Genomic DNA, 57671 nt, shown 5'->3' with positions numbered 1-57671 from the left:
CAGCAGTGCTCGTTTATGCTTCTGGCATCGCATTTACCGGATTTTACAATCCGCTGTCAGGCGAATATGTGCTGCTTCCCGTTATTTTGCAGTTTACGCTTACGATTTTGTGGATCTTTGGCGTAACGACGGTCATTAACTTCTCCGATGGCATGGACGGGCTCGCTGGCGGACTTTCGGCGATTTCTGCCGTAACGCTGTTCGTTGTAGCACTGGCCAAAGGACAATCCAATTCCGCCATCATGGCTATTATTTTAGTAGGTGTCACCATTGCGTACCTGCGATATAACAAACCTCCTGCAAAAATCTTTATGGGCGATGCTGGAGCTACCTTCCTTGGGTTTATTTTGGCGGTCATTGCACTAGACGGCGCATTTAAGCAAGCTACCGTGATGTCATTGTTTATCCCGATTCTCGCTCTCGGCGTACCGATCTTCGATAATATATTCGTTGTCGTGAAACGCATGCTGCAAGGCAAAGCGATCTATCAGGCAGATGCAAGCCAAGCGCATTATCGCTTGCTGCGGGCCGGCCTCAATCATAAGCAGGTCGTCATGTTCCTATGCTTGGTCAGCACATGCTTATGTTTATCATCTATCATTTTGCTGCTTGTTCAGATATAAGAAATAGGGATGCTCTCAAGCGATTTTATTCGCTTAAGAGCATCCCTTTTTTTGTTTAGATTCAACGACTTCATGAGACTAGACGCCGCCTTGCTAAACCTCGAACATAATTTAATTTATTGATGAAACATTTTCCCTTATTACTCAGTCTGATTAATTAGCAAATATTTCAAATAGGTAGCGGGTGTTTCATGAACAGAGCTCTATCTGTATTGGCCAAGCACGACCACACCTCACTCACCAAGCCTTTTCACAACACCGCTCATTTGTCCCAGCATAGAAAGCGGGTCCTCCCTCAGCCAGTCCTCGGACACCTTGTACACTTGACCCAGCTTGACGGCGCGAAGCTCTTGAAACATTACATTTACTCGGCCCGTTTATAGTTATATCGAGTGAACTATTGGAGGCGTTTCTATGATAAGAATGATAAGCAAAACCACTGGAATATGCCTTTTACTATCAATGCTCCTCCTCTCCGCTTGTACGAAAGCCGAGGAACCTGCAACGCCTCAAATAGAAACGGGTAAAGAGAATGCGTGTCGATTTAGCCTCGACAGTGAGCTTCTAGAAACAGCCGAAAAAGGGCAGCTTAAGGGTTTGAAAGTAAATTTAAACCACTCTAGGAGCGAACTAGAGCAAGCCTATGGACAGCCTGACGAGGTTGGATTTGAAAATGCTGATTATTTAAAATATGATAACTGCTACTTCTATATTTGGGACGAAAATAAGATAGGCGTAATCGATATAAAAATAAATGAATCCGTAGAACAGGTTAAAAAGGTGTTGGGAGAACCAGATTCCGAAGGCAATTCTGATGGCGGGTATGATGAATATGGCATTAGTTATACAACAGGAGATTATTCTTTATATTTTATGTACGAAGACGCGGCATCAACTGAAGGAATCGTTCGAATAAAGAGCATGAATTAACTTGTATTGCAAGAACAGCGACAGTCTCGAAAGACTGCCGCTGTTTTATAGAGCATTCGTTTCTGAATACACTGAAAAGGGAGGGGAATATTACTTTTTCTCCATTACAGCAAAGTAGTTTGCTTCATCATCTGCAAAGTTGAATACTCTTCCAGAAGGCATCGTTACAATGTCACCGACAGTGACACTTTTATTGGACAAGTCGCCATGCAACTGTTCGAAGTGTTCCGTAAAAAACATTAAAGATGGTGTACCAAGATTTAATCCTGGTGACATTTTTGCAACGAATTCCTTATTATGTAGAATGATCGTTGTTTCTGAATCCTTTGTAGGAGCAATTTCAATATATCGAAACCCTTGGCCGTTATTTTCTTCAGAAATGACTTGAAAGCCTACTTTTTCTGTCCAAAATTCCACTGCCTTATCTTGGTTATCTACATACAGCATGATTTGACCGACTTTACTAATCATTGATTGTTCCACTCCCTTGTTTAAGTAATTATCATAATTGAACTGGGCGTTCCTCAGCCAGCTTGTCTCCATTACCTCCTTATATTATAGCATGTAGAATAGGTTATCAATTGAGCATATTCTGATCTTTGCGGCATACGTTATGATGCACATGAAACACTCAATAGAATGCAATCACCTCAGACCAGTCCCATTGCCCATAATAAGAATCTGCTTGGTCGATACCTTTTATCCATTCCACTGCATGGTGTCCATCAATGTCCGCCATGATTACATTTGCTGTAGTATAATCATCCCTCACCCAAAAGAGCTTCGAATGAAGAACAACCGGGTTATAAGCGCCATACTTTCGGGAGGGCTTTGTCATATGTTTTTGCACGCCATTATTCAGCTCCACCCTCACTAAGTAAGGAAATGCTGCACGGCGCTGATCGCCATCTGGCTTAGATTCCGCTGCTCTCGACACAATAATATGCTGCAAATCCTGCCAAACAAATGCTTGATCAACGAAACGCTTAGGTGTATAGGCAGCCCCCTTCTCAGATGTCACTTCCAGCACCTTCAGCTGTTTGTTACTGGTGGCCTCGCGCCCGATCCCTGCAATGTAAGCGAGCCGGCTGCCGCTCTTTGCCCATGAGAACCACTGGTGATTATTCACCATCTCATCAAGTGTTCGAAACACAACGCCGTCCGTTGAAATCACACAGAGGATGTTGCTATCGGCCGATAATGACGCGGTTGGCTTAGCAAGAAATGCGATCCATCGACCATCAGCAGACCATTTGAACTCGCTCGTGCCGACTGCAAAAAAATCGTCAGATGGTGCTGGCAGCACATGAACGGTTGTATAGGTGCGAGGATCGTCCATTGTACGAAGTGGTATTTGATAAAGATGGATCGGCGTCCATCCATCCGGGAGCAGCTCTGACTGTGAAGAAGCAAAAAAACCTTTACCATACGGCAGCCATGAGAAATTATCTATGGCGGCAGCGGAACCAAGCGGTTTGTCCGGCGAGCTCGCATCAACGTATTGCAGTTGATCCTTTATCTGATATGCCAGCAGCTTATTCTTCGGTGCCCATTGAAAATTTTTGCCGACATTTGCAGCGACGAGCTTGCTCTTGCCTGTTGGCAAATGCAGCACCCATAGCTCTTGCTCTGCATCTCCCTGCGTATATGCAAGCCATTCTCCATCGAATGACCACTTGGGATTTCGCACAAAAGGTCCGCTTACAAGCTTCTTCTCCACTTGACCTGTCTTTAGCCAAAGCTCGCCATTTCGCACAAAAGCAGCCCTTAGAAGTTGTTCTTGTTCCCCATTCGGTGCCGCTGCAATATCTGCTCCACTCGTCATAAATAACAACGCAAGAAACGAAGCGATCCAAAATTTAACGATTCTCATCTAGGGAACCTCCCAAAAAAATACTTGTGGTTACGGTTCCCTTTACTGGTGGAAACATGCATTTATTCGTTCTGTAACTTTTCGTTTTTTTTGTTTCCAGTTTGATACCGATTTGTAACTGTTCTGTTACGAATTATTTTAGCTGCCGCCATATAATTGATTTACAACGATTCATCATCCAGAGGGGCTGAACACCATTTTTACCATCGGTATTATTCGTAATCATCGCTTTTTCCACCGTCTTATTCTCATCGACCTTGCTGCAATTCTCCCCATTCAAATTCATGTAGGAGGATTCCGCCATGCCTAAACCAATCGGCAACAGTAGTCGCTATATGCCGGGACTGGATGGCTTGCGCGCCATTGCCGTTCTTGCCGTCATTGCTTATCACTTGAACTTGCAATGGGTACCGGGCGGACTGCTCGGGGTTACTATGTTTTTTGTCCTCTCTGGGTATTTAATCACGGACATTTTGCTGAAACAGCTTCATCCTTCCAAGAAGTTAGATCTCAAAACGTTTTTTATTCGCCGAGCTAGGCGATTGCTGCCTGCGATGTTCCTCATGATAGCTGTCGTTTCATTATGGCTGTTGATTAGTGATACAGGCCGGTTATTGTCTCTAAAAGGCGATATCGGGTCAGCGCTTCTTTATATAAGCAACTGGTATCTTATTTTCCATGAGGTTTCCTACTTCGAGAGCTTCGGCCCCGCTTCACCGTTCGGCCATTTATGGTCGCTTGCAGTGGAAGAACAATTTTATTTATTGTGGCCCCTCGTGCTGTTAGCCGTTATCCGCTTCTCTCCAAAACGGGGCAAACTTGCACTGTGGACACTGGCGGCAGCTGCGGTATCAGCCGGTGCGATGATCCTGCTTTACCAGCCGGGTGTTGATCCAAGCCGTGTTTACTATGGAACGGACACCAGAGCCTTTGCCCTTCTCATTGGGGCAGCGCTTGCTATCGTTTGGCCGAGTTGGAAGCTGTCATCGACCTTGTCTGCACGCAGCCGCATGCTTATGGATGCTGTAGGCACGTTCGGCTTCGTCATCATTTTGGTTATGATTAATCAGACCAATGAGTATGATTCTTTTCTATATCGCGGAGGCATGGTGCTGTTCTCCCTTGCTACTGCGGTTGTCGTGGCTGCACTCGCCCATCCCGCAAGTAAATTCGCAAATGTAATCGGAAGTAAAGTGCTTGCATGGATCGGCGTCCGTTCCTACGGCATTTATTTATACCATTATCCAATTATCGTGTTAACGACTTCAACGGCCGAGAGCGGGGAGCTGCATCCTGTAAGAGCAATTATTCAAGTAATCCTAACGTTCGTACTTGCTGAGCTTTCTTGGCGGTTTATAGAGGAGCCTATAAGGCATGGTGCGCTTGGAAAAATATATTCCCTGTTTAAACAGCAAATAACGGAGCGGATTGGATTAAAAAAAGCTAGCAGTTATCTCGCCGTGCTTGTCATTGTATTCTCGAGCGTATCCTGCACAAGCAGTGTGAATTTGCAGTCAGCCAGCGGCGATAGCACGAACAATGAAACATCTGTAGTTGCGCCCGCCAAGCCGAATGTTTCGGAGGAAGCTGCTCCAGGCAAAGATCGTGAACAAGGCAAGACTGGACAAAATGAAGCTGTGATCGAGCCTAAGCCAGCTGAACCAGAAAAACAAACGCCTCCGCAAGCGACGGAACAACCTGGTCAATCTAATACGGCTCCGGGTACAGGTAAGGATAAAACCGAACCGTCTATCACCGATCCCGAGCATCCGAAAGTTGATACCATTGTGAACGGTACCGATGGCAGTAAGCCAAAACCTGTACCCACTGTTAATGACAAACCAACCAGCAATCCCGTACAGGGAAACAAAGATCAGAAGCCTGTACCAGACAAACCGACTGTCACCCCTATCGATCAAAACAGCGTGACAGCAATCGGTGATTCCGTCCTATTGGATGCTGAACCATTCCTAGAGAAGCTGGTTCCGGGTATCGTGGTTGATGGAAAAATTGGAAGACAGTTTGGGCAGGCATTAGATGTGATCGAGGGCTTGAAAAAAAATAACCAGCTAGGGAATACGGTTGTCATTCAGCTCGGAACAAACGGTGCCTTTACGACAAAACAGATGAATGAGCTTCTTGACACGTTAGGCACAGAACGTCAAATCATATTCATCAATACGCGTGTCCCGCGCAAATGGCAGGATTCCGTAAATAAAATGCTCGCAGCCACAGCGAAAAAGACGGAGAACGTGACCATTGTAGACTGGTATACAGCAAGCAAAGGGAAAAAGGACTTTTTTGCCGCTGATGGCGTGCATTTGAAAAAGCATGGAGCACAGTTTTATGCAGACCTGCTCATTAAAGCATTAGACAAATAAAGAAGAGTGCTTTGAAGGTGTAATCGCCTCCGAAGCACTCTTTCTTTATGATGCTCAATTAGGCAAGCGCCATCTTTACCTGCCTAATATAGAAGAAACGAACGATGAAGAAGTAAATGACTTGAACGATAAAAAATAGGCCAAGCACGAGTATGGATTCCTTGAGCAGCGAGTATTTAAACATGTTGGATAGTGTCATGAGGGCAACAGCCCCATGTACTAATGCCACCACGATTGGTGCAAAGAATAGCAATATAATTTGTCGATTCAGTATTTTTGCAAGCTCTTTGTCGCTTAGGCCCATTTTCGAAACCGCTTTGAACTTCTGCCTATCATCATCCAAATCGCTGTACAGGCGGAAATAAAGAAAACTGCCTGCGGAGACAAAAAACACGATTCCGATAAACAAACCAATGAACAGTATCGGGCCAAAGCGCTCGCTTAACACGGAATTTTGAAATTCAAGCGCGTAAAACTCATATTTATCGCTATAGGGAATAAGATTCGTAAGCTTACCGCCTGCCTTTATGGCTTCTTTCTGCCGCAGTGGTCCATGCCATGCATAATAATGGCTCTCTTGTACTGGAGGCTGGAGTTTTGCAAATTGTTCATCCGATACAATGAAATAGCCGCTGAAACCATGTACCGCTGGCGATACAACAGCTCGATTGGCTTCAATCACAACACTGGGTTGCAGCGTAAATGGCTCGTTAAGCATTGCTTTACCCGCTCGTGACAACCCAAAGTCGACAACCGCTGCTTTGCCGCCTGAAAGCTTAATCTTATCTATTTTCATTAATTCGGCCAAATGGTTATAGTCGGATTGCTTAACCACTACAATCATTTTATCGCTATTGGAGGCCTTGTAATAACCAAGCTTAAGCATTGCTTTTTCATTTGCGATGTTCGATTCTTTCAGTGTGCGATCAATCTGCTCCATATGCTTTTGCTCGCTGCTATCACCATCCGTCGTTGTCCGGTAGGTGAATAGATAAGGATTTCCCTTAACATGATCTCCTCCGATGATGGATTGAAATCCATAAAGCGAGCCTATCGCACAAAACGAGACAGTGGAGATAATAGCGACCAGAAAGAACGAACGCGCGTTGTCCTTCAAGCGGTAGGCGAGATCGGAAAAAAGCAGCATATTCGTTTTGAGCCAAAAAATCGATTCCATACTCTTTAGCTTCCGAATGATATAAACGCTAAGCTGTGTAAACAGCAGGTAGGTGCCGATGCAAACCATGATCGTAACCGGAATGAGCAGAAAAATAGCCTCGGTCCCATCGGCTCGTAAACTAAGAAAGTAGCTTGCTCCAATCAATATTGGTACTAGCATGGAAAGAAGGAAGGATGACTTTGGCTCACTTTTCGCTTGCTTGTTTGCCTTTAATAGCGTAACCAGCTGCCCGCTGCGCAGTACGGTAGAAATAAAAAAAGAGATGAGAATAAATAGAATCAAAAATGAAACCAGAGTGAGGGCAATAGCCTTATAAGGAATATAAAAGGATAGCTTTTCATTGATGGTAAGAACATTTTCCCCTGCAAGCAAAATCGCCTTTGCAAACACAAGTCCCAAACCAATGCCGCCGATAATGGCAAATAGGCCAATAATCATATTTTCCAAAAAAATCATCAGACGGAGCTGGACAGTGGTCATGCCCTGCATGATCATCAGCCCAAATTCTCTTTTGCGCGATTGTAGAAATGTACTCATGGAGTAGAGAACAAAAAAGAAGGAAAAGACATAAATAATCCACTTGGATACAGAAAGCGCAAACGTAGCACTGGAATGAATATTTTCCCCGCTAAGGACAGGGTGATATGCAAAGATAGAAAAAGTAAAGAAAACCATCACCGTAAATAGACTGCTGAGGAAATAACCTGCATAAAGCCGTTTGTTACGAGTGACGTTACGGAATGCGAACTGGCGAAACGTCATTATGATATCCTCCTAACAGCGAAAGCGTATCGATAATTTTTTGGAAGAAGGTTTGACGATTGTCACCCCGATGGATTTCCGTATAGAACCTACCGTCCTTAATGAAAACAACGCGATTGCAATAACTAGCAGCCACCGCATCATGCGTGACCAGCATCATTGTTGCTTTCTGCTCGCGGTTAATTTTCTCCAGCAGTTCCATAACATCCTTCGCTGCTTTGGAGTCAAGATTTCCTGTCGGCTCATCTGCCAGCAGCAGCTTGGGGGAATGAATCATAGCCCTTGCTATCGCTGCTCGCTGTGCCTGCCCCCCAGATATTTCATACATGCGTTTATCCATAATCTCTGTAATGCCCAGCTTTTCTGCTATGGCTTTTACTTTTTTCTTCATTTCGCTAACCTTGTTGCCATCTAATGTCAGCGGCAGCACAATATTCTCCTCAACCGTCAAGGTGTGAAGCAGATTGAAATCCTGAAAAACAAATCCAAGCTCACGGCGGCGAAATATAGCTAACTCATTTTTGTCCAGCTTGCTGGTCGTTTTGCCGTGAAAGGATATGTCTCCCGTTGTCGGCTCGTCAATCGTTGCAATTAAGTTCAGCAGCGTTGTTTTCCCGCTTCCAGAGGGGCCCATAATCCCAACAAAATCACCATCATCAATCGTTAAATTAATGTCGGTCAAAGCCCGATAGGACATTTTACCTTCATATATTTTACTAACCTGTCTTACATGCAGCATACTTAGATCTCCTTTCAAGAGGAAAACAGTTAATATGTGATCAGTATACTGTGGACGGTCAGCCGCTAACTATCGATTAGACTTTCACTTTTATTACACGCTTGTAAGCTTCTGATAGGCGGCAAAAATAATACGTACCTCCGTACCCTGATCGACCACTGACGTTAGCTCCATTCCATGCCCAAGACGATCAGCAGCCTCCTTCGTCAGATAGAGCCCCATACCCGTTGATTCGCGCATGCCGCGTCCGTTTTCCCCGGTAAAAAAGGGATCAAATACCCGCTTCATATCCGCAGCAGGAATGCCTACCCCACGATCGATAACTTCAATAATAGCTTCGCTCCCGCGCAAATAGCAGGAAATCACGACCTTCTTCCCTTCTGTCTCTTTGCTCGCAGAATATTTAATCGCATTGATGACGAGCTGGGAGAGCATAAAAAACAGCCATTTCTCATCCGTTTCGACCGTTAATTCAGGCGTACTGATATGAACCTCGGGATAAATCTGATTGCGAATAAAAAGTCGTTTGTTGTCATGGACAACAGCGCTGATGATTTGTGACAGAACAACGGGCTTCACGTGGAAATCCTGTTCGAACGCGCGGAGCCGAGCCATATAGAGGACCGTATGCAATCCCGAGCGCATTCTCTCCAGCTCCTCACGAATGCTGGCAAACTCAGGCTCATCGATATTTTGAACAGTGAGCTCAATGACCGAAAGAGGTGTTTTCATTTGGTGAACCCATTGGTCCATGAAAACGAGATGCTCCTCCTGCTGCTTCTTTACTGTATATAATTGCTGCTGATACTGACGGTACTGGGTATGCAACAGTTTCTGGAGCGCCTCCGAGATGGGCGACTGCCCGATTTTCTGAAATGAAGCATCTAGCGATTCGAGAGGCTGACTAAGGCGGAGGTAATAATGTCGCCGACTAAGAAAGTGGTACACAAGGTATCCGCCTAGGATGAAGAAAGCAAGAAAAACAACGTAAAGTGCTGTCTTCAAATTGTGATAGCCATCGAGCCAATAAATCGAAAAAATGATACCCAATTGCAAAAGCTGAACAACAATGAGCAGAGCGTGTTCTCTTATAAACAGTTTCACTTGTCACTTTCCTTCATCCATGTGACGTTCAGCCGATAGCCTGTACCTCTCACCGTCAGCAAAGCATCTTCGATGCCAAGCTCTTGAAATTTTCTTCTAACGCGGGTAATGTTCACATTCAGCGTATTTTCATCCACGTAAGCCTGATCATCCCACAGCTTCTCAAGCAGAGCCTCGCGGCTGGCAACCCGTGGATATCGCTCAATGAGGCTTTCTACGATGTCGGATTCTTTTTTCGTGAGCGCAATGATTGCAGCTTCTAGCTTCAGCTCCAGCCTTTCGGGATAAAGCATGAGCCCTTCGATTTCGAGAACGCGTTCCTCATATCTGGAGGCATACTCCCCATAGGCACGTCGAAGATGGCTGTGGATTTTTGCCAGCACAATTCCAGAGTGAAACGGCTTCGTGATATAGTCATCTCCCCCATTTTCAAGAGCCATGATCTGATCCATTTCACCGTCGCGAGCGGATATAAACAACACCGGGCAGATCGATGCGCTGCGGATTTGCCTGCACCAGTAATAGCCGTCATAACTAGGCAAATTCACATCAAGAAGAACCATGTCCGGCGTGGCTTGATGGAACTCCTCCATTACATGCTGAAAATCGTTTACCCGTATCCCTTCATAGCCATATTTCGTTATAGTAGACAGCAGAAGCTCCGCGATTTTCGGATCATCTTCTACAATCATTATTTTGTGCATCTCACTCTCTCCTTGTATGGACCATTAATGTCAAAATAAGAATATTGCAACACTATCTATTATGCTTGATCTATTATCGATATGGAAACGGGAAGCTAGCACTTTTTTTCTCATGTGATAGATTAATGGAATTCTATTCGTATTACCTAGTAGGCGCCAATAATTGTTGCAAGGAGGGGTGAACGGTTGAAACTGACAGAGGACAATGTTGTACAACACATAAAGAACAAAAACGAAAAAGCCATTTCTTTTATTATCCATCAATATGGAGGACTGCTTGCTGCCATAATTAAACGCCATTTAAATGGCCAGCAGCAGGATTACGAGGAATGTCTGGATGATGTGCTGCTTTCAGTATGGAACCATATTTTGCACTTCGATCCAGAGAAAAATGGCTTTAAACAATGGCTTGCAGCGATTGCCAAATATAAAGCAATTGATTATCAAAGAAAACAAATCAAGCTTCACAATCACCAATTTTCGGTTTCCGAAATAGATGATCGCATGCTCAAAACAAGCGAAGCAGCCGGCACAAGCCAAGTAGATGAGCTGTTTGACCAACTATCAGCGCGTGAGCGGGATATTTTCGAAAAATATTACTTAGAGGGAACACCTTCCCATGAAATCGCGGAGCACTATAATGCCAAGGAATCTTGGGTGCACAACAAGCTTTCCAGGGGACGCAAGAAATTGAAAAGCTATCTGCTCAAAAATAATCAAGGATAAGGAGTGAGACTATGTCGATTTATAAAGAGCTAAATGATCTTAACCTGGATGTAAGCCAGTATGAAGAACAGGAGCTCACGAGCTTCCAAAAAAAGAGCTGGGACGGCCGTGTACGGAGTAAAATTAGAAAACGTAAAACCAATAATAGAAAGAAATATGCAGGCGTTGCGGCGGCTATTATTTTGGCAGCAGGTATTTCAATCAGCACGGGGACTGTGACGTTTGCCAATGTTCCTTTCGTCGGAGGGTTGATGGAGCGATTGATGGCAACTAATGCAGATGAGAACGCAGACTACTCTCCGTTCAAAACCGAAATTGGTGCCACTGCTGAAAATAAGTACGGAAAATGGACCTTAGATGAAGCGTTGATTGATAACGGACGTTTGCTTATTAGCTCCACTTTTGAGCCTGCTGAGGGGGTCAAATTCAATTACAAAATGCATCCGATGCCAACCGTACTCATGAATGGACAGAATCTTACTTCAGGAACCGCTGGACAATCCATTAAAGTACACGATTCCATGTATACGGTCTATAATGAGCTGCGAATTTCAGAGCTTCCGATCGGTGAAACGATTGCCTTCCAAATTAGATACGATAATCTAGACTGGAGCATCGACTCGAAAGTGAAGCTGATTGAGAATCCTTGGTCCTTTGACATTAAGGTTCCAACGAATCAATTGGCTGCAACAAGTGAGACGATTGCATTTAATCAGGATATCTCACTTGGAAACGGACAATCGATTCATCTAAAAAACATGGTCGTATCACCTATTTCAACGATTTTATATTATGACTGGACCGAGCAATCCAATCACATTGCATTTAAAATTGTCAGTGAATCCGGGGTGGAGCTATTGCCAAACACAGCGGAAATATCTGCTGAGGGTTCTTATAACCGCTACGTTCCAATTGATTTGAAAGCTGAGAAATACTATTTGGTTCCTTTCGAGAGCTCAGAGAACCCTCATGCTGACAATCCAGGAGAGGTGCCGGAGCAATCGATACCGATCAATCCATAGCATAGCCGCACCGCATCCCACCATTTCGGCTCCCGAGCGTGAAATTCTCAAAAATAGGACTAGAAACTAGCCCTATTTCTCTTTAAACAACCAATTCAGCATAATTAGATATAGAAACTAGTCTTATACCTGCAATACACCTTGCCAATTCTCCCAAAAAAAGAGATATTCATAGGATAGCTCTTTAAGCTTAACGTTTAAAATGCTGCCGTTGATTTGAGATGAAATTTAGGAGGCGGAACGATCATGCCCTACATTCCATTCAAGGATTTGGACGTTTTTTATGAAAAAATGGGGAACGGTGAGCCCGTTATTTTTTTGCACAGCGGCTACTCTCGGGGAATTCTAGCCTTCGCCAGCCAATTGCTTGATTTTCAGAACAAATATACTTGTTATTATCCGGATTTCAGAGGTCATGGACGAACAAAGTGTAGCAGTCTCGAATGGAATACGCCTCAGCTTGTAGAGGACACGATTGGTTTTATGGACGCGCTTGGCATTTCTAGAGCACATTTGATCGGGTACAGTTTAGGAGCTAATGTTGGACTGTATGGCGCTGTTCATTATCCCGAAAGAGTTGCTACTTTAACTACGATAGGAACCAGCGGGTTTGCAGATCCAACGGGTGTCGAGCAATTTGAGCCAGAGTGGCTTTTGGAACAGGGGCAGCAAGCGACCATCAATCAAATGATTGAAAGGCATGCAGAAGCTCATCGAGGTAATTGGCAAGAGCATATGCGGCAGTCTGCGAACGATTGGCGTCTCTATCCTCAGCTTACTAGCGAGCAGCTAAGCAGCATTCGTTGTCCATCCTTGCTTATTACTGGGGAAAATGATCCCTTTGTAGGTGAAACGAAGATAAAGCAATTGAGTTCCTTGATTAAAGGATCTCGATATCTCGTCGTTCAGGGCGGCAGTCACAGGCCTCATATGCTTAGAGGAAATCCGGTTTTGGTTAATGACGCCATACTAGATTTTATTAGCTCTTACCCTGTTTCCGACATGTGAGATTATCTAAACAAAATAAGGCTTACAATTAAGCAAAAAAGCTGCCGATTGTTATACTCGGCAGCTTTTATTAGTGGGGCGATTGGTTTGCAAAGCAGCCACGGACGTTTTTCTTGTCCGCAGCTGTCGCTGCATTTTTCTACCGCGTATTACGTTTATGTTGGCCGGACAATTGTGAATTGCTCGCCTAGCTTCGCATAATCGTTTCCAGCAAGCCGGCTCACCGGCTTTAATGCCTCGGCGTTAATACGCCCATTCTCGTACAAAGCCTCATCCACATGGAAACGTACAACTCTGCCAATTAATAAATCGCAGGCTGGCGAATCCTCTGTACCGCCAAGCGACAACGATTGATCGAGTACACATTCCATACGGATTCTCGCTTCAGCTACACCCGGCACACGCACAAGGTCGCTAGCGATAGCCGTTAAGCTTGCAAGCGCAACCTCACTCTCTTCCGAAGGCAAAGCTGCTGCCGTTATATTAATCGCTTCGATATAGCTCTCATCAGAAATATGTACAACAAACTCGCCTTGGGCGATGGCATTTCGAGAGGTATCCTTCTGGATACCTCCCGGCTTGCGCTGTACAGATACCGCAACCATAGGCGGATTAGCGGTAACGATATTGAAGAAGCTGAACGGAGCTGCATTCAGCACACCTTCGCTTGAGAGTGTAGTGACAAAAGCAATGGGTCTTGGCACAATGCTGCCAATCAACAGCTTATAATTGTCCTGTACACTTTGACTCGTTGGATCAATCGATAACATGATGGGCTCCCCCTTCAAAAGCGAAATACTGGTATTATATTAGCCTGTAAAGGTTTCGTTAAACCAAGCCGCTGCGGCAGCTACCTCTGAACTCGTTAACTGATGTCCAAATGTTTCCCAATGTACCGTAACTGGCGCTCCAGCCGCTTGCAGCAAGCGGTCCAGCTCCTCTGTCTCCTGCGGCGTGCAAAGCGGATCATTCGAGCCAGCGCCAATGAAGCAAGGAACGCCAGCTAGATCTGGCAGATTAACATCCCGAATCGGCACCATCGGATGATGCAAGATCGCTCCGCGAAGCGTACCTTGATAGTGGAACAATAGGCTGCCTGCGATATTAGCTCCATTGGAATAACCGATTGCCACGATATTATTGCGGTCGAATCCATTTTCGACTGCGGCTTGATCTAGAAAATCATTAAGCTCCTGCGTGCGGAATTTAAGGTCCTCTAGATCAAATACGCCTTCAGCAAGACGTCTGAAATAACGCGGCATACCATTCTCGAGCACATTTCCTCTGACACTCAGCACGGACGAAGCAGGCGAGACCAGCTCAGCAAGCGGAAGCAAATCCCGCTCGGTTCCACCCGTTCCATGCAAGAGCAGCAGTACTGGTGCAGTTGCATCTGTTCCTTGTTTGAATATATGTTTCATCATTTGTCCTCCTCCAATACTCTTACTTCAAATGGTGGCAATAAGTGCTCAATTTGTGTACGATGCTCCTCATACCATTCCGGCAGCATCAGCTTTTCACCGAGATGCTCCGGCTCTTCATCACGAGCAAAGCCCGGTGGATCTGTAGCAATCTCGAATAAAATGCCGCCGGCTTCACGGAAATAAATCGCGTTAAAATATTGGCGATCCACGATCGGAGTAGGCTGGAAGCCATGGCTCTCAACGTGGCTTCTCCATAGCGCGTGCTCCGCGTCGTTTTTCGCCCTCCAAGCGATATGATGGACGGTGCCAGCTCCTCCATGTCCGTGTTCCATATCCTCTACATTGATGTCAATTAGATTGCCCAGATCACCTGTTGCTTTAAAACGAGCATAACCTTCATCTTCCCCGACTTTCTCCAGTCCCATCACGTTAACAAGGAGCTCTGCGGTTTTAGCCGAAGCCGTCGTGTATAATACGGCACCACCAAAGCCCTTAATCGCTTGCTGCGCCGGAACGCCGCCAAACGACCATTTACTGTCCGCTCCTTGCTCCCTAGCTACGATCTCAAGCTTTAAACCATCAGGATCTTCGAATTGTAAATACTGCTCTCCAAATCTTGATGTTTGAGCAAAATCTACATTAAGCTTAGTCAGACGCTCTTTCCAAAAACCGAATGCACCTGCGGGAACTACATAAGTGGTTATACCCACCTGACCCCCGCCAATTTTGCCTTTGCGTGAATTCTCCCAAGGAAAAAACGTAATAATAGTGCCTGGACTTCCGATCTCATTGCCAAAATATAAATGATAAACCTCTGGCGCATCAAAGTTAATCGTCTTCTTAATCAACCTTAGACCTAATACGCCTGAATAAAAATCTGCCGTCGTCTGAGCGTTTCTAACAAAAGCGGTTATATGGTGAATACCAGCTGTTTGATTTGTCATGGTATTGACACTCCTTATTTTATAGGAATATGAAAAGTAATGTAACTAACTCCACTTCTGATTAGCCAATAAGCGCATCAATGGAATATTCACCAGCGCCTGTTAATGCGATGCCTATAGCAATGGCTACGAGAACAAGATTATATTCATAACCATTTGCGGTAGCCCATATTCCGTTAGGACCATGCACCTTCACAATAGCACCAAGCATAGTAAGCACGATCAGTACCGCAGCAAGAGGTGTAAGCAGACCCGCGACGAATAATAGGCCGCCGATTAGTTCCATCAATCCAGCGGCAACAGCCATAGCAACCCCTGGCTTAATGCCAATCGACTCCATCCAGCCGCCTGTTCCCTTTGGACCATAACCGCCAAACCAGCCAAACAGCTTTTGTGCACCATGCCCCGCGAACAACAGACCTACAACGACACGAACAACCAATAATCCCAAAGCAATACTCAATGTAAACTCCTCCAATTTGTTTTTAATGTTTAAACTACTGCTTGCATCAAAGTTCTTCTTTTACCACTATTTAAAGAATCTCTATTTTAAGATATGTGGCATGCATAAATGATCGCTGCTACCTTATAACAGCCATCATTGATATGCAACAAACGCCCACGCGCGTGACTACACCTTTACAGCTAGTTAAACCCGCTACTTGTAGTGCTCTTGAGCAAACTTTCCTAGCTTCTTAAGCAGCTTGCTCGCCAATTGCTTCTCTTCTGTTGTCAGCCCATTTACCGCTTGCTTGATAGCGTCTTCGTGAGCAGGAAATACATCCTCTACGAACTGTTTGCCTTCATCGGTTAGTTCTGCATAAATGAGGCGCCTATCCGTAGTCGAAGCTCTCCGGCGTACCATTTGCTTCTTCTCCAGCTTATCAACGACATAAGTAATGTTGCCGCTGCTCATAAGCACTTTCTCACCGATTTGCTGCAATGGCTGCGGTCCCCGGTGATAGAGCAATTCAAGCACTCCAAACTCCGTGCGGTTCAAGCCGTTTTTACGAATATCACGATCCGCATGGGCATTCACCCATTGGCTCGCTCTAGACAGCGCAATGAAGAGATCTAATGAATCATTTTGTTTTTCATTTGCCATGATGATCACTCCCCTCTGCGCCGTTTTATCTTTAATTAATTTATCTTGATTTAAAGATAATACATTTTGAAACAGTTGTCAACGCTTATATCAAATCTTTTTGAGTCAACGATAACAGGCATGCTTCTTAAAAATAGAACGGCTTGAGATTTCACCTCAAACCGTTCCGCCGTCGATGGCTTCCGTTTAGCTTTCTTTGGCCGACCTGACCGAATTCCCTTTAATAAGAGAAACATAAATCCGTTCATGCTCCACTTCGTCGCCGCTGATCAGCTTGATCAGCTGTTCGGCAGCAAGTGCCCCCCATTTGCGCTTGGAATAGTCAATCGTAGACAAGCGCGGCTGAGTGTAAGAAGCCAGCTCCATATTATCAAACCCAACGATATGAATATGTTCACCGATCCGAATATCAGGATGATGCGCCGCCAAATAATTGAATATACCAATAGCCATCTCATCGTTGAAGCAAAACACTGCCGCAGCCGTGCTGCTGTTCTCAGCTATAATTGTCGCTGCAGCCTGCTCCCCAGCCGATTTATTGAAATCCCCTTCAATTACAGTCAGCTTAACGCCAGCGGATCGTTCCACTGCTTGCGTAACAGCTTGCAACCTCTGCCTTGAATCATAAGAGCCGCTAGGGCCAGTCACTGCATAAAGTGTCCGATGGCCTTGCTCGATTAAATATTCGGCTGCCAGTCTCGCCCCTGCTTTGTTATCGAGCAGCACTTGATTGATGTTCGAATGCTGCAGTTCACGATCCAGCACGACAAGCTTATGTCCGCGCTCCGCGTAGCTCAGCAGCTCAGTGCTGCCAAAAGTCTCGTCCAGTATAATCGCTCCATCGATCATTCGCTCAGGCAGCATCCGATGAGATTGCTTACCGCTGCACACGATCAGATCATAGCCCTTTTCCGATAAAATCTCCTTTGTTCCTTGCAAGAGATCGCCGTAGAATGCGCCGCTGAAGTCGGTAAGAAAGACACCGATAATTTTTGTTTCTCTCGTCTTGAGCGACCTTGCAGCAGCGTTCGGGATGTAGTTTAATTCCTTGGCAACAGCCAATATTCTTGCTGTCGTCTCATCCGTCACCTTGGGGCTGCCGTTAAGCGCGTAAGATACCGTCGAGATCGAGACCCCCGCTTGTTTAGCGATATCCTTAATACTAACCACAGCATTCGCTCCTATCTTTCATTGTTCCTTCACTATATCACAAAGACTGGCGGTTCTTGGAGACCGCCAGTCTGCTTCTTACATAAATATTTCGATTCGGTTCGATTCCGAATGAAGATTAGCTTTCAATTGTTCTTCGGAAATTTGTACTCCACCTACACGATAACGGTTAGCTGAAGGCTTCCCTTCCGCTTCCTTACCGTTAATGATGACCTTCGTTACCTGTCCTGCATCGCTAAGGCGATAAACAAAAGTAATCGGCAAGCCGTTCCACATGAAATCGAATTGCATGCCATCCAGCTTAGCTGGCAGAATCGGATCGATAACCAGATTACCTTCCGACTGACGGATACCGAGGGCATTCGAAATCAATTGGTTCATATAAATTCCGGGACCGCTTGAATAAATTCTCCAGCCGCCCTTAACAGGCACAGTTCCTTCACGAAGCTCACCGAAACGCTCCTGCGCCTCATAACGATTGTTGAACTTACCGTCGGAGCTGCTGAAGTAAGAGTTGCTTTGACGCAGCTCTGCATTAGGAACAACATCACGCAATCCAACCGGATTAATCATGAGTAGACCTTGCCATACTTCATCCGTCTTGCCCAGCTTCGCCATAGCTTCTACATAACGAATATGAGCATGAACATATTGCAAGCCGACTTCCCGGCCGAAATTAGATGCCTGCTCTGCCCGTTTAAAGTTAGTGCTTACGCCGCCTGCATATTGTGCAGGACGGTTCATCAGCCGTACGCCATCCGGGCAATACAGCTGCTCTTTAATAACACGGTAATGCTCAGCTGCTTGCTCTTCCGTAAGCAATTCGCTAATCATACTGCGTGTCATTGGAAGCAAGCGGTATTGAATGCCTGTAGTTGTGTCTGTCGGGTGAAGCATCAGCTTCGCATCGCCCGGCTCCTCCATGTATACAAAGCCAGGAATGACATCCTGTTGCAGCATATACTGATTAAAGTCCGCTTGAATAGCTGATGCCAGCTCCTTAAGCTCGGCTGCCTGTATCGCATCAACTTCCTCCAGCACGCGGCCAAACTGTGCGATTACCTGATACGTAAGCGCCACTGTCCAGCTGCTGACCATATATTGCTTAAGCTGTGCATTAGCCGGCTGCAGCGTATCGTCCCAATCTCCGTCGCCATAGGATGACAAATGCGTGTCGTGCAGGAAATGGCTCTTCATATAAGCAATTTCCTTCATCGCGTGGTCAAGCAGCGTCGCAGATTCTGTCGTGAATTCGCCTTTATGACGGACCGTATAAGGAACACGCTCCTGCAAAATGCTATAGTCCTTTGTTGCTGCCAAGTAGTCGCCAAGCACCTTCAGCGGCCAAACAATAATATCGCCATGGCTTTCTTCTTGCTGAATGTGGAAATACTTGTCGAACATGAACCATTGCGGCCAATTGCCGTCATCCTCGTATTGATGGGAATAAACGGTCTTCAAGATTTCAGCAACCTGCTCGTATTTGTTCATAGCCATGAAGTACTCAGTCGGTCCTTGGCAAACGTCGCGCGTTCCCCATGCTGCACCGCCGTATTGCTCCAAACCATGAGGCACAGAGAAGTGAACGAGCATATTGTGCGTGTACCACCATGCCAATGCATTCACTTTATCCAGCTCAGCTGAAGCTGCTTCAGTACCCTCAGCGGATAAGCGGAAGCCATTCATCACATGACGGAAAAACTCACGGTAGCGCTCGATTTCAAGCTCTGCCTTCCGCTCTGACTGCGGCAATGCCTCGCCACGCAAGAGACCTTGCATCGTAATTGTCCATTCCGAACTTTGGCCAAGCTGCATCACCACAAGCGATGCTGAGCCTGATGCCGTACCGCTAACAAGCAAGCTTTCATCTCCTGCAGTCATGTCTGCCCCGCTCACGAACATCCGATATTGCAGATTAGGGAAGATCGGAGCGCTTATGGATGCTTGGTCAGCCTTGAAAGTAAATACGCCGTCCTCCAGCTCCATATGGAACGGCAGCTCGTATTCATTGTTATTCATGGATACTTGATTCGTAACTAAATAGCGATAAGCCTGTCCATTTACCGAACGAAGGTGAAGGCGTACCTCGGGCGAATCAACCGTTGTATAATTTGTAATGATGATTGTGTCATCTGCTGTTTTGTAGAACCAACGAGCATAGTTAAAGCCGATCTCAAACATCGAAGGCATAGTAAGAAGGCGGTATGAACCTTCCAACTCGACATAAATACGTTGTCCAGATGTCTTCAAATTATTGAGCGCATTGCGGGCATTCGTAAACAGCTTGTGGAAGCTCGTATTGCCTACTAGCAATTGTGAGTTGAAAATACCGTACATATAGGAAGTTGTCGTCATAACATCCTCTGTCATGCGGTCATTGCCGCCAGACATAAGAATATGACCGTGCGGACGCTCAACTAGCAGCTCCTTCTCCTTAAGCACAACATGCTCATGGCTCTCTGTAAAGAAAGACAACAGCTTGCCGTCTTGCCATTCCTCCTGATGACGGTTAGGGAAATAAGCGTTAACTTCCTCCATCGTCATTGATGCCGTGCGTACTGGCGTTCCAATCGCATTTGCATACTCAGACTTAGCTACAGGTGTTGCCGCCGCAGCGAAGTCGGTCTCATTCGAACGCTCAACTTCTTCCCAAGCCTTCTGAACTTCTGCGCTGAATTCTATTTCACTCACAGCTGATGGATGATCTGCCTTGAACATGCCGTAAAATACAAAGCGAGCTTTATCCTTCAACAAGACAGGCTCAGCTTGAAGCGCCGCATAAGTGAATTCATATTGGTAAACCTCATTCGCTAGTTCAGCCTTGCCAAGTGCTTCCGGCACGTCCGTTTCTTTGTAGCTAAGGCCAAAGAATTGGAATCCGTCCGTTGAGTAACTGGCTGCTCCTGTTAGTGAACCGTGCTGCATGTAAGGAAATGATCCTTGCATCGGCTGATTCTGGCGGAAGCAAAGAACATAACCCAGCTTCTCATCTTTAAAAGCTTTATGGTCAACGTACTGCGACATGTATGCTTCGTTCGACCGCACTGCGCCAATATCCGCGAGTCCAATGTCTTGTCCATAAATGATGTCGATCTTCGCTTCTTTTCCTTGCGATTGTGCGGTTACATCCCAGAACCAGATGCCATGGTTCGTTAATGTGAAGACTACGCGATAGGCGATGCCATCAAATGCAGTCCCTTCCCATAGCAGACGACCATCCACCGCTGACATGCGGCTTGACGAATGAATCCCAAGCAAAGGCTCATAAGAAATCCCTTCTTCGGTATGCATGCGCAAGTAAAGATTGTTAAGCGAGCCATCTACATTGTTCGACACCACTTGATTCAGCATCGTTCCTTTATGGGCAGCTTGCGCAAGGTCTCCGCTGCTTAAAAAATCAAACGTCAGCTCTCCTGCTTTTATTTGCAATTTATTCATCGCTTTCAACGCATTCACTATAGCTTCCATCTTCTTTTCACTGCCTTTCTATTTGCTTAGTTTGAATTTAAGCGTTTCTACATCGCGGCTGTTTGGCCCAATGTACAGTTCAAAGTCACCAAGGTCGCTTGTGAAGGTTAGATCAGCATGATAATAACGCAGCTGTTTTTCCTCCAGCGTAAACGAGACCTCTTTGCTCTCTCCTGGCTGCAGCATCACCTTGCGGAATGCCTTTAGCTCTTGTAACGGACGGACAACATCCCCCGCCATGTCGCGTACATACAGCTGTACGGTTTCCTCACCAGCGCGAGCCCCAGTGTTCGTTACTGTGATGTTTACATGTAATGGCTTAGAAGCACTCATCGTATCCATCGCCATCTTCGCTCCGCTGTAGGTAAAGGTTGTATAACCAAGCCCATAACCAAACGGCAGCAGCGGCTCATTCGGAACATCCAAGTATTGAGATACGTATTTCACCTGCGCATCAGGTGCGCCCTGCGGCCTTCCCGTATTGAACCGGTTATAATAAACCGGTACTTGGCCTACGGAATGAGGGAAGGACATCGACAGTCTTCCAGTCGGTTCCGACTCGCCGAACAATAATTCCGCAATGGCAGCACCGCCCTCCGTACCTGGGAACCACGCCTCTAATACGGCATCCGATTGATCAATTACACCGTGCAGATCAAGCGGTCGTCCGTTAAATAGGACAGTCACCATCGGCTTGCCTAGCTGTTTCAGCTGAGCGATTAGCTCAAGCTGTACCTGCGGCAATCTAATATTCGACCGGCTAGCCGCTTCTCCGCTCATATCCGAATGCTCACCTAAAGCAAGCACCACGATATCTGCTTCTTTAGCTGCAGCATATGCCGCTTGCCACTGCTCATCCGTTGCGTCTTCAATACCGCAGCCTTCTGTCACAGACAACAATGATGCATCTACTTTGCTTGCGATGCCTGCTGCCAGTTGAACCGCCTCTTCCTTGGAGCCAAGCCAAGACCAAGGTCCAAGAATATCGCCGCTAGCCGCGAAAGGACCAATCAAAGCAATTTTCTGCTCGCGTCCAAGCGGAAGAACTCCCTCATTTTTCACGAGGACACAGGATTTAAGAGCCAGTTCACGCGCAGCCTCGCGATGTGCTGCTGAGCCTACAATTTCCTGCTCACGCTCTTCATTCGCTCCACGATACGGTTGATCGAACAAGCCCAGCTTCTGCTTCAGCTCCAGAATGCGAAGTACAGCTTCGTCGATCAAAGCAACATCGATTTCATTCTCTTCAACAAGCCGCTGCAAATGATCCGTGTAACAGGTCGTCATCATTTCAATATCGACGCCGGCTTTGATCGCCTTCATTGCCGCTTCCGATTCATCCGCTGCAACACCGTGCGGGATCAGCTCTTTTACTGCGCCCCAATCGGAGATTAGCACACCGTCAAACGCCCATTCGCCGCGAAGAAGATCACGCATCAGCCACTTGTTTCCTGAAGCTGGAATGCCATCCACTGTATTGAATGCCGTCATGACCATTTCGCAGCCTTCATCCAGCGCTGCTTTATATGCAGGCAAATAAAATTCGCGAAGCTGACGCTCAGACAGATCAACCGTGTTATAGTCGCGTCCACCTTCTGCAGCTCCATATGCGGCAAAGTGTTTCACGCATGCTGCCACGCGGTTAATATCATTTGCAAGGTCTTTTCCTTGGAAGCCTCTTACGAAGGCTCTGGCGAATTCACTGTTCAAATATGGATCCTCGCCTGTCGATTCCATGACTCGGCCCCATCTTGGGTCCCTTACGAGATCGACCATCGGAGCGAACGTAACGTGTACACCTGCCGCAGCAGCTTCCTTAGCAGCGATCTTGGCACTTTGTTCCGCCAGCTCCATGTCCCATGAGCAGCCGATTGCCAGCGGTACAGGAAAGATCGTTTTGTAGCCATGGACGATATCCGCCATCACTAGAAGCGGAATGCCTAAGCGGTTGTTCGCCAAATGCTGCTTCTGTATGTTAATGACTTCCCTCGCTCCTGTTAAGCCAAGCACGGAGCCTGTATTGCGAACCGTTTCTTCCGTTACGCCCATTTCAGCCATCGGTCCGGTAATTTGTCCATCCGCGCCTTCAAAGAATGGCGTCGCCAGCTGCAGCAGCTGCCCGATCTTCTCCTCAAGCGTCATGAGCTTTAGAAGAGCCGCAGGTTGCTTTTCCATATCCGTGTTCCTCCTCGTAATAGCCAATCAAATTTATCGTTCTTATCGTTAATGTTTACAGGTCCTTCTGTCTTTACCACGCTTATGTCTTATGGCCAATATTTTTAACAATCGAAACGTTTCTATTGATTCCTAATTTGGATTATAAACAATTCAAAAAGAGTCGTCAATTGCTGTTTCATCTTTAATAGAAACGTTTATATTACTAATATGAGACTATTTTCCTGAAATAAAAAAACGCTTGAACCCGTTAAAACTTTGATTTATAATGATGTCGAAACGTTTCGAATCAATAAGCAGGTCTGGTTCTAAAGTTGTAAACGGTAATATATTTTGTTTATAGAAACGTTTCACCACTTTAAATAGTATTTCTATTTACTTGTGGCGAACGTTTTTGCTGCGGCAGGGAATGTAACATTTACCTGCTCATCCACACCCAGCTTAGGCTTATATATACGGCAAACAACAGCCGCCTGCGTGCATAACTTGCACGGATTCACAGCATAGTACTGATAACAATCATTCACACAGGAGGAATAATTAATGTTTAAGAAATCAGTAGCAACTGCACTAGCTAGCTCTATGCTACTTATCGGCGCCCTCACTGCTTGCGGAAGCAACAACAGCAATGAAGGAGCAGCAAACGATAAAGTAACCATCAACGTATGGGGGATGGGTGAAGAAGCCAAATCCTTGCCGAAGATTGCAGAGCAATTCATGGTTGAGAACCCTAACATTAAGGTCAATGTACAAGCACTTCCTTGGGATACGGCGCATGACAAGCTATTGACGGCTGTCGCTTCCAAAAAAGGTCCAGACGTGCTTCAAATGGGAACAACTTGGATTCCTGAGTTCGCATCCGCTAAAGCGCTTATGGATATCACTCCTTACGTAACTGAATATCCAGAACTTGCTGAAGCAAACTTCTACCCAGGATCGGTATCAACAACTAAATACGAAGATGCAACTGTAGGCGTGCCTTGGTACATCGACACTCGCGTGCTTTACTACCGTACAGATCTACTGAAAGAAGTAGGCTACGATAAAGCTCCACAAACATGGGATGAGCTTAAAGATGCTGCAACAAAGCTTAAAGCTCGCGGTAAAAACAAATACGGCATCAGCCTTGATGTTAAAGAACAATCGCTACTATTCATGTTCGCTCGTCAAAACGGCTCGAAGCTTATCGAGAACAACAAACCACAATTCAACCAACCAGAATTCGTTGAAGCCGTTGAATATTTGGACAGCTTCTTCAAAGACGGCTCTGCACCGATTGATCTAGGTATGGATATTATCCCTGCATTTAAGGGTGAAGGCATCTCGCCAATGTTCATCAGCGGACCTTGGATGATTAAACTAATCAATGACCAAGCACCTGAGCTTGCAGGCAAATGGGCAACAGCTGTACTTCCTAAGAAAAAGAACAACCTTTCTTCTCTAGGCGGCTCTAACTTGTCTGTTTTCCAACATACAACGCACAAAGAAGAAGCCTTGAAATTCCTTGCTTACATGAGCAAGCCTGAGACACAGCTGAAATGGCTGGAGCTTACAAACTCGCTTCCTTCCACGAAAAAAGCATGGGAGAACGAAGCTTTGACTAAAGATCCTAATGTAAAAGTTATCGGTGAGCAGTTGAACAGCTCGGAGCCTATGCCGCTTATCAAGCCATGGGAAGAAATTGCTCAAAACGTGCTATCGACATTCGAGAGAATTTACCGCGGTAAGTCTGATATTAAGAAGGAACTTGACAGCTTCAACGCCAAAGCTGAACAAATTTTGAATAAATAATGATCGCCATCGCCGGCAGCGGTTCTGGAACAGAGCCGCTGCCGGTTCCATTAGAAATGGATAAAGCCAGGCGCTCATAGCAAAGGAAGGGTCGTTTATGAAAGGCATCTCTCAGAGTAAGGCACCGTATTTCTTTATCGCTCCAACGCTTATTTTGCTTACCTTATTTTCGTTATTGCCGATCCTTGTAGCCTTAATAATAAGCTTTACGGACATGGACTTGGCAGGCCTTGCTGACTGGTCCAATATTTCATTCGTCGGATTCAAAAACTATGTAGACGTGCTGGCTGATCCAATTTTCGTAAAAGCCATACTTAATACGTTGTTCTACGTGATCATCGGTGTTCCACTTGTTATCTTATGTTCACTTGCTATTGCGATCATGATTAATTTCGGCGCAAACCGTGCATTTAAAGCTTTCCGCGTCGTCTATTATATGCCATCAGTTACAAACGTTGTTGCCGTTGCTGTTGTATGGGGTTTCCTTTACAATCCGGCTTTCGGTCTGCTCAACTATATTCTTGATTCAATTAATCTGCCTACGGTTCCATGGCTTCAAGATCCAGTCATGGCTAAAATATCGCTTATTCTGATGGCGGTATGGAGAGGGATCGGCCTCAATATGATCATCTTCATTGCCGCGCTTCAAGGTATTCCGAAGTCTTATTACGAGGCGGCTCAGCTCGACGGTGCCAGCACATGGAAACAGCTGACTTACATCACGATTCCAATGCTGCGCTTCGCGATCTTCTTCGTATCGATCACTACCATGATCGGTTGGCTGCAATTTTTCGAAGAGCCATTCATTATGACCGACGGTGGTCCACTCGACAGCACAACATCTGTGGCCCTGTTTATTTATCGGAACGGCTTCCAGCTTAGCAACTTCGGATACGCGGCAGCAGGATCATTTGTCCTGTTCATCGCAATCATTATTATTACGCTCGTACAATTCAGATTTCAAAATAAAGAAACGGATCTATAATCCAAACGGAGGTGTAATGGATGAGTTCGCAAGCAAAAGCGTCAAGCGCCTCAAAAGGCGAAAAAGCGCTCAAGTGGATACTAGGCATATGCCTCGCGGTCGGCGGGGTATTGGTCATCCTTCCTTTCGTATGGATGATCCTTTCTTCCTTTAAACCAGAGAGCGAGATACAGAATATCCCGCCTACCTTACTGCCTGAACGCTTCACGACGGAAAATTTCAAGAACTTGTTTGAGAATATGAACTTTGGCGTTTATTTGAAAAATACGCTAATTATCGTTTTCTTCTCCTTTATTGGCTTATTCCTGAATGCGATGGCTGGTTTCGGCTTCGCGAAGTACAAATTCAAAGGCAGTAATAACTTGTTCTATATCGTACTTGCTACGATGATGATTCCTGGTCAGGTGACGATGATTCCGGTCTATCTAATCCTAAATGAAATGCATCTGACGAATACGATGATCGGTATCGTTCTGCCCGGACTTGTCGGCGCCTTCGGTATATTCCTGTTCCGTCAGTTCATGGCTACCATTCCAGATGAGCTGCTGGAAGCAACCCGTCTTGACGGTGCAAGTGAATTCCGGACGTTCATGCAAATCGTGCTTCCTATTTCGAAGCCGATACTTGCGGTACAGGGCATATTAGCCTTTATTGGCGGATGGAACAGCTTCCTTTGGCCGCTTATTATCGCGAACGATGAGAAGCTTTACACTCTCTCCGTTGGCCTGTCATTGCTCAAAGGGCAATACGGCGGCAACTATGCGCTCCAAATGGCTGGATCAACCTTTATGGTTGTGCCTATCATCATCATCTTTATCTTCTTCCAGAAGCATATTATCGAGAACTACGCGATCTCAGGCATCAAATAATAACAGCAGGGGCTGTCTCTAAAGGTATGTATAGACCTTTGAAGACAGCCCCTGCTATGTTTTATAAGCTTTTCAGCTATAAATATATAAGCTACCGCCACCACGCTGAGGATGGGTACTCAGCCGCTTGAAGCAGTACAGTCTCTCCGATTTTCGGAGTCGAAATACGTGTTTTCATCTCCTTAGCTGCCTTTACCGCTCGCTCCACAGGGTCGGTCCAATCATGCATCGCAAGTGTGAATGCACCCCAGTGTATCGGAATCATAATCTTTCCGCGTACGTCCAAGTGAGCCTGTACCGTTTCTTCCGGCATCATATGGATAGCTGCCCAGCGCTCATCATACTGTCCACATTCCATTAATGTGAGATCAAAGGGTCCGTATTTGTCGCCAATTTCTTTAAAGTGAGGACCATAGCCGCTATCTCCACTGAAGAAGATGCGTGCCTCCCGGCCAAGTATTACCCAAGAGCACCAAAGCGTTGCATCGCGATCCGTCAGACTTCTACCTGAGAAATGTCTTGCAGGCGTACAAGCGAGTTGAATCCCCTCATATGAAAACTCATCCCACCAATCATGCTCCTCTATAAGGGAGGGATCTACCCCCCATCTTACCAAATGAGGCGCAACGCCAAGCGGAACAATAAAGCGTCTCACCTTATCCTTAAGCTTTACGATCGAGCCATAGTCCAAATGATCGTAATGATCATGTGAAATGAGTACCGCATCAATCATCGGAAGCTGCTCTATCTCAAACGGCAGCTTATCACTGAATCTTTTACCGCCTATAAACGGAAACGGGGACGGCGCTTTGCCGAACATCGGATCAAGCAGCAGGGTTTTCCCGTCGATTGCAAGCAAAGCTGCAGAATGGCCAAACCATGTCAGCTTAGGCTGATGCTGCCCGGCACCATATCCTTCACTCATCGACTCAACGACTAGCGCTTTGCTTGGCCTAGCCATCTTATTGCCTTTCATAAATTGAACGAGCAGCTTCAGCTTCTCGCTTGTTGTCGTATCCATGGCTGTAGGAATCGCATTTATAAATTTTTTACGGCCATATTGGTTCGAACGGCTTAACTGCTGCCGCCGCTCCTTTGATTGTGCTGCCCCAAAAGCAGGGTAATACTGGAGGACCAAATACACAACAACTATGACTACCGCAATGATACTAACGAATATGAGCATGCCTTTTAACCTCTCCCCTTGCCGTATCAATATCTACACGCAGAAAAACCGCTATTGAAGTATACGTTACTACTTCAACAACGGTTTTATCAAGTTTAGGTAAAGATTAGACTACGCGCGTCGTGTTCCTCGCAAGATTGCACTTAGCAGCAGTACGACTACAACAGCTCCAATGATAGCCGGGATGAGAGCGAATCCGCCCATCGTCGGTCCCCACGAGCCAAGAATTAGCGTACCTAACCAAGCTCCGATGAAGCCAGCTACGATGTTGCCGATAATTCCTCCCGGTACGTCGCGCCCAACAAGCAAACCACCTAACCAACCAATTACTCCGCCAACGATTAATGTCCATAATAAACCCATATTTTTTTGCCCCTCTCTGTCATTCGATATAGCTATGATTAACCTCATATGGCTATTTTGAAACAAAACAGTCGAGTGTAATATATGGAAGAACAGAACTCGTTGTCGTTTCAAGGCACTTTATAAGAATAGCTGGCCGCTAAGTAATCGGCAGCGTCACCTCAAAAGAAGAACCCTCATTCAACCTGCTGTCTACACGAATATTGCCGTGGTGGAGCTCAACGATTTTATGGACGATCGACAAGCCTAATCCGCTGCCATCAGCCGTTCTCGTCCGCTGCTTGTCACCCTTATAGAAACGTTCAAAGATACGGAGCTGATCCTCCGAAGAAATGCCAATACCCGTGTCTGTAATCTTTACTTTGACCTCATCGCCTAGGCGCTCCAGTACAATCTTAATGCTCCCTTTGGCAGGTGTAAATTTAATCGCATTATGAAAGAGGTTTACCCAAACCTGAGTAAGCATCTCTTCGCTGGCCGCAATTTCTACTTCCTCCAGCTCCAGTTCAAGCTCAAGTGCTTTGTCCAGCCACTGAGGCTCACTAGCGAGCACAATGTTCTCAAGCTGCGCATCGAGCCTGTATCGCTTCGTGTCCAGCTGCTGCTGCTCGGATTCGAGCGTTGTCAGCTTAAGCAGATTGTCGCTTATTTTGGACAACCGCGTCGTTTCCTGCTCAATAATCGACAAGTAATGACGCTGCTCCTCAGGGCTAAGGTCCTCGCGTTGCAGCGTGCTCGCAAATCCGCGTATCGAGGTCAGAGGTGATTGAATTTCATGCGATACGTTAGAAATAAACTCCTGACGAAGCAGCTCTACCTGCTTCAGGTCATGCGCCATATCGTTGATGGACTGAATAACGTCCCCGAATTGGCCATGAAATTTCTTGTCGCGATCCAAGGCCACGTTGAAATCTCCCTTTGCCATTCGTTTTAGCGCATCGATCATTTCAACCCAAACTTCCCTCTGCTTCGGTCGTATCACCAAATTAACGATAGCGAAAAGCACAATGATAAATAAAATGCCCAGTCCCCAGTTCACCAGCTGCACTATATATTCAGGAAAGCGGACCTCATGCCTCGTGTAAAACCACTTCGTCAACCAATACGCCAGCGAGAAGGCACTTCCGCTCAGTAGGAATACCATCGACGTAGCTCCTACAACACGCAGTGAAACTTCCCATTTTGACATTTTACGATTCATTGGAGTACCTCCAGCCGATAACCGAGTCCACGGATCGTACTGATCTTAATCGATACCTCCCAAGCGACAAAACGCTCACGCAGCCGGTTGATGTGTACATCCAGCGTTCGTTCGTTGCCGTCAAAATCATAACCCCAAATCGCTTCGATCAGTTGGTTGCGTGTCAATGTACGGCCTAGATGGCTAACGAGCTTGAACAGCAGCTCAAATTCCTTCGGAGGAAGCGTCGTATAATCCGAATGAATCTTCACTTCATAAGTCTGCCGATCGAGCATGATCTCCGCTACGGAAACCTGCTGCGACACCGCGATTCGGTAACGCTTCAATAGCGCTTTAACTCTGACAGTCAGCTCCGCGGGATCAAACGGCTTTACTAAATAATCGTCCGTTCCGAGGTGGAACCCTCGCACCTTATCGCCCATTTCTCCCTTGGCCGTCAGCATGAGCAGCGGAATATCGTACTGCTCCCGCAGCTCACGGCACAGCTCCCAGCCGTCCATATTCGGCATCATAATATCCAATATGACCATATCTGCCGGAGAGGCTTCCATTTGAGCAAGCGCCGATTGCCCATCCGGAGCCTCCTGCACGCTTAAAGCCTCTTTCTCCAAAATAACCCGAACCAGCTCACGAATATGCGGATCATCGTCTACAATCAGCACATAGCCCATTTCTCCACCCTCTTCTCTGCTTACTTAAGAAGCCGTTTTATTGACTCGAAGCTGTCCATTAGCGAATTCTCGATACATGGTATGGCTAGCATACAATTGATCATGCGTTCCTACCCCGGTAATGACGCCTTTCTCTAGGAAAACGATCGAATCCGCATCAACAACCGTCGACAAGCGATGGGCGATAACGACAGTGGTCCGTCCGATCATTAGATTTTTCAGCGCGTCCTGCACCACTTCTTCTGACTTGCTGTCGAGATTAGACGTCGCTTCGTCGAGCATAAGGATTTGCGGATCACGCAGCAGCGCCCTTGCAATGGCAATCCGCTGCCGCTGCCCACCCGATAGCTTAATGCCGCGCTCGCCAACTTCGGTTTCATAGCTCTCAGGCAATGCTTCAATAAAGCCGTCTGCATAAGCCATTCGTGCAGCCTGCTCGATTTCCTGCTGCGTCACCTCATGCGTCAGACCGTAGCATAAATTGTCTTTGATCGTGCCTGCGATAATTGGGCTCTCCTGCGAAACGTAGCCAATCTGGCTGCGCCATGAACGCAGAGACGCGTCTCTGATGTCTGTTCCGCCAAGCCTAATCGCCCCGGATGTCGGGTCGTAGAACCTCTCCAGCAGCGAGAACAGCGTCGTTTTACCGCTCCCGCTCGGGCCAACCAGTGCCGTTACTTTGCCCGCTTCAATCGTCAGGCTCACATCACGTAGGATTGGCTCATCGGGCTTATAGGCAAAAGATACATTTTCCACCTGCAAGGTTTGGTCCATCTGGGTTACTTCCTTGCCATTATCTTGATCTTCTTCATCGGATTCTAATATACCAATAATGCTGTCCGTCGCGCCCATTGCCTTCTGAAATTGCGTAAAAAATTGTGAGATCTGCGTAATCGGCAGCATGATTTGGAACAGGTACATAATAAAGGCGACTAACTCACCCGCAGTCATCTTACCTGATGATACTTGAACACCGCCAAAGCCGATTAAGCATACCAGCAGCAATAAGATGATAAAAGTGACGATTGGTGAAATGAGCGCCTGCATGCGAGCTTCCTTTAAACCAAAACCAAACAAATTCTGAATGCCGACGCGTCCTTGCTCGTATTCAGCAGGCTCCGAGCCGGATGCTTTGACCAGGCGAATCTCCGACACCACACGATTTACGACGGATGTAAACCTTGCATTCTCCGCCTGCGTGGATTTGGATATGCTGTACATTTTCCGCCCAATTGGCACCATAATGAGTGCGGCCAAAGGGAAGACGGTTAACATGATAAGTGTCATCTGCCAGTTCATATAGAAAAGAATCGACAATGCACCGATAATGGACAAAATGCCTGTGAAAAAACCAGTTACATGCTCCGTAATAAGACCCTTCAGCAGCGCCGTATCATTAGTCAGCCGACTAATCGTATCACCGGAGGATTTGTTGTCATAATACGGGACTGGCAAGCGCAGCAGCTTGCTCCATAACCGCTCTCGGATAGACGAGACGATCTTATTGCCGCTGTAATGCAGCAGGTAAACAGACACGCCTCCAGACACAACCTGCGCGATAAAAGCAGCCGCCATCCAGACAATCTGTCCTGTGCTCAATGACCCCAGCGAGAAGCCATTAACCATATTTTTCGTGAATATAGGTATGGTCAAGCTAACTAGCGTCGTAATGACGCTCAAAATAACCGCAATAGACAGCATCATCTTCGGGGGATTCGTCTCCATAATCAGCCCTATGAATCGCTTGACGTTGCTATTTTTATTTTTCATCAGTATCACTCCTGTATCTCTCTATTCTCTCCACTACAGTTCCTACTTTACCTTGCCTGTTTAAACGCAATATAAACAACGAGGCTATCGCTGCGTATTTAAGCAAGCCATTCTCACTTTTTGTAATCCGCCACTTCCTCTATATGGTAAATTGAGGTAAAATAATGCGATAGTTTGACCAAGCGTTCGTTCGACGCCGCACAAGCCACTACGAATAGGAGAGCTGCCTATGCATTTTCAAGAAGAGCAGGTTGTAATTGGAATAGACGGCGGCGGAACTCATACCCGCGTCATGGTGTGCAGTCATAGAGGACATGTGCTTTCATATTTGGAACGAGGCTCCGCCTCTATTTACAAAGACGAGATGGCAGCAGAAAATGTGCAAGGAGCTATAGCCCAAGCACTGCAGAAAGCTGGCCGTACTCCTGAGCATGCGCTGGCGCTGGTTGCCGGTATTGCAGGCTTCGATTCGCCATCTGACCTCGAATGGATTAAGACATTAACAAAGCTTCCGGGACTTACCTGCCCGATGCGGCATGTGAATGATGCGGTCTCGGCTCATAGAGGCGCATTAATGGGCGAACAAGGCATCGTCGTTATCGCTGGAACAGGCTCGATTATCGTAGGCATGACGGACGATGGTCAACTGATTCGCAACTATGATTTTCACCATTATGCAGCTAGCGCAGCGAGATTTGTTGCCTATGATGCTGTATATGAGATGCTGGCTGGCAATTGTAATGATACGGACCGTGAGCTTCGCGAAGCCATGCTTGTTCATTGGGATGTTTCAACGGCCCAGCAGCTTGCTGATATAGCCAAAAAAGGCTTTGTGGATGATCGCCGTACGCGAGACAAGCAGTTTGGGAAGTTCGCTCCTGTGGTTACTGAAGCTGCCGAGCGTGGAAGCTCTCTCGCTATCCGCGTGTGCAGCCGTGCCATCGATCAAATCCAGGTAGGCATCGAGATGATTGCTGCCTCCTTCTATAGTGAAGAGGTTGCTGTTACTTTCACAGGCAGCGTTGCAAACAGCCCTTATTTTATTCGCGAGCTGGGCGAGAAGCTTCGGCAAGGAAACAACAAGCGCTACACTGTTGTTCAGCCTAAATTCCCGCCGGTAGTCGGCTCTGTTTTACTCGCGTTGAAACAGCTGGATATTGCCATAGATGATGACGTTATCCATAACCTAAGTGAATATACATTTGAGACTGCCGAATAGAAGTTTGATCCGACGTCAACCGTTTAAAACATGGCTATTGACCTTTCCGTTACGTATACCTTTAAGCTAGGGATGAATCATTTTGAACCCTACTGAGGAGGAATTGCGATGCCAGACCATGATGTTATTTATAAGGAGGAAGCGGCGCGTTATCATGAATTAATCGCGAAGCAGCCGAGCGTGCAGCATTGGATCGAAGAGATAAGACCAATTAGAGGATTGGATATTGTAGATCTTGGTGCCGGCTCCGGCAGACTGACTGCCGTACTAGCCGATCAGGCCAAAACGATTGTTGCACTTGATGCGTATGAACCTATGCTGCACGTAGCGGCAGAACGATTACGTTCTGCTGGCTATACGAATTGGAGAACGCAGGCTGCTGATCATCGCGAGCTGCCTCTTGCGAGCCAAAGCGCGGATTTAATCGTTTCCGGCTGGAGTATTTGTTACTTAGGCAGCGATAATCTACCAAACTGGGAGCAGAACCTACAGCAGGTTATGAGCGAAATGAAACGTGTGCTCCGCGATAACGGAACCATTATTATTTTTGAGACGATGGGCACTGGCTTCGAAACACCAAACCCGCCTGACTTTTTGAAAAAATATTACGCTGCACTTGAGCAGGATTATGGATTCTCGCACAAATGGGTACGAACGGATTATGCCTTTGACAGCGTGGAACAAGCGGAGCAATTAACACGTTTCTTCTTTAGTGATGAATTAGCAGATAGGGTAGCGCGGGACAAGCTCGTCCACCTGCCCGAATGCGCTGGTATTTGGTGGCTTCATTTGTAATCATGCATATTAGCCTGATTTTTCTACACACCAAGTAGTCATGCAGCGTTTGTCTGCTACGATAACGGTTTTGAGCGGCTCGAATAAATGCCCGCTCAGCTTTGCCGTCATTCCAAGCAGTTTTTCCTCCGTAACCAGAAAACGTCTGCTTCCGTCAGGAAGCAGATATTGTCCTTCACCAAGCGGCTGCATACGGGACTCCATGCCAATGGAGGAGGCCAACCTAGCGAACAGCTTCCCGCCTGGCTTAAGCACGCGCCAGAGCTCATCAACCATTTGATCAAAATGCTCCTCATTGTCGGCAAAATGCAAAACCGCGCTGCTAATAATAAAATCAAAGCTGGCATCGGCGAAGCTCATCTGCTCTACCGCCTCCACGCGTGCCTGCTCTTTCGTCCATTTAGGAGCTATCAAGTCCGCTAACCGCTGCAATTCTTGAATAGCCGTTTCTGATCGATCGATTGCAAATACATCATAGCCGCTGCGGAGCAAATACGTCAGGTTTCTCCCTGAGCCACAGCCTGCATCAAGAATGCGCATATCCTTTGTCAGTGATCCCTTCAGCAGCTGATCAAATAAATAAATATCGATGCCGCCAAATTGCTCCTTCAATTCCATCTCCATCATTTGCTCCTCCTTCTATGATGTTTACTTTACTTTGTACACATAAACCTTCGTCCGATACATATCGCGGCAAATAAGAGTACGCTCAGGCTCCCAGTTCGGCAGCGCAAAACATACGCTTATAACATGTGCACCCGGCTTTAATTGCTCGTGAAAAATGGGGCTTAAACGCCGCATCGCACCCGGATAGAGGTAACACACAACCATATCCACATCCCGGTACGAATATGTGTACAAGTCGCCCTTTTTGAACGATACATTCGTCCGATTTTCGAGTTTCGCAGCCATAAAAGATATCCACATGGGGATAACTGAATTTTCGATTCCAATGATCCGCAGGTTTCTGCTGGTTCTCCCCGCTTGAAGCGCGAGCGTACCCCAGCCAGAGCCCGCCTCCACCATAACGCCGCGGCTTTGCAGCCGTCTGATCTCATCAACTACAACCCGCCGCAACGGCGCTGAGGAAGGCATAGGCGAAATGCCGTTCCGCCAGCTTACATACACGATGGACAGCAAAGCAATCAGCACGATAGCTGCCACGACCATCAAAACATTCTGATAGATGAAGCTTTCCACGATGATCTCCCTATCTTGTTTCATGGAGGATTCCGATTTATTTCCCTAAGTGTGAATCCGCTCTTTTAGTTACGACTTATTCCCTCTGCGAACCTTCAGCTGCTTGCCCTTCACTGTCGTATTTCGCATTACCTCCAGCACTAGCGAGCCTTTGCCATTCAAAATTTCAACATCGGTAACATTATCCAAAATCGTAATAATACCAATATCTTCTGCGGACACGCCTTCTATTTTGGCAATGGTTCCGACAAAATCGACTGCTCTAAGCTTCTTTTTCTTGCCGCCGTTAAAGTTAAGCTTCATAATCTGCTTGTTCAGCTGCTCGCGCTTGTCTTTTTTGAGAACGGGACCGATATTGAGCTTCTGTTCAAAATCTTCTCTGCGAAGGTCAACCGCTTCTTCTGATGGCGCCTTCGCTTTGTTAATGCTAAATCCGATGTAGCCCTCTATCTCAGCTAGGCGCCTTGCATCCTTAGATGCTGCGAAGGTGATCGCTTTACCCGTTTTGCCAGCCCGTCCCGTTCTGCCCGTACGATGAACATAACTTTCCTTCTCCAGCGGAATATCGAAGTTGATGACATGCGTAATATTCGTAATATCAATGCCTCGTGCTGCTACATCCGTTGCAACCAAATAACGGAATTGCCCTCTGCGGAACGCATTCATTACTTCAAAACGCTCATCCTGCTCCATGCCGCCATGGATGCGGTCGCACGGATATTCGAGCTCCGCCATTTGTCTGAACACTTGATCCACGTTCTCCTGTGTCCGGCAAAAAATAATACAGCTGTCCGGATTTTCGACGATCATCACGTCTTGGAGCAGCTTAAACTTGTCTGCTTCCTTCACCTCAATAACCGAGTGCTCAATCGTAGCAGTCGTAAGTCCCTCTGCCTTGATCTCTACTTGTACAGGAGTGTTCATATATCTATGCGCTAGCTTAGCTACATCCTCAGGGAACGTTGCAGAGAACAGCATTGTCACTCGATCCGTAGGCAGCTGCTGAATAATAGCTTGTACCTGCTCGATAAAGCCCATGTTCAGCATTTCGTCCGCTTCGTCGATGACTAAATATTTGATTCGTTCGATGGGAAGTGTTCCACGCTCAATATGATCATGTACGCGTCCAGGCGTCCCTACGACCATATGCGTTCTTTGCTTAAGCTCGGCTCTTTGGATATGGAAAGGCGCTTTACCGTAGACAGCCATCGATTTGATCCGCTTGAAGCGGCCGATATTGGTAATGTCCTCGTTGACTTGCAGTGCCAGCTCCCTCGTTGGTGTCAGCACAAGCACCTGAGGTTTGTTTTCGTTCCAATCAACCAGCTCGCATAACGGAATACCGTAGGCTGCTGTCTTACCGCTGCCCGTTTGTGATTTAACGACCAAATCCTTTTGCTCAAGCGCAACCGGAATAACCTCGCGCTGCACCTCCGTTGGCGTTTCGTAGGACAGGCTCTCCAACGCTCGATCGATTTCTTGGCTTAACGCATAATCCGCAAACTTTATTTCACTCATCTATAGACCTCTTCCGCACTTTAGTAGTTAAATCTTTCGTAACCTTAAGAATAGCATAATAACGGCCCATTTGATTCATAAACCTTTGTACAGCCCAGCTTTCAAAATTTATTTGTTAGATCAACCGCTAAATCGGGTTATAACGTATAAGAGCTTGCTTCGCTCTAAGCAAGGCAGTACTACAAAAAGTGAGTACTAGTTCACTTTAGATTGGGTCATTATAATAAAGCCAGATCAACTAGAAAGGCTTGTGAGTGCTATGCTTCGATTAAATGTTGCGCGTGTTGGATTTCTAATGGGCGTTTCACTTCTGCTTGCTTCCATCATCTATTTCTTCGCGGCGAACTGGGGCGGCCTAGTCCGCGCCGATAAAATTCTCACGTCTGCCGGCATCATGGTGTTATTCTATGGCGCTGCTTTCGTCTTTTCCAAAATGAAAATAATGCTTGGGCATCACTATTTTTTGTCTGTTACTTTTCTAGTCGGCGGCTGTGTCGCGTTTGGCGTGGCGGTTGCCCTTCTAAATCAAATATATAATTCACATGCGGACACCTATGAGCTGTTTCTCGTTTGGTCCATTCCTGCCCTGCTGCTCGCGTTCATTACCCGCTTTAATCCTTTTTATATCCTTGCCTATTTACTCGTTCATCTAACCCTGTGGCAATACTTTTTCCCAAGCGCGTATTCTATCGTCCATAGCGACCAAGAAATTTTGCTGATTGGCTGGTTATTTGCGCTTATCAATCTTATTCTATTCGCATTAATAGAAGCCAAACGTCTCACATCAGCGCCGCTTAAATATATTAGCTTTATTACCTTTCATATTTCTTTGCTCGTCTTGACAAGTTCCGATCTATACGAACATTATGGCGCATGGATGAACGTCGCAAGCGCTGCGGCAATCGCGTTCGGATTTTATTATTTCACCCAAGTGCGTCTGGACAAAATCATGCTAACCCTTAACGCGCTGGCTGCTTCCGCTTTCGCTGTATTTAAATATTTCGAGCTGATGTCCGAGCATTATTCCACCTTGTTTTTTATATTCGGACTCCTCTTTGTCGCTTTATTACTCACAGCCAACGTCTTTTTCTTCCGTTACTTAAACAAGCTCGGCAAGCATCAGTCAAGCTCTAATGAACGAGATGACCAAGCATCCCATCCATCAGAAGAACATAAGAGCACTCTTGTTGGCAAAATCGCATTCACAATCGTTACCGTAATCGGTGTTTTGATTGGCAGTATCTCCTTAGTAGGCTTAGTACTATTAGCCGCTGGTGAAATCCCGCCCGAAAATATTTTATTTGTAGTGTCACTGCTGTTTATTATTCCAACACTGCTGCTGACTCGCTTAAATACGGCTGTACGCTACACCGTGCTTACGATTGGATATATAGCTGGACTTATCTCTACCGCTTGGATTGATACTTCAGCCTTATCTATTTTTTTCATAGCGGTACTACTTGTCGGATGGTTCAAATGGCAAGGAAGGGTACCGCATTTCTTTATCTATACCTTACTGAATATAAATGTCGCTATTCTTCTGTTTCAGTTATTTGGATCTGTTCATAATGCGGCTTCCTTCATCGTGTTCATTGTGACGTCGCTCAATGCAGTCATTTATGCTAGTCACCATCTTCTTAGGGAAGGCCCCTTCAAGATTCATGTAAGAGAATGCGGTTGGTTCTTTACTCTGCTCCTTCTATTTTGGCTAACCTTTATGGATAACATTTTCCCTTACTCATATGAGCTATTTAATATATTGAATTTCATTGTAGTTACGATCGCAGCCTTTCTATTTGTTAGGCGCAGCCAAGCCCTTGAAGCAGCCATAAGCTTCGTATTCTGGTTCATTTTCCTTGCGTTCAAATATTACGACTTGTTCTGGACGTTATTGCACAAGTCGATTACACTCGCTCTGCTTGGCGTGATTATCATAGCAGCTACTTATATTTACGCCTACAGAACACGCGCAGCAGTGTCTGAACAAGCGGACTCATTCAGCCGATTGCTGCGTAGAAGCCCCGCTCTCATTGCTATCGTTGTAGTGCTGCAGCTCGGTTATGTCGGTTACCATGCCGCAGTAAGCGAAATATTGCTCTCGAGCGGCACTCCGATTAAGCTGGCCATCGTGCCGCTTGATCCACGATCCATTTTGCAAGGCGATTATGTAGCGCTCCAATACAATATTTCGGCACCACCAGATCACATCGCTCAGGAACTGGAAAGGCGTCCAAGCAACAGCCGAATTAAGGTCGTGCTTCAACAAGGTGCGGGCGGCGTATACAACTTGGATCGTTTATATAAAAAAGGCGAGCCTTTAGCTGACAAGGAAATCATTATTAACGGTTCCACTAGCGGCTGGAGAAACATCCAGTACGGCATAGAATCTTATTTTGTACCCGAAGGCACTGGGCTGGAAACGGAGCAAAATGCCCGCTTCGCGTATGTAATGGTTGGAACAAAAGGCGACGCTATACTAGAGAAATTAACGAAAGAATAGTGCTGTATAATTGATCGCCACTAAACAAAAAAAGAAGCAGGACCTATACAGCGCAACAGCTGTGAAGGTCCTGCTTCTTTCAAAATAGAAGGAAATATTTCATTTGCTTCTACTTAGCTTATATGTGCCCAACAACGCTGCTTCCGTTTGCTGAGGACGTTGATGGCTTTTTTGCATATTCTTTCGATTATCCGTGCATCAATTTGTTCAATTCCGTAAATTCCTCTAAATAACCGTTTCTCTCCAGCTCCATCAATGCCTTCCGAATGCTGACCTCATCCTCGCCAGATTGATCTGATAGTGCTAAGAGCTCAGGCAATGTAATGTTTTTATGCTCCTTGCAATACGTGAGCAGCCCTTTGGCTGCCCAAGATAAGCGATCATCCTGGAATTCACCGATCATTTTACGGAACAATTTATGTGGGATTAGCTGCTCGTCAACTAAGGCTTGCATCGCTTTTATTGCAAGTTTTGTCGTCATACGGCCTTTTTTGGCAACCTCGTCTAAGGTGAGCGATGCGGAATCCGCCGTGCTTGAGCTGAGTACGATATAAATCATTTGCGAATAAATATCCAAGCTTTGGTTATAAAAGATTTCGGTGGAAACTGTGAAGTTTCTAACGTTTCCCGGTGTAATTTCTGTTGTCATGTTCTTTCTCTCCCTTCCGAATGGTCTATACCATAATAAAGGTTCGGATACGGGGTTTCAAATGGGGCCTCATTAGAAAAAGTTAATCGCAGCCGCTTAACCGCGAAGAAGCATAATTTTCATCCGGGCAAGGTCATCTTTCTTCTTCTCTTTCCGGATTGTAGCGGTATTTTTCCAAATCAATTCGCCCGTCCTCGCTCGCTGCAACACCTTCCTCTTTTAAATAAAAGATCTGCATGTAACGAGCTTCCTCCTCTTGAATCGATATCTCCCCTTTTGCATTAACAACTCTGTGCCAGGGAAGATTATAAATGCCGCTCATCGAATGCAGAACTCGGACAACCTGCCTTGCCCCCCTGCGATTGCCAGCCAGTTCTGCTACTTGACCATACGTCATTACGGTGCCTTCCGGAATCGCCTTAATGATGGATACAACTCTTTGCGTATAGGGCTGCATATTAGAACTCCTTTATGTATGTTTTTAATCATTGTTTTTTATTATCATAACTGAATTGCGCTTCATGTCAGCAATATTCCAAATCTTTTTACCGAAAGCAATAAATTTCTTTTTAACTTTTGGTGAAAACGATGTAGAATAGAAACAAAGGGTTTAATCCGATTACGTCATACGCGCATTCACATCCTTCTGCCTCATGCAGAAATAAGACTGTTACGTACACATAAACATTTTTCGATTAACTATGTGAAAAGTGTAACAAACTTTCAGGATGCATTTTTAACTTTAGCGGCTGACACAATTGAGACTACAACTTACTTTCAAATTTACGTAAAGGAGGACATTCTATTATGTCACAACCATCTGCTGGACAAGAGGTTGCAGCTAGCCTCGTCGAAGAAAAACAAACGTTGGATGTACTTGATCAATTGATGAAGCCGGAGGTTCAAGAGTCTCTAACTGTACTCGTGGACAGCCTGCCGAAATTAGCTGAAATGGTTACTCTAATGACCAAAGCTTATGATTTTGCACAAAACATCGCTACAGACAAAGTGTTGATCAACGATTTCGCTCAAGGTATCGGTGAATTCGTTAAACCGGTTCAAGAGAAAGCAAAAGGTATCGCAACAGCAGCTATTGAAGCTGGCGAGCGCTCGCAAGAAGCGGCTAACTCTTCTGTTGGCCTATTCGCTATGTTGAAAATGCTTAAAGATCCGGAAGTTCAAAAAACGCTTCGTTTCGCGCAAGCTTTCCTAAGTGTTTTGTCTGAACGCAAAAACGATAAAGTATAATACACCGAATACGTATAGAACGAACGGAGGATGAACATGTCGAAGCAAATACTAATTCTTGGTGGCGGTTATGGCGGTCTTCTTACTGCTCTAACAGCACGACAACACTTGACTGCAGCAGAAGCTAGCATCACAATCGTAAACCGTTTTCCAACTCACCAAATCATTACTGAGCTGCACAGACTTGCTGGGGACACAATTGCTGAGCAAGCAGTTGCTCTACCGCTTAGCAAGCTTCTAGGCGACAAACAAGTTAACATCATCGTTGACTCGGTTAAAGAAATTAAACCTAACGAGAAGCAAGTGGTTCTTGAAAGCGGACAAGTGCAAAAGTACGACACTCTTGTTGTAGCACTTGGAAGTGAAACGAACTACTTCGGCATTCCAGGATTGGAAGAGAACAGTCTTGTTCTTAAATCCGTTGCTGATGCTAACAAAATCCGCAAGCATGTTGAAGATCGTCTTGACGCTTACAAAAAATCAGGCAACAAAGCTGACGCAACAATCGTTGTTGGCGGCGGCGGCTTGACTGGCGTTGAGCTTGTTGGCGAATTCGCTGACAGACTTCCTGAGATTTGCCGCAGCAAAGGCATCGACTTTAATGATATTTCGCTGTATTGCGTAGAAGCCGGCCCTGCCGTTCTGCCAATCTTCCCGAAAGTATTGATCGATCGCGCTGTAACAAGCCTTGAGAAACGTGGCGTTAACTTCATCACTAGCGTAGCGATTACAGAAGCGACAAAAAGCTCCGTATCGCTTAAAGACGGTCGTACGATTGAATCCAGCACAATCATTTGGACTGGCGGCGTTAAAGGTAATCCAGTTGTCGGCAGCAGCGGTCTTGCAGAAGACCGTGGTCGTTCACTTGTTACACCAACGCTTCAATCAACTTCACACGCTGATGTATTCCTTGCTGGCGACTGCGCAGTTGTATTCCCAGAAGGCAGCGAACGTCCTTACCCTCCAACAGCTCAGCTTGCTTGGCAAATGGGCGAAACGGTAGGCTACAACCTAGCGGTTCAAATCAAAGGCGGCGTTATGGATAAGTTTGTACCTGTATTCTCCGGAACACTGGGCAGCCTTGGCCGTAAAGATGGCGTGGGCACAATCGGCGGCAACGCGACTCAGCTTAAGGGCTTGCCTGCTTCCCTTATGAAGGAAGCAAGTAACGTTCGTTACCTGTCGCATATTCACGGTTTGTTCGCACTAGCTTACTAATATACACAAACAAGAAGAAGGAGGGCAGCAGCCCTCCTTCTTTTTGTTATATCCATCAGCTAACCTTACTTCTGCAATGCCTGCCATTCTTTAAATTGCTTCTGATATTCAGCGACGACCTTATCAAGACCAGCAGCCTTTAAGCTTTGAAGAGCTGCCGGGAAGTATTTATCGTAGGATACCACGCCCATTTTAATTGGAATGATCTTCGATTTCACTTCGGATAGCACATTCGCATATTCAACAGCAATCGGCTCCGTATTTAGGCGGAAACCAAGAACAGGTGAGAATTCAACTGGATTCGAAGGCTCTGTCGTTTGCATTTTCAAATAATCTTCCGGCGTTTTCACATCAAACAACATGTAGTTAATGTTGCCGATCATCCACGAATCAAAATAATACGATTCATCATTCGCGTCACGAATAAATTCTGCCGTACGCTCGCCTACCGCTTTGTAGTGCGTGCCTTCTTCCCCATATAGGAACAGGTTATGGTTATCCTTATTGCTGTACAGCCAGTTCAAGAACATAATAGCTGCTTCTGGGTGCTTCGATGTAATTGGAACTGCATTTGTATTTCCGAATGCCAAGTATTGAAGCAGCGGTTTCTCGGCAGACAAATAGTTTTCTCCTATTTTTGCTTCTGGATTATTTCTTGCAATTGCGATCGAAGAGTACAAAGCGCCATTCGTGCTGTAAATAAAATCGCCCAGTGTCATGGCTTTGTCGCGCTCTTCCTTCTTATACGTCAAAATATCAGGGTTAATCAGCTTTTTCTCATACAGCTGGCGGAAAAACTCTGCATCCTTTTTGAATTCTTCACTCTCGAGCCACGAGCTTATATTGCCCGCTTGATCGACCTTAATGATTTGTTCGCGGTAATCTACAAAAAACGGCCATGAATCGTACGTACGGTGTAAAAATACTGGTGTAACATCCGTTTCCGTTTGAATATATAATTTCTTGTCGGAAGCTTGCTGCATCTTCTCAGCCGTTGCGATAAGCTCGTCCGACGTTTTCGGGAAAGGCATGCCTGCTTTATCGAGCAAATCTTGGCGGAAGCCAAGCGTGCCCATCTCACCGCTGCCTGAGGTCTCATAGCGCCATACAGCCGGAACGGAATAGATTTTACCATCGATCTTTGCGGCATCCCATGCGTAGTCAGGAATGATTTTTTTCAGCTCTGGACCATACTTGTCAATGAGCTCATCCAGCGGCTGAAGCGCGCCTCGCCCAACATAGGAGCCAGTCGGCACGGAGCTGTTCTCCATAACATGCAGCATGTCAAACTCGTCACCTGTGCTTAGCATTAGGTTGGTTTTCTGATCCCAAGCATCCCAAGGGATAAAATTTATTTCCAGCTTAACGTTAACACCGTCAGCCTTCAGCTTTTCATTTACTTTTTGGACAACCTCATCGGTATGAGGTTTGGCTGTACCCGGAATCACGTATTTCAGCGGCAATACTGCAGCGTTATCCCCATCGTTTCCACTGGCGTTGCCATTCGAACCCGCTTTGTCTCCCGCATTACTGCAAGCCATCATAAGAACGAGCATCATAACAATAACCAAGCTTGCCGGAACAAAGCGCATCTTCCTGTTGTTCATCTTGATTAACCCCTCTCTGAATCTTTAATTATATATGGCCCTAAGGCGACATATCTATCCTTTGACTGCTCCAACGATAAGACCCTTGATAATAAAGCGCTGCAGGAACGGGTAAAGCAGTACGATAGGACCAATGGTTATGATAGCTACCGCCATTTTGAATGACTCGGTTGGAATCGTTATGTTGGAAGTGACCAAGCCCTGCATCTGGTTCACCATATTGATCTCGGATTGCAGCTTATACAATAAATATTGCAAAGGGTACAAGCTTTCTTTGTCGACCAGCATGATCGCGTTGAACCAATTGTTCCAATAACCTAATCCGTAAAATAGTGCTACCGTAGCGAGAACGGGCAACGATAATGGAAATACGATGCGAAACGCGATATAAGCATCGCTAGCTCCGTCAATTCTTGCGCTCTCTAGTAGAGCTTCAGGCAGCTCCTGCATGAAATTGCGAACGAGAAACAAATTAAAGGGACTGAATATTAGCGTCGGTACGATAAGGGCAAGCAGATTGTTTTTGAATCCTAAAAGGTCATTCATCATGTACCAAGGCACAAGGCCTGCGTTAAAGAGCATCGTGATGAAGAAAAACAACGCAATTGGATTGCGGTAACGAACCTGTCGATTGGCAAGCATATAACCGGCCATTCCTGTGATGACGACTGCCGCTAAAGTACCAATAACCGTTACGCCGATGGAAACCCCATAGCTTTGTAGCAGCTGATCATTACTGCCGAATACCGATTTGTAGGCTTCTAGTGAAAAGTGATCCGGTATAAAGCTGTAGCCTTTTCTTAGGATAGACTCCTCATCCGAGAAAGACACGATGAGAACGAGCAGGATGGGAAGCGTACAAAGCAGTGCGAACAACAATACAAAAATCGTATTAACGATTTGAAATACATCTATTTTTTTCAAGCACATTCCCTCCTTTCCTTAGAACATCGCGCTATCTTTATTGAATTTCTTCACAATCCAGTTGGCAGATAGAACAAGCACAAATCCAACGACGGATTGATACAATCCAATAGCCATGGCGATCGCAGGATTGCCCGATGTACGAAGCGTTCGGAACGTATACGTATCGATAACATCCGTTGTCGAATAAAGCATCCCATTGTCGCCGATAATGGCGTAGATCATTCCGAAATCGGAGTAAAAGATTTTGCCGATCGCAAGCAGCGTTAGAATTGATACCGTCGGCATCAACATTGGAATCGTAATGGATTTAATTTGCTGCCAGCGATTGGCTCCGTCGATTTTTGCAGCCTCATACAAGGAGTCATCAATTGCAGTAATCGCTGCTAAATAGATGACCGCGGACATGCCTGTCTCTTTCCAGATGCTGAGCCCGACCAAAATCCATGTCCATGGCTTAGGATCGGAATACCAATTGTGCGGATCAAAACCAAACGTCTCCAGCATGTTATTGATAAGGCCATGCTCGGTTGCAAACAAGCTGTAGACGATGTAGCTGACGATAATCCACGATAAGAAATGCGGGAACAACAGCGTCGACTGCGATACTCGCTTAAATACGCGTGAGCGAATTTCATTCAGTAGAATAGAGAATGCCAGCGCGACAATCGTCCCAAATAAAATAGATAAAAAGTTCAGCTTAATCGTGTTCCAAGTGACCATCGCAGCAGCCGTTGAGTTGAAGAAAAACTCGAAGTTTTTCCATCCTACCCAATCGCTCTCGAAGATGCCCTTTGTATAATTAAACTTTTGAAAAGCGATAACCATATAAGGCAGCGTCATATAACCGTATACGAATGTGTAAAGCATCGCCGGCAAGACGAGCAAATATGAAACCTTGTTCCGCTTAATGTCGGTAAAAAAAGTGTATCGCTTTTGCCGTTGACCTTTAGCCTTGCTCACAGCAGCATCTCCCTTCATGATGATTTGTTTGTTTTCGGTGATTTCAGTATGCGCCGCGGCAAGTGTCGCTGAATAGTTAAAATCTTGATAAACCCTTTAAAATCAAGGCTTTTTGGGACTATAAAAATCAGTTAAACCTTCAATTTTTGCAAATACAGCGAAAGAACGTTGCATTAAAGAAGGATGTATTTTAAAGTTTTCTAAATAAAAGATGTAAGCGATTCATTTATTAACGGAGTAAGGAGACAGGCCCGATGAAATGGAAGCAATTATTTAATTATTCCGTTTACCGCAAGATGTTGATTTATTACATCCTACTCGTCGCACTCGCTGTTCTAGCTGTCAGCAGCACCTTATACTTTTTCTTTGCTTCCAAAACGGAAGAGACGATCAGCAAAAACGTCATTTCCATGCTGCAGCAAACGAGCTATACCTCCAGCATCGTTCATGAGCAAATTGAAACGATAGGCAACCATTTGTTAAGCAATAATCGCATTATCACCGTACTGATGAATAAAGAGCATGATTATGTACAGGATCGTGACGCGATGGATATTCTTCTGGATATCCAGTCCACTTATCCGTTCATTAAATACATTGGCATTTATAACGATCATACGAAGCGGTATTTGAACACGGCGGGGACAACCTATGTGTTAAATGATTTGGAGAAGGAGCGAATTACGGATATCGATCACTTGCAGTATATGGAGCTGTTCGCAAACCAGCTGCGTATGCCAAACGCCCCAAGCACAAGCAAGCCGGAGCATGTACTCACTGCGATTTTGCGTCCAAACTATGCGCTTACTTCTGCATACAAAGGAGCTATCACCATCCATGTGGATGAGCAGTATATATTGAATACGATCAAAGCGATTAGCAGTGCTAATGATGATGTATTTGTCATGAATGCAGACGGGCTTGTATTATCCCATACCGATGCGAACCAATTCATGCAAAGCTTCGCATCGATGTCCCATATCGAACGCATTCTGAATTCGTCCATGAATGCCGGACATTTCAAGGCTAAAGTGAACGGATCGAAACAGCTGGTCACCTTTGTGAAATCAAACCAGCTTAATTGGTATTTTGTCAGTGTTAAGCCTTACCGACTGCTTATTTCGGATATTTCCGTATTGCGAACCTTTACCGGCTTGATTGCTATGGTCATTATTGCGCTTGGTGCATTAACGGCTTTCTTTGCCACAAATAAGCTCTATAATCCGCTTGGCCGTCTAATTAAGAAAGTGCATGAAGTCACGGGCAACAAAAAACCGCTCACTGAGCAAAATCAAAATGAATTTGCACTGCTCTCAGAGGCCTTCTCCAACGTCATTGATCAAGCGAATATGGTTGAATTGGAGCAGAAGCAGTCGCTGCCGGTGCTAAAGAAAACCTATCTTCAACATTTATTGCATGGAACGCTGCATGACTTATCGGCGACACATATGATCCAATCCGCGATTAATGAGCATTTTACCAGCTCGAATTATGTCGTTATCGTCGCGCAAATTGATCGGTTTACGGAGTTTGCACAGCATAACAATCAGACGAAACAGGGACTTTTCCGCTTCTCTGTCAGCAATATTACGAATGAGCTGCTTCAGAAACACGCGAAAAACGAGACGATCGTTGTCGATGAGCAAACTCTGGCCATTTTATTGTTTCTGGATTCGCCATCCGTGCCCGAGCATATCTTGTTAACCCTTGGCGAAATTCAAGAAGTCATCTACAGCTATTTCAAATTTACGGTTACATTCAGCCTAGGCGAAACGGTTAATGACAAATATGAAATTGATCGTTCCTTTGAATCGGCGCAGGAATACGCCAAGTATCGTTTCTTCTACGGACATCAGGCTATTATTCATGAAGCTATGGTTGTTAAGGTCATGCAGCAAGCAAGTGTGTACCCTGCAGCAGCTGAGAAGAAGCTATGCGAGGAGCTTCGTTTAAACCATAATGACAAGGTCAATCAAGCACTTGATCAATTTATGAAGCAGCTGGGTGAGATGAGCTATTATCAGGCCATCTCCAGCGCAAATCAGCTTTTGAACGCCCTTTTGCGTGATTTTGACGGCGCGTTGCCCATTATGCAGGAATATTCCAAAGAATACTACGATACGGTTAACCAATTGCAGAAGCAGGAAACGCTTCAAGAGGTTCACTCGCTGCTTCGTCATTTCTGTACCCTTATCGGCCTCATGATGGACAAGAAGCAAACGACCAAAACAGATACGTTGATTGAATCGGTTTGCGCTTATTTGCAGAAACATTATCACGAGTCTGATCTGGGCATTGAAACGATAGCGGAGACCGTACAGTTATCTCCCGGCTACCTCGGCAAGCTGTTCCGCAGCCATACGCAGCTGTCGTTTAATGATTATTTAAAGAAGATTCGGCTGGAGGAAGCTACGCGGCTTCTTACGACAACAAATGATTCCATTGCGGTCATCAGCGAGAGTGTCGGCGTGCTGAACACAACCTATTTCTTCACTCTGTTCAAAAAAACATACGGTATTTCCCCCGCCCAGTACCGCGAACAACATACAAAATAAACACAAAAAGGGCTGTTTGCACGAGAAGGGTACACCCTTCCTGCAAACAGCCCTTTGGTTATCGATGATATTAGCGTTTAAGTACTTCACGAATTTCAGAAAAATAAGACTCTACCGCTTCTAAATGGTTGCCAAGTATTCGACTGAATACCTCAGAATCATAGGTTTTTCCCACATAATAGGAGGATCGGAATCTTAGCTCGCCATCCTCATCATCCAGCTCGAAGCTGCCACTTAGCAGGTCCATGTTCTCGTTCAATAATAACAAGGCAAGCTCCTGGCGCTGATGCTCAGGGACGAGCTCCGGATAGACGGAATAAACCGCGCAATAATCCTGAACCTCCTCGATCCGAATGAGACCAACCCAACTTTCGCCTCTACTAGTAAATATAAGCTTGTACAGTTGATCGTCTATAACCTCATATTTCAGTTCATTGTCCGTTAGAAATGATGTGATATGCTCATTCAAAGCCCCATTTGCAATAGATGGCTCTTCAGGTACTGAAATTCCTTGATCCATTTCTGCAGCCCAAGCCGTCCTGAATCCCATCTTTAAGACGCCTTCATCCTTCAATGCTTCAGGCAAAACGACGCTTTGCTTTAATTCCAGCGCAAGCCAGCACTCGGTATGATCTAAGCTGAGCGGCTTGCTCGTTGGCTCCGCACTAGAGCGCACACTATCAAATATAGCTTCTGCATCGAATCCATGCTGAGCAGCCAGCTTCGTCAAGCTTGACCTTAGCGCGACATGAACTTCTACAGGTTGATTCTCATCCATAACCGCGCTGCTTCCTGTCCTCATGCTGGCGAACAAGTTAAACCACTCGTTCTCCATAATATCTTGATACGTTTGGCCGCTAACCTCGATCATCATCTGACAAGAAAGCGACTCCTCGAAGCTTTGAAAATTAATTTTATGCAAGACAGCAGGCACAAACTCTCCCGTCAGCGTATGGAAATTTATCGGCAGCTCTGTAGTAATGCTTGTATCTCCCGTATACTTATGTTGTTTGGACATGACTACGATCACTCCTAGCAAATGTTAACCTATTTCGTGCCCTGCCAATTCCCCTGAAATGGACCCCGCTCCACTCGCATCCTGCTCATATTGCAGCTTTCCAAGCCGCTTGGACTTCTCTACCGCTACATTCACGATGCCTGCTTCCACTTCAAATGACTTCGTTTGCGTAACTTCCAATGCAATTTCCCAGCCCTTGGACTTATTATCTTTATCCCACTTTTTGCTGAACCCGATACTCAGATCAAGAGAGCTTGCGAGCGCTATTTTGTTGCCTTCATCAATCGCACTCGCACTTGAATCACCCGTTAACCAACCTCGAATTGTATCATTGACAGTTTCATCGCCTTTGATTTTTTCGGCAAGGCTTTTGCCAGCTGCTTCAAATTGCGGAACCACAAATAACAAATCCGTCCCGGTATCTAGAGCTGATCCTATACCCTTCGCCGCCATATCCTTATCCTTTTTCACTTTGCTAGTGATGAGGCCAACGAGATTTTTCGCTGAGCCTGCTACCGGTGTCGCTACTTTTGATGCAATCTTGACCCATTCGCCCGCATCTTCACCGAATTGGAATGGAATAGAGCCGCTAGCTGTAATTTCGAGCGATCTCAAATTATTATTGATGACGGAACCTGCGGCTTCGAGTCCAAAGGCGATGTCGTTGCCGCCCAGCTTCACCTTCGCTTCGGCAGAGGCTTCCATAACATGCACATTCATACCTCTGCGGAGGGTTGCTGCCTTTTCCTTCAGCTTCGTTAGATCCGTTGCTCCGCCAAATCCGTTAGGCGATTGTTTCTCAAGAGCTTCTTTGTCAAAGCGGCCTAAGAACTTGTAGCCAAGGGCTGCTCCCATCTCGGCTACCCCGGCATTCGCTTCAGCCTCTCCCTTAAAGGTCAAGCCAATATCAACATGATTGCCTGCTTTTTGCAGCTCTTTTTCCTCGATCATAGCTGCCCATATTTCTGCTTCTTCGACCTCGGCCATACCGGACTTACCTCCCATACCCCAGAGATAATCCGCTGCCCTATCGGAAATGTTTCTTATTTGCCTGTACATACCGTACGAGGTTAAATTCATGACACCGGCTGAATCCGTTCCTATACTCTCTAGGAAGAAGCCCGCACGGAAATTGGCGTCGAAGCCAAACGACTGGAAGCCTGCTCCGAAAGTAATTTCAGCGGCCATCGTTAATTCTTTATCTTCTCTGCCTACCGAGCCTGCCAGTCCGAACAGAACATAGACGCCGCTAGCATGAACGGGTATTTTCAAATCAAAGCTGAACGAGCTGGAGTCGCCAATATTCGGCGCGGCAAGATCAAGCACCTTGCCTATGACGAAGAGCCCTTTGTTTAGCGTAGGAGCCTCTACTGTTTTTTTAATGGCTTTGCCGGCTATATCATCCGCCGTAACCTGCTCCTTCGTTTTCTCAGCAAGTGCCGTAAGCTGCGCAGCATCCGGCTTCGAGCCTGGCACCTTTTTATCGCCTTTCGTAATGCTTCGAACGGCGTTTACCGCTTCGGTTTGTTTACTCTTCAGCAGTACAATCGCTTTCTTCTCGGCACCAGCTAAAGCCGCTTCATTTACTTTTACACCCGTAGCGTTTGTACGTGCTACGCCATATGCTGAGGTTTGTGCTGCTTCTTTCAGCAGCTTCTTAATATCCCCTTCAGGCAGCACTCTTTTCGTGATATTGACTGCCTCAGTGGTCATAGCTGCATCGACAGAGCCCTTGGAGGTCGCATGTGCTTCCTTCTTTGCCATCATACCGGTAAACTTCTTATCGAGCTGCGTTTTGCCCGATGTTAGTGCATTCGTGTCCAATTGATTGTCAATATCCGTTCTCGACTGCTCTCGCGCAGCATCTTTCATCTTCTGACGAAAAGCATTAAGTTCTTTGGATCTTCGCCAAGCGCCTCGTCCTACGCCGAGCTTCATAACGACAGCTTCCTTGATGGGTTCATACAGCTTATTCGTATAAACCGTATTAATAACAGCTGGCTGAACAAGCGTACTATCCATTTGATGCCGATTTTCCACTTCTGCCTTACCCAAATCGCCAACGTCTACACTGCTATCGAGAAATGCTGCACTTTGCTTAACCTTGTCCACAGCATCCTTTTTAATCTGTGCAAGAGATACATTAGACAACCGTTCAGCTTCAGCAGTTGCCTCCCTCGTCGCCTGTGCGTTCGCAGCTAACACTTGTTTAGCTAAAGGAATCTCAGGCCTTGCCTCCGTCTTGTTATAGCCTTCAATGAACTTATTCGCCAGCAGGCTCTTTTGGCTCGATGGAAGCTTGCTCACGACAGTATCGCTCGCATATTTCTTTAACGTATCGGATACGATGCCTTTTGCAGCTACATGTTCTGCAGCATAAAGCTTTTCATCTGCCTTCTCATGGGCCTCTGCTACACCGTTCTGATCGATATTCGCTTCTACCGCCGTCTTGGCTTTAGCCTGCAGACTGGCTCTTAGCGATGCTGTTTGTTTATCACTATTTAAGAACGTATGTATATGCTGACTCGTTTGCTGAATAAGCCCATCAAAGAGCTGCTGTGGTTTGACAGTGACCTGCGCATCACGATCTGCTTTGAGCTCATCCTTTCGCACATCTTTAGGTGACTTCTGAGGGGCAGTCGCAGCTCCGCCTACTTGTGCACTCGTAGACTGATTGCCTGCCGTCTGCTGCAATTGCAGGAGCTGCCCAGGATTCACAGCCGGTGATTGAGGTGATTGCTGTGGCTGCGCAGGCGCAGTGCTTTGCGCTGGAGGAGCTGGTTTTGGTTTAGCAACGGTTGGATTCGAGCTTCGTGAGAAAAAAGGCATGGACGGCCCACCTCTATATAGTCTTATATACTAAACGGATATGATGAAAATAAATGGAACATATTACTATTATACACTAGGGTTACTAGACTTAAAGAACTGTTTTACGTAAAAAAACACCACAAGGAATGATCAAACCTCCCTTAGTGGTGTTTTGTATTATTCGGTAATACTTTGAATTACTTAGTCATACATAACACAACTAAGTAATTCTCAATATTGCCATTTTTTCATTAGCTCCATGCTTCAATATCATCATCATCAATTTCTTCCTCTACAACCGGAGAAGCTTTTGGGTCAGGAATGGGAGCAGTAACAGCGGCGCTAACTTCAGCGATCGCTGCTGACAATTGTTCCTCCCCTGTTAATGGAGAATTGATTTCGCTGCCTTGCTGCAAGGCCGATGAGCCTTGCAATCGACTTCTCTCCATCGGAACAAAAGCTTGCAAATTCCGAACGCCGTTTACGGCGATCTCATTTTCAACCAAATATCGAAGAGAATCCATGAGATTCGATTGTGAATTCAACCAAAGCATAATTAAGGGATCCTCTGATTTCTTGGTTTTCAAGCTTATATTTTCACCGGGCAGTTTTGTTTTCTTCATACCTCTCACCTACCAGAATCCGTTAGATTATACCTCAACCTGATGAACAAGCTTATGCAGGCTGAACCGCTTTATTTTTTAATGCCTCATAGATTTTGCCGCGCACAAATGCATCAAGACCCATTGCATTCAGCTGCACTGCGTACTCAGCAGGAATATAAAGCAGCTGCATCTCTCTTTCCGTACACAGCTCTTTCAGCTGTCCGTAGAGTACTGAGCGCATAAGTATGCTTCCGCCGCCGTAAACGCAAATCAGATCGATTTCATTGCGTGCTTTGGTCAGCTGTTTTTTGACATGCTGCACGATTTGTCTAACCTGGCTCTCAAGCGGTCTTCTTAATGTCTTAAGCGCACGTGCATGGTATTTATGATTAGGATTTTTGATAACATCGCTGAAAAATTGACGCGGGCTGTCCGCCAAATGAATGAGTCGGTTAAACTCCTGCAGCGCTTCTTCAATCGCATAACCGGCGCCATGATGGCTGCCATGCACGAATTGACGCAGAAACTTATTACCCTCCGTAATCGGATATTCGGTAGAGCCGTCTCCGATATCCACATGAAGAATGCGTTTGTCTTTGAAATAACTGCCGTTGAATTTCTTATCTACTTCATAAGACTCAAGGAAATCTCCAAAGATTTCGCCCTCTCTCCAGCCGCCCGCTGTATCCTTCTGCAGCGTGAAAATAACCGGAGTGGCTTCTGGAACGACCTTCGCAAACGGGAACACGATTTTTACAGCTACGCGCTGCATGCCCAAATGAACCGTCACATGGTGCAAGCCAGACGTAAATCGTTTCTCAAACTTAGCGGAGGTCTCATCCGTGTGCTGCGTAACCGGAAGCGCCGTTGCCATATCTACTTCCACATCGATTTGTGCAGGTATTTTTTTCTCTTCCTCGTACGCCTTTTGAACAGCCATCGCCGCAATTTGGGCAAGCGTATTGATAACCGGCAAATCCATATCGCTCTTCAGATCGATTCCAATTTGCAGATTGTCCAGCACTTCTCCGCTCTCCAGTGCGAACTTCCCAACATAGTACATCCCTGGTCTTGCTGATGGCGAATCGATGGTTACAACCAGCTGATCCTGCAAGTTCTTAATAAAGCTCTCTGGTGTTTGCTCTTCGCTCCATGGAAGCTCGTCCACCGTACAATTTACATTAGGCTGCTGAACCAGCTTGCCGTCAATGATAAGATCATGCTCACTGTTTCCGTTATCGTTGCCTACAAAGAAATGATAGTTCATAATGGCTTTCCTCCTAGAAAAGGTTTTTGGAAACTTGTACAGCTTCCAAAGATTATGTTTTTTTGTTGCAACTGTCATGGTAATACTTTGCCATACAAAGTATTAGTTTACATCAAGCTATAGTCCCAATGCCCGTTAATCTTTTCTCATCTGTTTCTGTCGCAATATGTTTGTATCGATCGGTTCTTTAACGATGCTGTCGTTTCTGCCCTTTTTCGTCAAAAAAAGCTAACCCGCTTCAGGCGGATTAGCTGTGATGAAATGATCTATAGGATAATGAATTATGCTCTGATTTCGAGAAGCTCGTATTTAATAACGCCCATAGGAGCACTTACGTTAATGATGCTGCCTACCGTCTGACCAAGCAGTTCTTTGCCTAGTGGACTTTCGTAGGAAATTTTGTTCTCCGCAACATCTGCTTCCTCAGTACCTACGATTTTGTACTCGATCTTCTCGGAAAATTCGATATCGTTTAAAATGACGGTTAAACCGATGCTTACTTTTGATAGGTCTAAGGTCTTCGCTTCGATCACACGAGCCTTCTTCAGCATTTTATCTAAAATAAGAATTCTCGTTTCCATGAAGGACTGATCATTTTTGGCTGAGTGATATTCGCTGTTTTCCTTTAAGTCGCCATAACTGATCGCGAGTTTAATCCGTGCAGCCAATTCCTTGCGCTTCACATATTTTAGATCATCCAGCTCAGCTTGCAGCTGCTCTAAGCCTTCTTGCGTCAAAATTACTTCGTCTTTCGACATTTAAACAACTCCTATCTGCTATCTTGTTTTAATTTTACTCTATATCCCGAAAATAAGCGAAATTCCACGACCTTCTTTTTTATACCAATCGCTGTAATCATTTTGAAATATCAATAAATCCTTCACCAAATACGTCCCGCACATCATGAATCGTAATAAACGCATTTTTGTCGCATGCCTTCACAATTTTTTTCAACTGACTCAGTTCCTGCTTGCTAATGACGATATATAAAATTTCCTGCGGCGTTTTTGTATAGTGCCCGCGGCCATAAATAACGGTAACTCCTCTATCCATGACCACATTAACCTGCTCAGCAATTTTGCCTTGCTCCTTGGATATAATGGTGACTGCTTTTTTCGGATTAACCCCTTCAATGATGAAGTCCATCACCTTGGTACCGATGTATAACATGACAATGGTAAGCATCAGCGCCTCGGCACCGATAATGAAATAAGAGGAGAACGCGACGATTAAGTCAAAAAACAACAAGGCATAGCTAATGTTCCAGTCCAAATACTTATTCGCAATACGTGCCAAAATCGTTGTTCCTGCAGTCGTGCCTCCAACGCGGATAATAAGTCCAATTCCCGCTCCGCCAAACAAGCCGCCAAACAGCGCATTTACGATTAATTCATCGGATTGAATACTCCAGTCTGCTGTTAAATGAAGAAATAAAGAATGGAAAAGCACCGCTGCGATCGTATAAATCACCGTCTGTCGATCCAGAAAACGGTAGCCTACAATGAGCAAGAAGGAGTTGAAAATTAAGCTCATTAACCATGGTGCCCATCCAAAAACATAATATAAAATAATCGTTATCCCGGTAACCCCGCCTTCGCCAAACTCGTTCGGAATAACAAATAAGTTGATTGCTAATGCAAAAATAAGTGCTCCAACCATAATTGTAATGACATCCATTATTCTCTTCTTCATATGCATACACCCTTCTTATCTAAAAATATATGATCGTAGTATGTCCATCTTATCCGAAATTGTAAATATTCAGAAAAAATGGCTGTATAAACAAATAAAAAGAACACCTCTTTTAGAAGGTGTTCTCATATTATTCACATGATTATCTTTTAAAAGCAGCAGCTGCAAAGGTATGATACGCTTCTAGAGGGACGCTGCTGCTGCGCTTTCTTGTCCCAATTTCTGCTCTTTGGATTTTTTGATCTGTTTGCTCCGCAGCTGTCCGCAAGCGGCATCAATATCCGTACCATGCTCAAGGCGAACGCTGCAGCTGATACCCTGTTTCTTAAGCGTATCATAGAAAGCTCGCACCGTTTCGCGATCCGTTCGTTGGTATTGACTATGCTCATCCACCGGATTGTAGGGAATGAGGTTTACATTAGCGAGGTTACCTCTATGACCAATAAGCTGTGCAAGCTCTATTGCATGCTCTCTTTGGTCATTAACGTCCTTCAGCAATATATATTCAAGCGTAATTCTCCGATTCGTTTTCTCCAAATAATAATCGATGGATTGCATCAATTTCTCAATGGGAATCGCACGGTTTATTTTCATAATTCGCGTTCGAAGCTCATCATTCGGTGCATGCAAGGAAACGGCAAGGTTTACCTGTAGATCCGAATCGGCGAACTCCACGATTTTGTTCGCTAAGCCGCTCGTTGATACGGTAATATGTCTAGCGGCGATCGCAAGCCCCTTCTGGCTCTTGATCACACCGATAAAGTCTGTCAGGTTCTCAAAATTATCGAATGGCTCGCCGATGCCCATGACAACGACGTGGCTGACATGCTCGCCCTTCTGCGCCTGATCCAAATGAAGCTGTACCTTCATAATCTGCTCCACGATCTCTCCGCCCGTTAAATCACGGCTCTTTGCAAGCAGACCGCTCGCACAGAAGCTGCAGCCAATATTACAGCCCACTTGTGTCGTCACACAAACCGATAAGCCGAATTTATGTCTCATCAATACCGTCTCTATTAAATTGCCATCATGCAGCTTGAACAAAAATTTATTCGTTCCGTCCGCTGATTCCTGCCTCGTATGCTCGGTAAGCGTTTGAATGACAAAATGCTCGGAAAGCAGCTGAATGATCTCTTGCTTCACATCCGTCATATCCTCAAAAGCCGTTACACGCTTCCGATAAAGCCAATCCCATACTTGTGATGCCCGAAACTTTGTATACTCTCGTTCTTTCAGCCATTCTGTCAGCTGATCAAACGTTAATCCATATATAGATGCTTTAGTCATAACTAATCCTCTTTTCAAAACTGCTAAAAAGCAGCCCTATTCTAGCTAGTAGGCCGAAACAAACAATCTGCTTATTATTGTCCCAAAATTACCTCATTAAAACAAGGGGGGAAAGCGCCCAATTATTATGTTAATGCCCCTCCCTTGGCCTATATGTTACATTTCTTTTAAAAGTACCGTCTTCCTATTTTAAAATAGACCCGTTAGGAGGTGCCGAATTGCCGTTCACCTTTGCTCATCCGCTATATATTGCACCTTTAAAAGCGGCAAAGCCTGCTTATTTTAGCTTAACTGGTCTTATTCTCGGGAGTATGTCTCCTGACTTTGAATATTTTATTGCGCTTGAGCCTTATCAGACGATTGGCCATTCCTTTGGCGGGTTGATCTATCAAGCGATACCGCTGAGCATTTTGCTCGCTTA

52 protein-coding genes (2 of these 52 running past the window's edge) are annotated in these 57671 nt (G+C 45.7%); 16 read left to right on the top strand and 36 right to left on the bottom strand.

Annotation, left to right across the window (positions count from 1 at the left end):
- A protein-coding gene (locus AC1DOV_RS17080) for an MraY family glycosyltransferase (protein WP_477509507.1) crosses the window boundary here: on the top strand, window positions 1-623 show its 3' portion. Its footprint begins 346 nt before the window's first position; only the last 623 of its 969 coding nucleotides appear in the window; its start codon lies off the left edge, out of view; the stop codon is at window positions 621-623.
- Between the two features lie 233 nt (window positions 624-856).
- Here AC1DOV_RS17080 and AC1DOV_RS17075 read toward each other — a convergent pair whose 3' ends face one another.
- Window positions 857-982: a hypothetical protein gene (locus AC1DOV_RS17075; RefSeq protein WP_441878445.1), complete on the bottom strand. Its 126-nt coding sequence runs from the start codon at window positions 980-982 to the stop codon at window positions 857-859.
- A gap of 55 nt (window positions 983-1037) precedes the next feature.
- Here AC1DOV_RS17075 and AC1DOV_RS17070 point away from each other — a divergent pair, with 55 nt between their 5' ends.
- The gene (locus AC1DOV_RS17070) at window positions 1038-1553 is read left to right on the top strand and encodes a DUF4309 domain-containing protein (RefSeq protein WP_477550546.1); all 516 of its coding nucleotides are present in this window, start codon (window positions 1038-1040) and stop codon (window positions 1551-1553) included.
- 90 nt (window positions 1554-1643) lie between these two features.
- Here the strand turns inward: AC1DOV_RS17070 and AC1DOV_RS17065 are convergent, their stop codons facing one another.
- The 3 genes from AC1DOV_RS17065 to AC1DOV_RS17055 form a co-directional block, all read right to left on the bottom strand.
- Window positions 1644-2024, bottom strand: coding sequence for a VOC family protein (locus tag AC1DOV_RS17065; RefSeq protein WP_441878494.1), 381 nt, complete (start codon window positions 2022-2024; stop codon window positions 1644-1646).
- 160 nt (window positions 2025-2184) lie between these two features.
- Window positions 2185-3426, bottom strand: coding sequence for a TolB-like translocation protein (locus tag AC1DOV_RS17060; protein ID WP_477550545.1), 1242 nt, complete (start codon window positions 3424-3426; stop codon window positions 2185-2187).
- Between the two features lie 133 nt (window positions 3427-3559).
- The gene (locus AC1DOV_RS17055) at window positions 3560-3712 is read right to left on the bottom strand and encodes a hypothetical protein (protein ID WP_339205563.1); all 153 of its coding nucleotides are present in this window, start codon (window positions 3710-3712) and stop codon (window positions 3560-3562) included.
- A 16-nt stretch (window positions 3713-3728) separates the two neighbouring features.
- On the opposite strand from AC1DOV_RS17055, the gene AC1DOV_RS17050 reads away from it, so the two are divergent.
- The gene (locus AC1DOV_RS17050) at window positions 3729-5807 is read left to right on the top strand and encodes an acyltransferase family protein (RefSeq protein ID WP_477550544.1); all 2079 of its coding nucleotides are present in this window, start codon (window positions 3729-3731) and stop codon (window positions 5805-5807) included.
- 58 nt (window positions 5808-5865) lie between these two features.
- Here the strand turns inward: AC1DOV_RS17050 and AC1DOV_RS17045 are convergent, their stop codons facing one another.
- The 4 genes from AC1DOV_RS17045 to AC1DOV_RS17030 all read right to left on the bottom strand — a co-directional run bounded on the left by AC1DOV_RS17045 (window position 5866) and on the right by AC1DOV_RS17030 (window position 10296).
- Window positions 5866-7749 carry an FtsX-like permease family protein gene (locus AC1DOV_RS17045; RefSeq protein WP_477550543.1) on the bottom strand — a complete coding sequence of 628 codons (1884 nt, stop codon included), beginning with the start codon at window positions 7747-7749 and terminating at the stop codon, window positions 5866-5868.
- A complete protein-coding gene (locus AC1DOV_RS17040; RefSeq protein ID WP_339205567.1) occupies window positions 7721-8488 on the bottom strand; it encodes an ABC transporter ATP-binding protein in 768 nt (255 codons plus the stop codon). Before AC1DOV_RS17040 ends, AC1DOV_RS17045 begins: the two co-directional genes overlap by 29 nt.
- A 93-nt stretch (window positions 8489-8581) precedes the next feature.
- A complete protein-coding gene (locus AC1DOV_RS17035; RefSeq protein ID WP_477550542.1) occupies window positions 8582-9592 on the bottom strand; it encodes a sensor histidine kinase in 1011 nt (336 codons plus the stop codon).
- Window positions 9589-10296, bottom strand: a complete 708-nt coding sequence (locus AC1DOV_RS17030) for a response regulator transcription factor (RefSeq protein WP_441878429.1) — start codon at window positions 10294-10296, stop codon at window positions 9589-9591. Before AC1DOV_RS17030 ends, AC1DOV_RS17035 begins: the two co-directional genes overlap by 4 nt.
- 186 nt (window positions 10297-10482) lie before the next feature.
- On the opposite strand from AC1DOV_RS17030, the gene AC1DOV_RS17025 reads away from it, so the two are divergent.
- From AC1DOV_RS17025 to AC1DOV_RS17015, 3 genes are all read left to right on the top strand, one after another.
- Window positions 10483-11022 (top strand): sigma-70 family RNA polymerase sigma factor, encoded by a 540-nt coding sequence (locus tag AC1DOV_RS17025; RefSeq protein WP_076266406.1) that lies wholly within the window; start codon window positions 10483-10485, stop codon window positions 11020-11022.
- Between the two features lie 11 nt (window positions 11023-11033).
- Window positions 11034-12044: a DUF4179 domain-containing protein gene (locus AC1DOV_RS17020; protein WP_477550541.1), complete on the top strand. Its 1011-nt coding sequence runs from the start codon at window positions 11034-11036 to the stop codon at window positions 12042-12044.
- A 246-nt stretch (window positions 12045-12290) separates the two neighbouring features.
- Entirely contained in the window at window positions 12291-13052 is a 762-nt protein-coding gene (locus AC1DOV_RS17015) for an alpha/beta fold hydrolase (RefSeq protein ID WP_477550540.1), read from the top strand.
- Window positions 13053-13207: 155 nt separating this feature from the next.
- Here AC1DOV_RS17015 and AC1DOV_RS17010 read toward each other — a convergent pair whose 3' ends face one another.
- The 8 genes from AC1DOV_RS17010 to bglX form a co-directional block, all read right to left on the bottom strand.
- Window positions 13208-13822 carry a flavin reductase family protein gene (locus AC1DOV_RS17010; RefSeq protein WP_477550539.1) on the bottom strand — a complete coding sequence of 205 codons (615 nt, stop codon included), beginning with the start codon at window positions 13820-13822 and terminating at the stop codon, window positions 13208-13210.
- A gap of 39 nt (window positions 13823-13861) precedes the next feature.
- On the bottom strand, window positions 13862-14473 hold the full coding sequence (locus tag AC1DOV_RS17005) for an alpha/beta hydrolase (RefSeq protein ID WP_477550588.1): 612 nt from the start codon (window positions 14471-14473) through the stop codon (window positions 13862-13864).
- Entirely contained in the window at window positions 14473-15420 is a 948-nt protein-coding gene (locus tag AC1DOV_RS17000) for a ring-cleaving dioxygenase (protein WP_477550538.1), read from the bottom strand. Before AC1DOV_RS17000 ends, AC1DOV_RS17005 begins: the two co-directional genes overlap by 1 nt.
- 61 nt (window positions 15421-15481) lie before the next feature.
- Window positions 15482-15883: a DoxX family protein gene (locus tag AC1DOV_RS16995; RefSeq protein WP_477550537.1), complete on the bottom strand. Its 402-nt coding sequence runs from the start codon at window positions 15881-15883 to the stop codon at window positions 15482-15484.
- Between the two features lie 195 nt (window positions 15884-16078).
- On the bottom strand, window positions 16079-16525 hold the full coding sequence (locus AC1DOV_RS16990; RefSeq protein ID WP_441958467.1) for a MarR family winged helix-turn-helix transcriptional regulator: 447 nt from the start codon (window positions 16523-16525) through the stop codon (window positions 16079-16081).
- A gap of 186 nt (window positions 16526-16711) precedes the next feature.
- Complete coding sequence (locus AC1DOV_RS16985) at window positions 16712-17695, bottom strand: LacI family DNA-binding transcriptional regulator (protein ID WP_477550536.1); 984 nt, start codon at window positions 17693-17695, stop codon at window positions 16712-16714.
- 78 nt (window positions 17696-17773) lie between these two features.
- A complete protein-coding gene (locus AC1DOV_RS16980; RefSeq protein WP_477550535.1) occupies window positions 17774-21163 on the bottom strand; it encodes a GH36-type glycosyl hydrolase domain-containing protein in 3390 nt (1129 codons plus the stop codon).
- 18 nt (window positions 21164-21181) lie between these two features.
- A complete protein-coding gene (bglX, locus tag AC1DOV_RS16975; protein WP_477550534.1) occupies window positions 21182-23338 on the bottom strand; it encodes a beta-glucosidase BglX in 2157 nt (718 codons plus the stop codon).
- Between the two features lie 543 nt (window positions 23339-23881).
- Between bglX and AC1DOV_RS16970 the strand changes: the two genes are divergently transcribed.
- From AC1DOV_RS16970 to AC1DOV_RS16960, 3 genes are all read left to right on the top strand, one after another.
- A complete protein-coding gene (locus AC1DOV_RS16970) occupies window positions 23882-25129 on the top strand; it encodes a sugar ABC transporter substrate-binding protein (protein WP_477550533.1) in 1248 nt (415 codons plus the stop codon).
- Between the two features lie 97 nt (window positions 25130-25226).
- Window positions 25227-26114, top strand: coding sequence for a carbohydrate ABC transporter permease (locus AC1DOV_RS16965; protein WP_076266418.1), 888 nt, complete (start codon window positions 25227-25229; stop codon window positions 26112-26114).
- A gap of 20 nt (window positions 26115-26134) precedes the next feature.
- Window positions 26135-26983, top strand: a complete 849-nt coding sequence (locus AC1DOV_RS16960) for a carbohydrate ABC transporter permease (protein WP_076266419.1) — start codon at window positions 26135-26137, stop codon at window positions 26981-26983.
- A gap of 91 nt (window positions 26984-27074) precedes the next feature.
- Here AC1DOV_RS16960 and AC1DOV_RS16955 read toward each other — a convergent pair whose 3' ends face one another.
- The 5 genes from AC1DOV_RS16955 to AC1DOV_RS16935 all read right to left on the bottom strand — a co-directional run bounded on the left by AC1DOV_RS16955 (window position 27075) and on the right by AC1DOV_RS16935 (window position 32174).
- A complete protein-coding gene (locus tag AC1DOV_RS16955) occupies window positions 27075-28004 on the bottom strand; it encodes an MBL fold metallo-hydrolase (protein WP_477550587.1) in 930 nt (309 codons plus the stop codon).
- A 276-nt stretch (window positions 28005-28280) separates the two neighbouring features.
- The gene (locus AC1DOV_RS16950; protein WP_076266420.1) at window positions 28281-28532 is read right to left on the bottom strand and encodes a GlsB/YeaQ/YmgE family stress response membrane protein; all 252 of its coding nucleotides are present in this window, start codon (window positions 28530-28532) and stop codon (window positions 28281-28283) included.
- Window positions 28533-28671: 139 nt separating this feature from the next.
- Window positions 28672-29733 carry a sensor histidine kinase gene (locus tag AC1DOV_RS16945; protein WP_477550532.1) on the bottom strand — a complete coding sequence of 354 codons (1062 nt, stop codon included), beginning with the start codon at window positions 29731-29733 and terminating at the stop codon, window positions 28672-28674.
- Window positions 29730-30404, bottom strand: coding sequence for a response regulator transcription factor (locus AC1DOV_RS16940; protein WP_339205592.1), 675 nt, complete (start codon window positions 30402-30404; stop codon window positions 29730-29732). Before AC1DOV_RS16940 ends, AC1DOV_RS16945 begins: the two co-directional genes overlap by 4 nt.
- A gap of 24 nt (window positions 30405-30428) precedes the next feature.
- Entirely contained in the window at window positions 30429-32174 is a 1746-nt protein-coding gene (locus AC1DOV_RS16935; protein WP_339205594.1) for an ABC transporter ATP-binding protein, read from the bottom strand.
- A gap of 229 nt (window positions 32175-32403) precedes the next feature.
- Between AC1DOV_RS16935 and AC1DOV_RS16930 the strand changes: the two genes are divergently transcribed.
- Together AC1DOV_RS16930 and AC1DOV_RS16925 are read left to right on the top strand one after the other, a co-directional pair.
- The gene (locus AC1DOV_RS16930; RefSeq protein WP_477550531.1) at window positions 32404-33393 is read left to right on the top strand and encodes an N-acetylglucosamine kinase; all 990 of its coding nucleotides are present in this window, start codon (window positions 32404-32406) and stop codon (window positions 33391-33393) included.
- A 108-nt stretch (window positions 33394-33501) separates the two neighbouring features.
- Window positions 33502-34188 carry a class I SAM-dependent methyltransferase gene (locus AC1DOV_RS16925; RefSeq protein ID WP_477550530.1) on the top strand — a complete coding sequence of 229 codons (687 nt, stop codon included), beginning with the start codon at window positions 33502-33504 and terminating at the stop codon, window positions 34186-34188.
- 9 nt (window positions 34189-34197) lie between these two features.
- On the opposite strand, the gene AC1DOV_RS16920 is transcribed toward AC1DOV_RS16925, so the two are convergent.
- From AC1DOV_RS16920 to AC1DOV_RS16910, 3 genes are read right to left on the bottom strand one after another with little or no spacing between them, the layout of a single operon-like run.
- The gene (locus AC1DOV_RS16920; protein WP_477550529.1) at window positions 34198-34815 is read right to left on the bottom strand and encodes a class I SAM-dependent methyltransferase; all 618 of its coding nucleotides are present in this window, start codon (window positions 34813-34815) and stop codon (window positions 34198-34200) included.
- Window positions 34816-34836: 21 nt separating this feature from the next.
- Window positions 34837-35412: a class I SAM-dependent methyltransferase gene (locus AC1DOV_RS16915; protein ID WP_477550528.1), complete on the bottom strand. Its 576-nt coding sequence runs from the start codon at window positions 35410-35412 to the stop codon at window positions 34837-34839.
- A gap of 45 nt (window positions 35413-35457) precedes the next feature.
- On the bottom strand, window positions 35458-36906 hold the full coding sequence (locus AC1DOV_RS16910; RefSeq protein ID WP_477550527.1) for a DEAD/DEAH box helicase: 1449 nt from the start codon (window positions 36904-36906) through the stop codon (window positions 35458-35460).
- A gap of 217 nt (window positions 36907-37123) precedes the next feature.
- Between AC1DOV_RS16910 and AC1DOV_RS16905 the strand changes: the two genes are divergently transcribed.
- On the top strand, window positions 37124-39406 hold the full coding sequence (locus AC1DOV_RS16905) for a GDYXXLXY domain-containing protein (protein WP_477550586.1): 2283 nt from the start codon (window positions 37124-37126) through the stop codon (window positions 39404-39406).
- Window positions 39407-39593: 187 nt separating this feature from the next.
- On the opposite strand, the gene AC1DOV_RS16900 is transcribed toward AC1DOV_RS16905, so the two are convergent.
- Window positions 39594-40055, bottom strand: a complete 462-nt coding sequence (locus AC1DOV_RS16900) for a hypothetical protein (RefSeq protein WP_441878385.1) — start codon at window positions 40053-40055, stop codon at window positions 39594-39596.
- A 133-nt stretch (window positions 40056-40188) separates the two neighbouring features.
- The gene (locus tag AC1DOV_RS16895) at window positions 40189-40512 is read right to left on the bottom strand and encodes an MGMT family protein (RefSeq protein WP_339205605.1); all 324 of its coding nucleotides are present in this window, start codon (window positions 40510-40512) and stop codon (window positions 40189-40191) included.
- Window positions 40513-40862: 350 nt separating this feature from the next.
- Here AC1DOV_RS16895 and AC1DOV_RS16890 point away from each other — a divergent pair, with 350 nt between their 5' ends.
- Together AC1DOV_RS16890 and AC1DOV_RS16885 are read left to right on the top strand one after the other, a co-directional pair.
- Window positions 40863-41303 (top strand): DUF1641 domain-containing protein, encoded by a 441-nt coding sequence (locus tag AC1DOV_RS16890; RefSeq protein WP_054025638.1) that lies wholly within the window; start codon window positions 40863-40865, stop codon window positions 41301-41303.
- 36 nt (window positions 41304-41339) lie between these two features.
- Window positions 41340-42521, top strand: a complete 1182-nt coding sequence (locus AC1DOV_RS16885; RefSeq protein ID WP_441878380.1) for an NAD(P)/FAD-dependent oxidoreductase — start codon at window positions 41340-41342, stop codon at window positions 42519-42521.
- Between the two features lie 65 nt (window positions 42522-42586).
- Here the strand turns inward: AC1DOV_RS16885 and AC1DOV_RS16880 are convergent, their stop codons facing one another.
- Genes AC1DOV_RS16880 through AC1DOV_RS16870 form a run of 3 tightly spaced genes read right to left on the bottom strand, consistent with a single transcriptional unit; the run spans window position 42587 to window position 46015 of the window.
- Window positions 42587-44128, bottom strand: coding sequence for an extracellular solute-binding protein (locus AC1DOV_RS16880; RefSeq protein WP_477550526.1), 1542 nt, complete (start codon window positions 44126-44128; stop codon window positions 42587-42589).
- A gap of 54 nt (window positions 44129-44182) precedes the next feature.
- A complete protein-coding gene (locus AC1DOV_RS16875; protein ID WP_441878376.1) occupies window positions 44183-45052 on the bottom strand; it encodes a carbohydrate ABC transporter permease in 870 nt (289 codons plus the stop codon).
- An 18-nt stretch (window positions 45053-45070) separates the two neighbouring features.
- Window positions 45071-46015, bottom strand: a complete 945-nt coding sequence (locus AC1DOV_RS16870) for an ABC transporter permease (protein ID WP_477509529.1) — start codon at window positions 46013-46015, stop codon at window positions 45071-45073.
- 254 nt (window positions 46016-46269) lie between these two features.
- On the opposite strand from AC1DOV_RS16870, the gene AC1DOV_RS16865 reads away from it, so the two are divergent.
- Window positions 46270-48570: a helix-turn-helix domain-containing protein gene (locus AC1DOV_RS16865; protein ID WP_477550525.1), complete on the top strand. Its 2301-nt coding sequence runs from the start codon at window positions 46270-46272 to the stop codon at window positions 48568-48570.
- Window positions 48571-48640: 70 nt separating this feature from the next.
- Here the strand turns inward: AC1DOV_RS16865 and AC1DOV_RS16860 are convergent, their stop codons facing one another.
- The 7 genes from AC1DOV_RS16860 to rlmN all read right to left on the bottom strand — a co-directional run bounded on the left by AC1DOV_RS16860 (window position 48641) and on the right by rlmN (window position 57250).
- Complete coding sequence (locus AC1DOV_RS16860) at window positions 48641-49588, bottom strand: YbjN domain-containing protein (RefSeq protein WP_477550524.1); 948 nt, start codon at window positions 49586-49588, stop codon at window positions 48641-48643.
- Window positions 49589-49612: 24 nt separating this feature from the next.
- Window positions 49613-52417: a hypothetical protein gene (locus AC1DOV_RS16855; protein WP_477550523.1), complete on the bottom strand. Its 2805-nt coding sequence runs from the start codon at window positions 52415-52417 to the stop codon at window positions 49613-49615.
- 233 nt (window positions 52418-52650) lie between these two features.
- On the bottom strand, window positions 52651-53022 hold the full coding sequence (locus AC1DOV_RS16850; RefSeq protein ID WP_477550522.1) for a hypothetical protein: 372 nt from the start codon (window positions 53020-53022) through the stop codon (window positions 52651-52653).
- A gap of 52 nt (window positions 53023-53074) precedes the next feature.
- On the bottom strand, window positions 53075-54271 hold the full coding sequence (locus AC1DOV_RS16845; RefSeq protein WP_441878364.1) for a ParM/StbA family protein: 1197 nt from the start codon (window positions 54269-54271) through the stop codon (window positions 53075-53077).
- Window positions 54272-54552: 281 nt separating this feature from the next.
- On the bottom strand, window positions 54553-55029 hold the full coding sequence (greA, locus tag AC1DOV_RS16840; protein ID WP_076266440.1) for a transcription elongation factor GreA: 477 nt from the start codon (window positions 55027-55029) through the stop codon (window positions 54553-54555).
- Window positions 55030-55126: 97 nt separating this feature from the next.
- Window positions 55127-55963, bottom strand: a complete 837-nt coding sequence (locus AC1DOV_RS16835; RefSeq protein WP_076266441.1) for a YitT family protein — start codon at window positions 55961-55963, stop codon at window positions 55127-55129.
- A 183-nt stretch (window positions 55964-56146) separates the two neighbouring features.
- Window positions 56147-57250: a dual-specificity RNA methyltransferase RlmN gene (gene rlmN, locus AC1DOV_RS16830; RefSeq protein WP_477550521.1), complete on the bottom strand. Its 1104-nt coding sequence runs from the start codon at window positions 57248-57250 to the stop codon at window positions 56147-56149.
- A 218-nt stretch (window positions 57251-57468) separates the two neighbouring features.
- On the opposite strand from rlmN, the gene AC1DOV_RS16825 reads away from it, so the two are divergent.
- On the top strand, window positions 57469-57671 hold the start of the coding sequence (locus tag AC1DOV_RS16825) for a DUF4184 family protein (RefSeq protein ID WP_477550520.1). 541 nt of this gene lie beyond the right edge of the window; 203 of the gene's 744 nt are visible here — the first part of the coding sequence; its start codon is at window positions 57469-57471; its stop codon lies off the right edge, out of view.

The sequence above is a fragment of the Paenibacillus sp. 01T47 genome (genome assembly GCF_056398245.1).
This window is presented reverse-complemented; position numbering and strand designations above follow the sequence as displayed.

Excerpts from the sequence above, each read along its gene's own strand:
- AC1DOV_RS17075 (WP_441878445.1), bottom strand. The coding sequence starts at position 982 with ATGTTTCAAGAGCTTCGCGCCGTCAAGCTGGGTCAAGTGTACAAGGTG.
- AC1DOV_RS17070 (WP_477550546.1), top strand. The coding sequence starts at position 1,038 with ATGATAAGAATGATAAGCAAAACCACTGGAATATGCCTTTTACTATCA.
- AC1DOV_RS17065 (WP_441878494.1), bottom strand. The coding sequence starts at position 2,024 with ATGATTAGTAAAGTCGGTCAAATCATGCTGTATGTAGATAACCAAGAT.
- AC1DOV_RS17060 (WP_477550545.1), bottom strand. The coding sequence starts at position 3,426 with ATGAGAATCGTTAAATTTTGGATCGCTTCGTTTCTTGCGTTGTTATTT.
- AC1DOV_RS17055 (WP_339205563.1), bottom strand. The coding sequence starts at position 3,712 with ATGAATTTGAATGGGGAGAATTGCAGCAAGGTCGATGAGAATAAGACG.
- AC1DOV_RS17050 (WP_477550544.1), top strand. The coding sequence starts at position 3,729 with ATGCCTAAACCAATCGGCAACAGTAGTCGCTATATGCCGGGACTGGAT.
- AC1DOV_RS17045 (WP_477550543.1), bottom strand. The coding sequence starts at position 7,749 with ATGACGTTTCGCCAGTTCGCATTCCGTAACGTCACTCGTAACAAACGG.
- AC1DOV_RS17040 (WP_339205567.1), bottom strand. The coding sequence starts at position 8,488 with ATGCTGCATGTAAGACAGGTTAGTAAAATATATGAAGGTAAAATGTCC.
- AC1DOV_RS17030 (WP_441878429.1), bottom strand. The coding sequence starts at position 10,296 with ATGCACAAAATAATGATTGTAGAAGATGATCCGAAAATCGCGGAGCTT.
- AC1DOV_RS17020 (WP_477550541.1), top strand. The coding sequence starts at position 11,034 with ATGTCGATTTATAAAGAGCTAAATGATCTTAACCTGGATGTAAGCCAG.
- AC1DOV_RS17015 (WP_477550540.1), top strand. The coding sequence starts at position 12,291 with ATGCCCTACATTCCATTCAAGGATTTGGACGTTTTTTATGAAAAAATG.
- AC1DOV_RS17010 (WP_477550539.1), bottom strand. The coding sequence starts at position 13,822 with ATGTTATCGATTGATCCAACGAGTCAAAGTGTACAGGACAATTATAAG.
- AC1DOV_RS17005 (WP_477550588.1), bottom strand. The coding sequence starts at position 14,473 with ATGAAACATATATTCAAACAAGGAACAGATGCAACTGCACCAGTACTG.
- AC1DOV_RS17000 (WP_477550538.1), bottom strand. The coding sequence starts at position 15,420 with ATGACAAATCAAACAGCTGGTATTCACCATATAACCGCTTTTGTTAGA.
- AC1DOV_RS16990 (WP_441958467.1), bottom strand. The coding sequence starts at position 16,525 with ATGGCAAATGAAAAACAAAATGATTCATTAGATCTCTTCATTGCGCTG.
- AC1DOV_RS16980 (WP_477550535.1), bottom strand. The coding sequence starts at position 21,163 with ATGGAAGCTATAGTGAATGCGTTGAAAGCGATGAATAAATTGCAAATA.
- bglX (WP_477550534.1), bottom strand. The coding sequence starts at position 23,338 with ATGGAAAAGCAACCTGCGGCTCTTCTAAAGCTCATGACGCTTGAGGAG.
- AC1DOV_RS16970 (WP_477550533.1), top strand. The coding sequence starts at position 23,882 with ATGTTTAAGAAATCAGTAGCAACTGCACTAGCTAGCTCTATGCTACTT.
- AC1DOV_RS16965 (WP_076266418.1), top strand. The coding sequence starts at position 25,227 with ATGAAAGGCATCTCTCAGAGTAAGGCACCGTATTTCTTTATCGCTCCA.
- AC1DOV_RS16960 (WP_076266419.1), top strand. The coding sequence starts at position 26,135 with ATGAGTTCGCAAGCAAAAGCGTCAAGCGCCTCAAAAGGCGAAAAAGCG.
- AC1DOV_RS16955 (WP_477550587.1), bottom strand. The coding sequence starts at position 28,004 with ATGGATACGACAACAAGCGAGAAGCTGAAGCTGCTCGTTCAATTTATG.
- AC1DOV_RS16950 (WP_076266420.1), bottom strand. The coding sequence starts at position 28,532 with ATGGGTTTATTATGGACATTAATCGTTGGCGGAGTAATTGGTTGGTTA.
- AC1DOV_RS16945 (WP_477550532.1), bottom strand. The coding sequence starts at position 29,733 with ATGAATCGTAAAATGTCAAAATGGGAAGTTTCACTGCGTGTTGTAGGA.
- AC1DOV_RS16940 (WP_339205592.1), bottom strand. The coding sequence starts at position 30,404 with ATGGGCTATGTGCTGATTGTAGACGATGATCCGCATATTCGTGAGCTG.
- AC1DOV_RS16935 (WP_339205594.1), bottom strand. The coding sequence starts at position 32,174 with ATGAAAAATAAAAATAGCAACGTCAAGCGATTCATAGGGCTGATTATG.
- AC1DOV_RS16930 (WP_477550531.1), top strand. The coding sequence starts at position 32,404 with ATGCATTTTCAAGAAGAGCAGGTTGTAATTGGAATAGACGGCGGCGGA.
- AC1DOV_RS16925 (WP_477550530.1), top strand. The coding sequence starts at position 33,502 with ATGCCAGACCATGATGTTATTTATAAGGAGGAAGCGGCGCGTTATCAT.
- AC1DOV_RS16920 (WP_477550529.1), bottom strand. The coding sequence starts at position 34,815 with ATGATGGAGATGGAATTGAAGGAGCAATTTGGCGGCATCGATATTTAT.
- AC1DOV_RS16915 (WP_477550528.1), bottom strand. The coding sequence starts at position 35,412 with ATGAAACAAGATAGGGAGATCATCGTGGAAAGCTTCATCTATCAGAAT.
- AC1DOV_RS16910 (WP_477550527.1), bottom strand. The coding sequence starts at position 36,906 with ATGAGTGAAATAAAGTTTGCGGATTATGCGTTAAGCCAAGAAATCGAT.
- AC1DOV_RS16900 (WP_441878385.1), bottom strand. The coding sequence starts at position 40,055 with ATGACAACAGAAATTACACCGGGAAACGTTAGAAACTTCACAGTTTCC.
- AC1DOV_RS16895 (WP_339205605.1), bottom strand. The coding sequence starts at position 40,512 with ATGCAGCCCTATACGCAAAGAGTTGTATCCATCATTAAGGCGATTCCG.
- AC1DOV_RS16890 (WP_054025638.1), top strand. The coding sequence starts at position 40,863 with ATGTCACAACCATCTGCTGGACAAGAGGTTGCAGCTAGCCTCGTCGAA.
- AC1DOV_RS16885 (WP_441878380.1), top strand. The coding sequence starts at position 41,340 with ATGTCGAAGCAAATACTAATTCTTGGTGGCGGTTATGGCGGTCTTCTT.
- AC1DOV_RS16880 (WP_477550526.1), bottom strand. The coding sequence starts at position 44,128 with ATGAACAACAGGAAGATGCGCTTTGTTCCGGCAAGCTTGGTTATTGTT.
- AC1DOV_RS16865 (WP_477550525.1), top strand. The coding sequence starts at position 46,270 with ATGAAATGGAAGCAATTATTTAATTATTCCGTTTACCGCAAGATGTTG.
- AC1DOV_RS16860 (WP_477550524.1), bottom strand. The coding sequence starts at position 49,588 with ATGTCCAAACAACATAAGTATACGGGAGATACAAGCATTACTACAGAG.
- AC1DOV_RS16855 (WP_477550523.1), bottom strand. The coding sequence starts at position 52,417 with ATGCCTTTTTTCTCACGAAGCTCGAATCCAACCGTTGCTAAACCAAAA.
- AC1DOV_RS16850 (WP_477550522.1), bottom strand. The coding sequence starts at position 53,022 with ATGAAGAAAACAAAACTGCCCGGTGAAAATATAAGCTTGAAAACCAAG.
- AC1DOV_RS16845 (WP_441878364.1), bottom strand. The coding sequence starts at position 54,271 with ATGAACTATCATTTCTTTGTAGGCAACGATAACGGAAACAGTGAGCAT.
- greA (WP_076266440.1), bottom strand. The coding sequence starts at position 55,029 with ATGTCGAAAGACGAAGTAATTTTGACGCAAGAAGGCTTAGAGCAGCTG.
- AC1DOV_RS16835 (WP_076266441.1), bottom strand. The coding sequence starts at position 55,963 with ATGAAGAAGAGAATAATGGATGTCATTACAATTATGGTTGGAGCACTT.
- rlmN (WP_477550521.1), bottom strand. The coding sequence starts at position 57,250 with ATGACTAAAGCATCTATATATGGATTAACGTTTGATCAGCTGACAGAA.